Origin of the sequence: Jeotgalicoccus huakuii (genome assembly GCF_036665975.1) — a bacterium.
Taxonomy (GTDB): Bacteria; Bacillota; Bacilli; order Staphylococcales; family Salinicoccaceae; genus Jeotgalicoccus; species Jeotgalicoccus marinus.
Genome location: NZ_JAVIYN010000013.1, coordinates 1 through 57,671 on the forward strand (window position 1 = coordinate 1; position 57,671 = coordinate 57,671).

General features: G+C 37.2%; 59 protein-coding genes and 1 pseudogene (1 of these 60 running past the window's edge). 34 read left to right on the forward strand and 26 right to left on the reverse strand.

The annotated features are described in order from the left end of the window. Together V6E76_RS07695 and V6E76_RS07700 are read right to left on the reverse strand one after the other, a co-directional pair. Positions 1 to 317 (reverse strand): annotated as a pseudogene (locus V6E76_RS07695) (hypothetical protein); the annotation flags it as partial. A gap of 120 nt (positions 318 to 437) precedes the next feature. Then, positions 438 to 950: a CHAP domain-containing protein gene (locus V6E76_RS07700; RefSeq protein WP_247351866.1), complete on the reverse strand. Its 513-nt coding sequence runs from the start codon at positions 948 to 950 to the stop codon at positions 438 to 440. 157 nt (positions 951 to 1,107) lie between these two features. Between V6E76_RS07700 and V6E76_RS07705 the strand changes: the two genes are divergently transcribed. Continuing rightward, entirely contained in the window at positions 1,108 to 2,025 is a 918-nt protein-coding gene (locus tag V6E76_RS07705) for a DMT family transporter (RefSeq protein ID WP_026866997.1), read from the forward strand. A gap of 27 nt (positions 2,026 to 2,052) precedes the next feature. Here V6E76_RS07705 and V6E76_RS07710 read toward each other — a convergent pair whose 3' ends face one another. Next, positions 2,053 to 3,255 carry an ABC transporter permease gene (locus V6E76_RS07710; RefSeq protein WP_247351868.1) on the reverse strand — a complete coding sequence of 401 codons (1,203 nt, stop codon included), beginning with the start codon at positions 3,253 to 3,255 and terminating at the stop codon, positions 2,053 to 2,055. A 147-nt stretch (positions 3,256 to 3,402) separates the two neighbouring features. Here V6E76_RS07710 and V6E76_RS07715 point away from each other — a divergent pair, with 147 nt between their 5' ends. From V6E76_RS07715 to V6E76_RS07725, 3 genes are all read left to right on the forward strand, one after another. Continuing rightward, positions 3,403 to 3,996, forward strand: a complete 594-nt coding sequence (locus V6E76_RS07715; protein ID WP_026866999.1) for a TetR/AcrR family transcriptional regulator — start codon at positions 3,403 to 3,405, stop codon at positions 3,994 to 3,996. A gap of 173 nt (positions 3,997 to 4,169) precedes the next feature. Further along, the gene (locus V6E76_RS07720) at positions 4,170 to 4,856 is read left to right on the forward strand and encodes a phosphoribosylaminoimidazolesuccinocarboxamide synthase (RefSeq protein ID WP_166626415.1); all 687 of its coding nucleotides are present in this window, start codon (positions 4,170 to 4,172) and stop codon (positions 4,854 to 4,856) included. Between the two features lie 60 nt (positions 4,857 to 4,916). Beyond that, a complete protein-coding gene (locus V6E76_RS07725; RefSeq protein WP_499797757.1) occupies positions 4,917 to 5,234 on the forward strand; it encodes a HesB/YadR/YfhF family protein in 318 nt (105 codons plus the stop codon). A gap of 131 nt (positions 5,235 to 5,365) precedes the next feature. On the opposite strand, the gene V6E76_RS07730 is transcribed toward V6E76_RS07725, so the two are convergent. The 3 genes from V6E76_RS07730 to V6E76_RS07740 form a co-directional block, all read right to left on the reverse strand. Next, positions 5,366 to 7,510, reverse strand: coding sequence for a DNA topoisomerase III (locus V6E76_RS07730; protein WP_198687242.1), 2,145 nt, complete (start codon positions 7,508 to 7,510; stop codon positions 5,366 to 5,368). A gap of 24 nt (positions 7,511 to 7,534) precedes the next feature. Continuing rightward, a complete protein-coding gene (locus tag V6E76_RS07735) occupies positions 7,535 to 8,269 on the reverse strand; it encodes a class I SAM-dependent methyltransferase (RefSeq protein ID WP_198687243.1) in 735 nt (244 codons plus the stop codon). A 99-nt stretch (positions 8,270 to 8,368) separates the two neighbouring features. After that, entirely contained in the window at positions 8,369 to 9,103 is a 735-nt protein-coding gene (locus tag V6E76_RS07740; protein ID WP_198687244.1) for a hypothetical protein, read from the reverse strand. A gap of 288 nt (positions 9,104 to 9,391) precedes the next feature. Here V6E76_RS07740 and V6E76_RS07745 point away from each other — a divergent pair, with 288 nt between their 5' ends. The 5 genes from V6E76_RS07745 (at position 9,392) to V6E76_RS07765 (ending at position 14,126) form a co-directional block, all read left to right on the forward strand. Next, positions 9,392 to 10,186 carry a gluconate 2-dehydrogenase subunit 3 family protein gene (locus tag V6E76_RS07745; RefSeq protein ID WP_198687245.1) on the forward strand — a complete coding sequence of 265 codons (795 nt, stop codon included), beginning with the start codon at positions 9,392 to 9,394 and terminating at the stop codon, positions 10,184 to 10,186. Further along, entirely contained in the window at positions 10,186 to 11,940 is a 1,755-nt protein-coding gene (locus V6E76_RS07750; protein WP_198687246.1) for a GMC family oxidoreductase, read from the forward strand. The genes V6E76_RS07745 and V6E76_RS07750 overlap by 1 nt, the downstream gene beginning before the upstream one ends. Before the next feature lie 110 nt (positions 11,941 to 12,050). Continuing rightward, on the forward strand, positions 12,051 to 13,079 hold the full coding sequence (locus V6E76_RS07755; RefSeq protein ID WP_247351870.1) for a M42 family metallopeptidase: 1,029 nt from the start codon (positions 12,051 to 12,053) through the stop codon (positions 13,077 to 13,079). An 85-nt stretch (positions 13,080 to 13,164) separates the two neighbouring features. Beyond that, positions 13,165 to 13,668 (forward strand): sugar O-acetyltransferase, encoded by a 504-nt coding sequence (locus V6E76_RS07760; RefSeq protein WP_156889162.1) that lies wholly within the window; start codon positions 13,165 to 13,167, stop codon positions 13,666 to 13,668. Between the two features lie 68 nt (positions 13,669 to 13,736). Next, a complete protein-coding gene (locus V6E76_RS07765; protein WP_026867006.1) occupies positions 13,737 to 14,126 on the forward strand; it encodes a hypothetical protein in 390 nt (129 codons plus the stop codon). Positions 14,127 to 14,256: 130 nt separating this feature from the next. On the opposite strand, the gene V6E76_RS07770 is transcribed toward V6E76_RS07765, so the two are convergent. Continuing rightward, positions 14,257 to 14,937: a DUF554 domain-containing protein gene (locus V6E76_RS07770; RefSeq protein ID WP_026867007.1), complete on the reverse strand. Its 681-nt coding sequence runs from the start codon at positions 14,935 to 14,937 to the stop codon at positions 14,257 to 14,259. A gap of 103 nt (positions 14,938 to 15,040) precedes the next feature. On the opposite strand from V6E76_RS07770, the gene V6E76_RS07775 reads away from it, so the two are divergent. Next, positions 15,041 to 15,538, forward strand: coding sequence for an SRPBCC family protein (locus V6E76_RS07775; protein ID WP_247351871.1), 498 nt, complete (start codon positions 15,041 to 15,043; stop codon positions 15,536 to 15,538). A 130-nt stretch (positions 15,539 to 15,668) separates the two neighbouring features. Here V6E76_RS07775 and V6E76_RS07780 read toward each other — a convergent pair whose 3' ends face one another. Beyond that, positions 15,669 to 16,601 (reverse strand): Ltp family lipoprotein, encoded by a 933-nt coding sequence (locus V6E76_RS07780; RefSeq protein ID WP_247351874.1) that lies wholly within the window; start codon positions 16,599 to 16,601, stop codon positions 15,669 to 15,671. A 197-nt stretch (positions 16,602 to 16,798) separates the two neighbouring features. Here V6E76_RS07780 and V6E76_RS07785 point away from each other — a divergent pair, with 197 nt between their 5' ends. Continuing rightward, entirely contained in the window at positions 16,799 to 18,397 is a 1,599-nt protein-coding gene (locus V6E76_RS07785; protein ID WP_035856385.1) for a M20/M25/M40 family metallo-hydrolase, read from the forward strand. 148 nt (positions 18,398 to 18,545) lie between these two features. Here V6E76_RS07785 and V6E76_RS07790 read toward each other — a convergent pair whose 3' ends face one another. Then, positions 18,546 to 19,538 carry an acrylyl-CoA reductase family protein gene (locus V6E76_RS07790; protein ID WP_247351876.1) on the reverse strand — a complete coding sequence of 331 codons (993 nt, stop codon included), beginning with the start codon at positions 19,536 to 19,538 and terminating at the stop codon, positions 18,546 to 18,548. A 115-nt stretch (positions 19,539 to 19,653) separates the two neighbouring features. On the opposite strand from V6E76_RS07790, the gene V6E76_RS07795 reads away from it, so the two are divergent. Next, entirely contained in the window at positions 19,654 to 20,793 is a 1,140-nt protein-coding gene (locus V6E76_RS07795) for a glycerate kinase (RefSeq protein WP_026867011.1), read from the forward strand. Positions 20,794 to 20,819: 26 nt separating this feature from the next. Here the strand turns inward: V6E76_RS07795 and V6E76_RS07800 are convergent, their stop codons facing one another. The 4 genes from V6E76_RS07800 to codB all read right to left on the reverse strand — a co-directional run bounded on the left by V6E76_RS07800 (position 20,820) and on the right by codB (position 24,241). After that, a complete protein-coding gene (locus V6E76_RS07800; RefSeq protein WP_026867012.1) occupies positions 20,820 to 21,458 on the reverse strand; it encodes a DsbA family oxidoreductase in 639 nt (212 codons plus the stop codon). Continuing rightward, on the reverse strand, positions 21,458 to 21,604 hold the full coding sequence (locus V6E76_RS07805) for a hypothetical protein (RefSeq protein WP_156889163.1): 147 nt from the start codon (positions 21,602 to 21,604) through the stop codon (positions 21,458 to 21,460). The genes V6E76_RS07800 and V6E76_RS07805 overlap by 1 nt, the downstream gene beginning before the upstream one ends. 104 nt (positions 21,605 to 21,708) lie before the next feature. Continuing rightward, positions 21,709 to 22,971 (reverse strand): cytosine deaminase, encoded by a 1,263-nt coding sequence (locus V6E76_RS07810; protein ID WP_499797761.1) that lies wholly within the window; start codon positions 22,969 to 22,971, stop codon positions 21,709 to 21,711. Then, positions 22,961 to 24,241 (reverse strand): cytosine permease, encoded by a 1,281-nt coding sequence (codB, locus tag V6E76_RS07815; RefSeq protein WP_198687253.1) that lies wholly within the window; start codon positions 24,239 to 24,241, stop codon positions 22,961 to 22,963. The genes V6E76_RS07810 and codB overlap by 11 nt, the downstream gene beginning before the upstream one ends. Before the next feature lie 356 nt (positions 24,242 to 24,597). Between codB and V6E76_RS07820 the strand changes: the two genes are divergently transcribed. From V6E76_RS07820 to V6E76_RS07840, 5 genes are all read left to right on the forward strand, one after another. Beyond that, positions 24,598 to 26,001 (forward strand): YfcC family protein, encoded by a 1,404-nt coding sequence (locus V6E76_RS07820; protein WP_198687254.1) that lies wholly within the window; start codon positions 24,598 to 24,600, stop codon positions 25,999 to 26,001. A 32-nt stretch (positions 26,002 to 26,033) separates the two neighbouring features. Continuing rightward, entirely contained in the window at positions 26,034 to 26,477 is a 444-nt protein-coding gene (locus V6E76_RS07825) for an SRPBCC family protein (RefSeq protein WP_247351881.1), read from the forward strand. Positions 26,478 to 26,500: 23 nt separating this feature from the next. Beyond that, positions 26,501 to 27,382, forward strand: coding sequence for an RluA family pseudouridine synthase (locus V6E76_RS07830; RefSeq protein ID WP_247351883.1), 882 nt, complete (start codon positions 26,501 to 26,503; stop codon positions 27,380 to 27,382). 325 nt (positions 27,383 to 27,707) lie between these two features. Then, the gene (locus V6E76_RS07835) at positions 27,708 to 29,360 is read left to right on the forward strand and encodes a BCCT family transporter (RefSeq protein WP_166626431.1); all 1,653 of its coding nucleotides are present in this window, start codon (positions 27,708 to 27,710) and stop codon (positions 29,358 to 29,360) included. A 128-nt stretch (positions 29,361 to 29,488) separates the two neighbouring features. Beyond that, entirely contained in the window at positions 29,489 to 29,890 is a 402-nt protein-coding gene (locus tag V6E76_RS07840; protein ID WP_247351885.1) for a hypothetical protein, read from the forward strand. Positions 29,891 to 29,932: 42 nt separating this feature from the next. Here V6E76_RS07840 and V6E76_RS07845 read toward each other — a convergent pair whose 3' ends face one another. The 4 genes from V6E76_RS07845 to V6E76_RS07860 all read right to left on the reverse strand — a co-directional run bounded on the left by V6E76_RS07845 (position 29,933) and on the right by V6E76_RS07860 (position 33,413). Further along, positions 29,933 to 30,388: a hypothetical protein gene (locus V6E76_RS07845; protein WP_198687256.1), complete on the reverse strand. Its 456-nt coding sequence runs from the start codon at positions 30,386 to 30,388 to the stop codon at positions 29,933 to 29,935. 2 nt (positions 30,389 to 30,390) lie between these two features. Further along, positions 30,391 to 31,197 carry a DUF3100 domain-containing protein gene (locus V6E76_RS07850; protein ID WP_026867021.1) on the reverse strand — a complete coding sequence of 269 codons (807 nt, stop codon included), beginning with the start codon at positions 31,195 to 31,197 and terminating at the stop codon, positions 30,391 to 30,393. 15 nt (positions 31,198 to 31,212) lie between these two features. Beyond that, positions 31,213 to 32,391 (reverse strand): M20 family metallopeptidase, encoded by a 1,179-nt coding sequence (locus V6E76_RS07855; protein WP_247351887.1) that lies wholly within the window; start codon positions 32,389 to 32,391, stop codon positions 31,213 to 31,215. A 140-nt stretch (positions 32,392 to 32,531) separates the two neighbouring features. Next, on the reverse strand, positions 32,532 to 33,413 hold the full coding sequence (locus V6E76_RS07860) for an SAP domain-containing protein (protein WP_247351889.1): 882 nt from the start codon (positions 33,411 to 33,413) through the stop codon (positions 32,532 to 32,534). A 70-nt stretch (positions 33,414 to 33,483) separates the two neighbouring features. On the opposite strand from V6E76_RS07860, the gene V6E76_RS07865 reads away from it, so the two are divergent. The 8 genes from V6E76_RS07865 to V6E76_RS07900 all read left to right on the forward strand — a co-directional run bounded on the left by V6E76_RS07865 (position 33,484) and on the right by V6E76_RS07900 (position 41,127). Then, positions 33,484 to 33,837, forward strand: a complete 354-nt coding sequence (locus V6E76_RS07865; RefSeq protein ID WP_247351892.1) for a DUF2200 domain-containing protein — start codon at positions 33,484 to 33,486, stop codon at positions 33,835 to 33,837. Positions 33,838 to 33,920: 83 nt separating this feature from the next. Continuing rightward, entirely contained in the window at positions 33,921 to 35,015 is a 1,095-nt protein-coding gene (locus V6E76_RS07870; protein WP_198687259.1) for an NAD/NADP-dependent octopine/nopaline dehydrogenase family protein, read from the forward strand. Between the two features lie 26 nt (positions 35,016 to 35,041). Further along, entirely contained in the window at positions 35,042 to 36,433 is a 1,392-nt protein-coding gene (gene nhaC / locus V6E76_RS07875) for a Na+/H+ antiporter NhaC (RefSeq protein ID WP_247351894.1), read from the forward strand. A 51-nt stretch (positions 36,434 to 36,484) separates the two neighbouring features. Continuing rightward, on the forward strand, positions 36,485 to 36,958 hold the full coding sequence (locus V6E76_RS07880) for a nucleoside 2-deoxyribosyltransferase (RefSeq protein WP_166626438.1): 474 nt from the start codon (positions 36,485 to 36,487) through the stop codon (positions 36,956 to 36,958). Between the two features lie 293 nt (positions 36,959 to 37,251). Further along, positions 37,252 to 37,806 (forward strand): helix-turn-helix domain-containing protein, encoded by a 555-nt coding sequence (locus V6E76_RS07885; protein ID WP_166626439.1) that lies wholly within the window; start codon positions 37,252 to 37,254, stop codon positions 37,804 to 37,806. Positions 37,807 to 37,822: 16 nt separating this feature from the next. Beyond that, positions 37,823 to 38,530 (forward strand): AzlC family ABC transporter permease, encoded by a 708-nt coding sequence (locus tag V6E76_RS07890; RefSeq protein ID WP_247351895.1) that lies wholly within the window; start codon positions 37,823 to 37,825, stop codon positions 38,528 to 38,530. After that, positions 38,530 to 38,856 (forward strand): branched-chain amino acid transporter permease, encoded by a 327-nt coding sequence (locus tag V6E76_RS07895; protein ID WP_166626441.1) that lies wholly within the window; start codon positions 38,530 to 38,532, stop codon positions 38,854 to 38,856. Before V6E76_RS07890 ends, V6E76_RS07895 begins: the two co-directional genes overlap by 1 nt. A 372-nt stretch (positions 38,857 to 39,228) precedes the next feature. After that, on the forward strand, positions 39,229 to 41,127 hold the full coding sequence (locus V6E76_RS07900) for an endonuclease MutS2 (RefSeq protein WP_247351897.1): 1,899 nt from the start codon (positions 39,229 to 39,231) through the stop codon (positions 41,125 to 41,127). Positions 41,128 to 41,173: 46 nt separating this feature from the next. Here the strand turns inward: V6E76_RS07900 and V6E76_RS07905 are convergent, their stop codons facing one another. Genes V6E76_RS07905 through V6E76_RS07930 form a run of 6 tightly spaced genes read right to left on the reverse strand, consistent with a single transcriptional unit; the run spans position 41,174 to position 46,066 of the window. Beyond that, entirely contained in the window at positions 41,174 to 41,848 is a 675-nt protein-coding gene (locus tag V6E76_RS07905; RefSeq protein WP_247351899.1) for a GntR family transcriptional regulator, read from the reverse strand. Between the two features lie 24 nt (positions 41,849 to 41,872). Beyond that, positions 41,873 to 43,159 carry a TRAP transporter large permease gene (locus V6E76_RS07910; protein WP_026867036.1) on the reverse strand — a complete coding sequence of 429 codons (1,287 nt, stop codon included), beginning with the start codon at positions 43,157 to 43,159 and terminating at the stop codon, positions 41,873 to 41,875. After that, positions 43,141 to 43,614, reverse strand: a complete 474-nt coding sequence (locus V6E76_RS07915; RefSeq protein WP_051220528.1) for a TRAP transporter small permease — start codon at positions 43,612 to 43,614, stop codon at positions 43,141 to 43,143. Before V6E76_RS07915 ends, V6E76_RS07910 begins: the two co-directional genes overlap by 19 nt. A gap of 15 nt (positions 43,615 to 43,629) precedes the next feature. Beyond that, positions 43,630 to 44,616, reverse strand: a complete 987-nt coding sequence (locus tag V6E76_RS07920; protein ID WP_198687263.1) for a TRAP transporter substrate-binding protein — start codon at positions 44,614 to 44,616, stop codon at positions 43,630 to 43,632. Positions 44,617 to 44,639: 23 nt separating this feature from the next. Next, positions 44,640 to 45,437 carry a carbon-nitrogen family hydrolase gene (locus tag V6E76_RS07925; RefSeq protein WP_026867038.1) on the reverse strand — a complete coding sequence of 266 codons (798 nt, stop codon included), beginning with the start codon at positions 45,435 to 45,437 and terminating at the stop codon, positions 44,640 to 44,642. Between the two features lie 5 nt (positions 45,438 to 45,442). Then, positions 45,443 to 46,066 carry a DUF2848 family protein gene (locus V6E76_RS07930; protein ID WP_051220529.1) on the reverse strand — a complete coding sequence of 208 codons (624 nt, stop codon included), beginning with the start codon at positions 46,064 to 46,066 and terminating at the stop codon, positions 45,443 to 45,445. Between the two features lie 231 nt (positions 46,067 to 46,297). Here V6E76_RS07930 and V6E76_RS07935 point away from each other — a divergent pair, with 231 nt between their 5' ends. The 8 genes from V6E76_RS07935 to V6E76_RS07970 all read left to right on the forward strand — a co-directional run bounded on the left by V6E76_RS07935 (position 46,298) and on the right by V6E76_RS07970 (position 55,061). Then, on the forward strand, positions 46,298 to 46,750 hold the full coding sequence (locus V6E76_RS07935; RefSeq protein ID WP_247351901.1) for a hypothetical protein: 453 nt from the start codon (positions 46,298 to 46,300) through the stop codon (positions 46,748 to 46,750). Further along, positions 46,740 to 47,111 (forward strand): hypothetical protein, encoded by a 372-nt coding sequence (locus V6E76_RS07940; RefSeq protein WP_247351903.1) that lies wholly within the window; start codon positions 46,740 to 46,742, stop codon positions 47,109 to 47,111. The genes V6E76_RS07935 and V6E76_RS07940 overlap by 11 nt, the downstream gene beginning before the upstream one ends. Positions 47,112 to 47,123: 12 nt before the next feature. Then, positions 47,124 to 48,185, forward strand: a complete 1,062-nt coding sequence (locus V6E76_RS07945) for a sensor histidine kinase (protein WP_247351905.1) — start codon at positions 47,124 to 47,126, stop codon at positions 48,183 to 48,185. Between the two features lie 2 nt (positions 48,186 to 48,187). Beyond that, a complete protein-coding gene (locus V6E76_RS07950; RefSeq protein ID WP_247351907.1) occupies positions 48,188 to 48,877 on the forward strand; it encodes a response regulator transcription factor in 690 nt (229 codons plus the stop codon). Positions 48,878 to 48,970: 93 nt separating this feature from the next. Further along, positions 48,971 to 50,248, forward strand: a complete 1,278-nt coding sequence (locus V6E76_RS07955; protein WP_247351909.1) for an O-acetylhomoserine aminocarboxypropyltransferase/cysteine synthase family protein — start codon at positions 48,971 to 48,973, stop codon at positions 50,246 to 50,248. Between the two features lie 105 nt (positions 50,249 to 50,353). Continuing rightward, a complete protein-coding gene (locus V6E76_RS07960; protein WP_247351911.1) occupies positions 50,354 to 52,516 on the forward strand; it encodes a DEAD/DEAH box helicase in 2,163 nt (720 codons plus the stop codon). A gap of 361 nt (positions 52,517 to 52,877) precedes the next feature. Then, positions 52,878 to 53,819 carry an agmatinase family protein gene (locus V6E76_RS07965; RefSeq protein ID WP_247351913.1) on the forward strand — a complete coding sequence of 314 codons (942 nt, stop codon included), beginning with the start codon at positions 52,878 to 52,880 and terminating at the stop codon, positions 53,817 to 53,819. 63 nt (positions 53,820 to 53,882) lie between these two features. Then, entirely contained in the window at positions 53,883 to 55,061 is a 1,179-nt protein-coding gene (locus V6E76_RS07970; protein ID WP_247351915.1) for an Nramp family divalent metal transporter, read from the forward strand. A gap of 47 nt (positions 55,062 to 55,108) precedes the next feature. On the opposite strand, the gene V6E76_RS07975 is transcribed toward V6E76_RS07970, so the two are convergent. The 3 genes from V6E76_RS07975 to V6E76_RS07985 are packed head-to-tail and all read right to left on the reverse strand — an operon-like array spanning position 55,109 to position 57,380. Further along, complete coding sequence (locus V6E76_RS07975; RefSeq protein ID WP_247351917.1) at positions 55,109 to 56,305, reverse strand: CynX/NimT family MFS transporter; 1,197 nt, start codon at positions 56,303 to 56,305, stop codon at positions 55,109 to 55,111. Positions 56,306 to 56,326: 21 nt separating this feature from the next. Beyond that, positions 56,327 to 56,842 carry a GNAT family N-acetyltransferase gene (locus tag V6E76_RS07980; RefSeq protein ID WP_247351919.1) on the reverse strand — a complete coding sequence of 172 codons (516 nt, stop codon included), beginning with the start codon at positions 56,840 to 56,842 and terminating at the stop codon, positions 56,327 to 56,329. Between the two features lie 10 nt (positions 56,843 to 56,852). After that, positions 56,853 to 57,380 (reverse strand): pyridoxamine 5'-phosphate oxidase family protein, encoded by a 528-nt coding sequence (locus tag V6E76_RS07985; protein ID WP_247351920.1) that lies wholly within the window; start codon positions 57,378 to 57,380, stop codon positions 56,853 to 56,855. Positions 57,381 to 57,472: 92 nt separating this feature from the next. On the opposite strand from V6E76_RS07985, the gene V6E76_RS07990 reads away from it, so the two are divergent. Further along, positions 57,473 to 57,671, forward strand: partial view of an FAD/NAD(P)-binding protein gene (locus tag V6E76_RS07990; protein WP_247351922.1) — the 5' end (the start) only. Its footprint extends 1,214 nt past the window's final position; 199 of the gene's 1,413 nt are visible here — the first part of the coding sequence; its start codon is at positions 57,473 to 57,475; the stop codon falls past the right edge of the window.

Below are 57,671 nucleotides of genomic sequence, written 5' to 3' on the forward strand. Positions count from 1 at the left end.
CCATTGAGTAAGGCGTGTTCTTCGTCAAATATATCAGAAACTGCCTCATTGTATTCTACTTGAGTAATTTCTCCTGCCTCTTGTTGATCTGCAAGTTGTTCAACTTTGTCTTGTTGTGCTTTGGGTAGCCAGTCGAAATCATATCCACCATCTGACCAACCATCACCATCTATATCAGATTCTGCTGGTTGTAAGGTACCCCAAACGGTTTTCGCAGCGTCAAATTCAATTTCATCCGCTTCTGCTTTGTTACCGAGGCCAGTGAATGCTAACGCACCCGCGACCAATAATGAACTCAATAAAGTTACTTTCTTCATAGAAATCCCCTTCCTGAATATCTAACTTTATCTATACGGACAAAATAACACGGTAAAATAAATATTGCAATTATATTACAAAAATATTACATGAATTACACTTTCAACTTTATTATCGCTCTATTTTGGTGCATGTGGATTTTCTTTAGGATGTATGACTTGATAAGCTTCCAACTGCTCTGAATCGATTGTTCGCTCTGTAATCTCATAAGCTTCATGTAAGTTCATTTCAGATATATGGACTGAACCATCTTCATTTATATGCTCAATATAAGCCACATGACCAATTGGGCCTATGTCAGTCTGTAAAAGCGCACCTTCTTTTGGTGTGTTATTTACTATATAGCCATCTTCTTCAGCCTTATTCGCCCAGTGTTCAGCATCACGCCATGATTTTTCAATCATGTTGCCATCAGCTTTGACTTTATCGAATACATAATAGGTACATTCACCTTTGTCATAAGTGTTGTGATGCATTGGATCTCTCATTTGTCTTATATCTTCTTTAATATTTGCCATCCAAGTTGGAGGATCTTCTGCATGATAGGTATTATATAGATAGAAACCGAATAGGCCTAACAATATTATTAAAGTAACAAGTACAATATTCTTTGTATTAATTATGTGCTTCAATTTATCAACTCATTATGATTATATTTTCTGGTTATAATTTTAAAGAATACACGTCCTAGGTCAAATAAAAGGATGACCCAAGCATTTAATATCGTTTATTTTATCCACTTATGAGAAAATAAATGAAATTAATAAAGTCAGATTGCGGGGTGGCATCTTGAAGCAGCAAAGTCTTATATTTACTTATGGTCTTGTTTTTCTAATTACTGCAATTTGGGGACTTAACGTTGTATTTCTAAAGGTATTAGTAGAGAACCTTCCTCCACATACCATGACAGCATTTAGGATAATGATTGCTGGTGTAACTGCTATGCTTATCGTTATTTTTGGAAGGTCATTGAGAGCTTTAACTATAAAAGAGTGGGTGTTTACTGCTTTTGGTATGATTTTTGGGGTCATGATACACCACCTGTTTTTAGCGATAGGTTTGATGACGACGCCAGCATCAACAGGTTCACTCATATTATCTTTAGTGCCATTAGCCACAGCAATATTAGGCATGATATTTTTAAATGAAAGACTAACTAAGATGCGATCGGTTGGATTTGTTTTAGCTTTAATCGGTGTCTTCTTTATACAAGGCGGTTCATTTTCAGGGTTACAATTATCACAAGGCGAATTTGTCTTGTTTTTATCAATGTTTGCACAAGCCATTAGTTTTGTCTTTATTAAAAAGGCGACGGCGACTTTGGATTCTAAACAGGTTACAGCGATTATGAATCTTGCTGGATCATTTGGACTACTGGGTATTAGTTTGATTACTGAACCATCTGGATTGTCTGAGATGACTGATTCGACAATTGGTGTATACGGAATATTACTCTTATCCGGTGTTGTAGCGACAGGTATTGGTCATATGGTCTTTAACTCAGCTATTCAAAAAATTGGTGCTTCTAAAACTGCAATATTTAATAACTTTGTCCCATTCTTTGGTGTCGTATTCTCTGTTATTTTCTTAAAAGAACAAATAGCTGCCACCCAATTGATTGGCTTTGTGTTTATTGTCGCCGGTGTACTCTTTGGTACGGGTTATTTAGAGCGACTATGGATGAAACGTAAATTGAAAAGAGGCTAGAGATTTCAGATTCTCTAGCCTCTTATTTTATGCTGTTTTCTTTTTCTCGTTAAAATTCTTCAGCCAGATGAAGATAAGAGAAGTGATAATGATCCACACAAATATCATGCTGTAACCATTATTTAATTCTTTACTGAAGAAAAGAATTTCTTTTAATCCATCTGCATATATTCTTAAAGGTACCCAAGGATAGATATAATCTCTATAGAAATCAGGTAACATTTCCGGTGGTAATTGAATTGCTGCCATACTAAAGAACATCAAGAGAACAAATAGTACTATACTCGGAAGTTTCAGCCATTTGAGCACTGCAAAAATCATCAACATAAAGGCTGCAATTACTAGTGATAAGTACAAGGCCATTGTATTAAATGACTGATACTGAATATCCATAATTAATGTTGAAAACCAAGTTGCGAAGTATCCTGCTGTTAGTGCATAAACAAATGGTGCTATAGATTGAACTAAGTTAAAGCTGTACTTTTGTCCAAGACTATTAAACCTTTTGCCATTATCTGAGAAGTACAGCATGACTGCACCAACAATAGAAATAATCCATGTAAACGCAAGGAATGCCATTGGAATGTTTGCGAGACTTCCTGCTTCATTGACCTTAATTACCTCAGATTCAATGGGATTAGATATAGCGTCGACCATATCTGGTGAAATTGGTGAAATCATATTAGATAATCCTTGAAGTGGACTATCTGAACCTTGAGCTTCTAAGACAGGTTGCAGTTGAGATTTCATTTCTTCTGTTTTTGTCTCAATACCTGAAACAATCTGTTTGCTGATCTGCTGATTCATCATGGAGACCATATTATTTAGAGCTGTTTCGATTTGAGACGCAGCCATAGCAGAAGCGCCTTCATTAACATATATATTAATATTTGCTTTTGTCATTTCTGCAGATTGTAAGCTCATAATATTCTCTGAAAAATCCGCTGGTAGTTCTATTGCGCCATAAATATCACGTTGATCCATTGCATCTTCCATTTCATCAACAGAATCGTAAGATGTGAATGACACCATATCCGGTGCGTTTTCACTGATTTGATTTTCGATCGTTTGTCCCATTTCACCTTCATCATTAATGACTAAACCGATTGGCATATTATTCGGTTCTACCTTGACTATTGGTGAGAATGCTGGAAGCATGATTAAGGTGAAGACGATAACAAATAAAATTGGGACTAGAAAAATTTTGTTTGAATTTTTTAGTTTATCCATTTAAACACTCCTTAATGAACATATTGTTGAATAACTTGTGACTTTATTGTATTCTGCATTTAAATCAGTTGCCATAAGCAAAAACCGCCATTTTATTGAGTACTCAATATTTGAATTAAATATGTTCATTAAGAAAAGAGGGACACTATGGACCGAAGACAAAAGAAGACCAGACAAGCAATTATCGATGCGTGTTTTGATTTAATGAAAAGTAAAGACTTACATCACATTACTATTAATGATATTGCTGAAAAGGCAGATATTAATCGAGGGACTTTTTACCTACACTTTGAAGATAAGTATGACATGATGAAGCAGTTTGAAAATGAAATGATTGAGAAATTAGAGGATGTCTTTCGGAAAAACTTACCGACTGAAGACTTCAAGCAAGAGTTTTTACCATCTCGTTACGACACCTTAATTCAGGTATTGCGATGCTATGAGGAGAATCAAAAATTGATGCAGCTTATTCTCCAATCTAACTATATCAACTCTTTTGAAAAGAAATTGCAAGATAAGATGTTGTTTATAGTTGAAGGTGAATTTAGTGAACATTTACAACGAATGCATTATGATATTCCGAAAGAAGTTCTAGTGGTTGTATTTACTTCAATTTTCATCGGCTTAGTTAAATATTCATATACTTCAGAAGATGAGCTGGATATAGAAAAAACTGCAGACTATATCTTTAAAATCGTCCTACAGGGTCCTGCAAAAGTGATGGGCTTTTATGAGTCTTAAACTTTCGTTAATGTTCGTTTTAATGTGTAAATATTATCATTTTTAGTCTGCCTCCTAGTTTAATACGAACATTTTAACATAAAATCCAATTTTTATTCGTCATTTACTTGATAATTACACACCTAACCAGTAAAATGTTAGTCATATATACTGACTTTAGGAGTGTGTTTGTAGTGGAATTAATCTATCAGGGTAAGACGAAAGATGTTTTCAAAGATCAGAATGGTGACACTGTACTATATTTTAAAGATGATATGACAGGTAAAGACGGCGTCTTTGATCCAGGAGAAAACCAAGTAGGGTTACAAGTTGAAGGTTCAGGTATGGCTGGATTAGAATTGACGAGTTATTTCTTTGGAAAAATAAACGAAAGTGGCATTCCAACACACTTCCTCAGTGCTGACATTGAAAATCGCTTAATGAAAGTTCGAAAAGTGGCAGTCTACGGTAAAGGATTAGAAGTGGTATGTCGCTTTAAAGCAGTCGGCAGTTTTTACAGACGATATGGTGCTTATGTTGAAGAGGGTGCTGACTTACCTGCTTTAGTGGAAGTGACTTTAAAAGACGACGATCGCCAAGATCCTGTTATCAGTGAATCGACCCTTGAAGCTTTGGGTATTTTATCCGCTGAATCTTATAAGGAAATTACAGACTTAACTGTGAAAATCAGTGAGATTATAAAAGAAGAATTAGCCAAGAAAGACTTAGACTTATATGATATCAAGTTAGAATTTGGTTATGATGAGGAAACAGGAGAAATTTTACTGATCGATGAAATCTCCGGTGGCAATATGCGTGTATATAGAGACGGAGCGTATATTGAACCGTTGAAATTAAATGCTTATCTCTTCAATGAATAAGATAACTTGAGGGTTTACTTTTTTATATTTGAGACATTTTAAGTACAATGAAGGTAACCAATGGGGAGAGGAGCATGTTTGATGAACATTACGATTACCGATGACGCTTTAAAGTGGTATAAAGATGAAGTAGAACTTGAAGCGGGAGATAAGGTGCAATTCATCGTCCAGATATATGGGACAAGTCCAATTCGAGAAGGTTATTCTTTAGCATTTAAGATTGATAATGATGACTCTAAGAAAGCAGTGCATGTTGAGAAAGAAGATATAGAGTTTTACATCGAAGAACAAGATGTGTGGTTCTTTGATGGCTATGATTTAAAAGTCGCCTTTGATGAAGATAAAGATGAAGTGAAGTATGAGTATATAGATCAGTAGGTCAGGTATACTGGACCGGATTGATTTGTGTGCCATCGTGAAAGTAACGACGTCATATAAACAAGAGTATATCAATAAATCAACAAAAATCAGGGTAGGAAATCAACAATTTCCTACCCTGTTCTTACTTTTTAATCAAATTTAAGACCTTTTAATTGTTCTGCAAGAGCATTATTAATCGGTTCTTCTTTTTGATTCACATATTTATTTACCGTGCGCTTATCGACCTTACCTTTATTCTGTTTTTTACGACGGGCTTGGAAGGTAGATAATTTTTCTCTATGACCACATGTACAAGTGAAGATTTGTCCTTCACCTGAACCGCTCAAGGTCATTTTCTTCTTACAGTTAGGGCAGCGGGCATTGGTAGTTTTTGCGACATTTCGCTTGTAACCACATTCTCTGTCCTGACAGACGAGCATCTTCCCTTTTTTGCCTTTGACTTCAAGTAATGGCTTACCACACTCTGGGCAGTCACGACCGGACAGGTTGTCATGTTTGAAGGTTTTCTCACTGGCTTTAATGTCTGCGACAATCTCTTTGGTATGCTGTTTCATGGAGTCGATAAATTTATCCTTTTTCAAATGACCTTTTTCAATTTGCTCCAGTTGTTTTTCCCACTCAGCTGTTGTGACAGGGGATTTTAAAACCTCAGGTGCTAGCTCTAGAAGTTGCTTCCCTTTAGATGTCAGCTTAATTGCCTGGCCATTTTTCTCCAGATAAAACGTATTAAACAGCTTATCGATTATATCTGCACGTGTTGCAACAGTACCTAAGCCACCTGAAGCGGATAATGTTTTCTTATGCTGATCCGCCATATCAAAGTACTTAGCTGGATTTTCCATAGCTTGGAGTAGAGAGGCCTCTGTAAATCTTGATGGTGGGTTCGTTTCACCTGTCGATTGAATAATCTTATTAATAGAAAGGGTGTCTCCAACTTTTATGCTGTGTTCAACATCTGAAGCTGCTTCTTTATATAAAATTTTGAACCCTTGATCGATCACACGATTAAACTTACTGATAAGTGTTTCCCCACTCACCTCAGCAGTAACAGTTGTCTCTTCATATTCATAAGGTGGCAGAAGGACACTTAAGAAACGTTTAACAACCAATTCATAAATACGTTTTTCCCTTTCGGTAAAGTCAGCAAAAAATACCGGACTTTCCGTAGGAATAATGGCGTGGTGGTCACTTACTTTTTGATCGTTGACGAAGGAGCCATGGGCTTTAATCGGTGAACGTAAAATCTTTGCTGCCGGCTTGCTGAATTCTCCGTTACTGCTCGCTTGTACTCTCTCTTTTAAAGTTTCTACAATATCGGACGATAAAAACTTAGAATCTGTACGAGGGTAGGTTAAGACTTTATGACGCTCATATAAGTTTTGAGTTGTCTGTAAGGTTTCTTTAGCTGACATGCCAAAGATATTATTTGCATCTCTTTGGAGTTCTGTTAAATCGTAAAGTCCTGAGGCATGTTGCTTTTTATGTTTTTTCTGAACATCTTTAATAGTCAGTGATTTAACATTTATTTTTTCTTCTACTGATTTGACTTTCTTTTCATCAAAGATACTTGTTTTACCGGAAGGATCTTGCCATTTGAATTTAAGTACAGGTGTTTGTACATCGATACCATAATATATTCTCGGTTTGAAGTTCTTAATGGCTTCTTCACGTGCATGAATAATAGCAAGTGTTGGTGTCTGCACACGACCACAGTTGAGTTGGGCATAGTGTTTAGTTGTCAATGCTCTTGTTGCATTGAGACCGACATACCAATCCGCTTCACTTCTAGCGACGGCAGCATGGTAGAGATTAAGATATTTATTACCTGGCTGTAAGTTCTTAAAACCATTTTGAATTGCCTTATCCGTTACAGATGAAATCCATAGACGTTTGACAGGCTTATTGACCCTTGCATAATCTAAGATCCAACGTGCAACAAGCTCACCTTCACGACCAGCATCTGTCGCGATAATCACTTCATTGACATCCTTACGATTAAGCTGACTTTGAACAGCTTTAAATTGCTTGGTCGTTTTAGGTATATGAGTCAGTTTCAATGGTGTAGGTAACATAGGTAAATCATTTAAATCCCATTTTTGATATTTAGTATCGTATTTTTCTGGATCTCTTAAGGTCACCAAATGACCGAGTGCCCAGGTTACAATGTATTGGTTACCCTCTAAGTAACCATTTCCTTTCTGCTTACAATTCAGTACACGTGCGATATCACGTGCAACTGATGGTTTTTCAGCAAGTACAAGACTTTTTGCCAAAACATTCATCCTTTCATGCGTACTCTAACTATTTTTTGTAACTAGAATCATGAGGAACATCGGTCGACGGACCTCATCTTTCATTTTAGGTCGTCCTATAATTTCATCGGGTGGTAGAGTTTCTTTAAATGATTCTACAGTAAAACCAGCTTGAATCAATTGGTTGATGTAAGTTGAGAAGGTACGGTGATACTTTGTTACCGTAGATTCTAGAAATTGTGTATCTCTCTTACTCTCTATGTTGTAATAATCTATTGGCCAATATAAAGGATTACTATCGTCGTCATAGATCCAATCTTGTTCGGGACGAGATGAAAAGATAGGGTGTTCAACAGAAAATGCAAAAGTACCTCCAGTCTTTAAACATCTGTATACACTTTGACAAACTGTATCAAAGGATTCAATGTAATGAAAGGCTAAAGAACTGATGACAACATCAAAGCATTGATCTGTAAAATTAACATCTTCAATCGAGCTTTGTAGATAGGTAATATTAGGGTCATCAGTCATGTCCTTGGCTTTTCCAATCATTTTCTCAGATATGTCTACTCCAATTACTGAATGTGCGCCTTGCTCGCTTACATAGCGACAATACCAACCTAAGCCACAGCCTAAATCAAGAACTTTTTTATCTTTAAAATCCGGTAACAGTGTTTTGAACATTTCCCATTCCCCAGCACCTTTTAGTCTATTGACTGAGCGTGCCATCTGACTATAGGCATTAAAGAATTTCGGATTATCATACTTATTTTCTTTCATTGGAGCATACCCCTGACTAAGACTGTTTTATTATACTAATTTAACATGAAAAAAGCATACTGAGGGTAATCCCCAGTATGCCAAAATATCTTAACTTAATTATTTACTTACTTCGTATGACCAATTCCAGTACGTGCCATCATAATCAAAGTGGAAGTCGAAACTACCATACTTGAAGTTGAAATCATAAGGCACGTTATGAAGCGGCGCTTCATCTAAAACTTCTGGATTGTGTAGAGCTAACTTAGCGAGGTAGGCTTCATCTGTCGGTTCTGTTAATACCTTATCCTCATATAACCATGACCATTCGTTACCATCATAGCTAAAGAAGAATTCACGATTGTCATAAGTGAAATGATAATTGTAAGGTACGTCGTGAAGCGGCGCTTCATTAAGTTTTTCTGGATTGTTTAGAGCTAGATCAGCAAGTTTCTCTTCAGTCCATGGTTCAGTAATTGGTGTTTCGTCATTATTATCATTGACTGGTTCGTTTGCTGGATCGTCATATCCGTCTGGTATGCCTTTGTTTTGTTCACTTGCAAAGATATCCGCAACGGCTTCGTTATATTCAACTTGAGTAATTTCACCTGAGTCTTTTTGTACGCTTAAGTCGCTAATTTTGTCTTGAGATTCTTGTGGCATCCATGACGCATCAAAGTGTGTGTTTGCCCATCCGTCACCATCTGGGTCAGTACTACTTGGTAGATACTCTCCCCAAACTGTTTTGGCACCACTGGGTTCTTCAGCTTGGTCCGCTTGTGCTGTTGCACCTAATCCATTAAAAGCTAAAGCGCTTGCAATTAAAGCTGTACTAAATAAAGTTACTTTCTTCATTATAAGAAATATCCTTCCTGAATATCTAACTTTATTTCTACACTTAAAATAGCATATGTAATATTATATTTCAAATATGTTACAAATATTACAGAGAGATAATCACAACAAATTCTATTTGCTTCCTTTATATAAGAATATAAGATTAATATAATTGTCAAAAAATTTTCAATAAATAGGATATTTTTAGAAATTCAATTTAATTTTGACATATTTCTGTAACGACTATAAACTGGAGAAGAGATTAGATTTCATACATGCGCTTTAATATAGAAAAGAGGGGATATTATGGCTGGAGAGAAAGATGAGAAAATATTTTCGCGACGCGATTTCCTGAAGACAACAGGTGTTGCTGCCGGTGGGATTGCTGGTGGGGCACTTTTAGGAGGATTTACTGGATTTAAGTTCGGTGAAGACCAATCTGAAGGGGATTCAGCAGAGACGAATACTGGTGGAGAAACAGCTAGCGGCGAAGGTGAATCGGGTCAAGCTTTAGCGGATGCTAGAACATTCATTAGTAGACAAGAGGACTTTGCTGCACTTGCTGCGGCAACGGAAAGAATTTATCCAGAAGATGATAACGGTCCAGGTGCAATCGAGCTTGGTGTGCCGTATTTCATTGATAAGCAGCTCTATGGTACGTGGGGTACGAACGGAACAGACTATCGTATGGGGCCTTATCAACCAATGGCATCAGACACTCATGGTCGTCAGGAAAAGATGGACCGTGGTGAAATGTTCTTGATGGGTATAAGACGTATGATGGAATATGCGGTTGAAGAATTTGATGATGAGTTTGTGAACCTTGACGGAGAGCAACAAGACGAAATTCTAAAAGCATTTGAAGCCGATGAGGTTGAAATAGGTGGTATGAAATCCTCTGCCTTCTTCTCACTCCTAAGAAGTACAACTATTGAAGGCGTGTATTCTGATCCTACATACGGCGGTAACCGCAATATGGAAGGTTGGAAGATGATTCAATATCCAGGCCCACGAATGGGTTGGATGGATAAAATTATGGAAGAAGAGTTCCAAGAGATTGAACCAGAATCTCTAAGAGCGTATCAAGGAGGCGGAATGTAATGGCGACCGAATTAGATAAAGTAGACGTTGTAGTAGTCGGCATGGGTTGGTCTGGCGGTATCGTCAGTGCAGAATTAGCTAAAGCAGGCAAAAATGTAGTCGGCCTTGAAAAAGGACACAATGCGAAGCGTAGTGACTACATCGGTGTTAAAGATGAGCTTAGATTCGATAATAGATTTGAGATTATGCAATCACTTAAAGGTGACACAATTACATCCAGAAACGAAATTGATGAGACAGCCTTACCTATTCGTACAATGAAAGATATGCAACTTGGTGCCGACGTAGGTGGGGCGAGTGTTCACTGGGCAGGTGCGACGTATCGTTACTGGCCATATGAATTTGAAATCCGTAGCCAAACAATAGAACGTTACGGTGAAGATAAGATCCCTGATGATATGAACTTACAAGATTGGGGTATTACCTACGAGGAAATGGAACCCTACTATGAAAAGTGGGAAAAAACTGCAGGTATTTCTGGTGAACAGGATCCACTTGCGCCAGAGCGTAAGATGGAATGGCCAAACCCGCCTTTAAACGAAACACCATCACTTAAGTTATTTAAAGATGCGACAGCGGAACTCGGATTACACCCTTTCCAAATCGCGGCAGGGAACATGTCTCAAAACTATGAGAACCCAGACGGGGAAAAACTCAATGCATGTATGTACTGCTCTTTCTGTACTCGCGCAGGTTGTGACTTTGATGCGAAATCAGATCCACTTGCTACAGTAGTACCAACTGCACTTAGACATGATAACTTCGAATTAAGAACACGCGCAAACGTACGCCGTGTCCTTTATAACGAAGATGATCAAAGAGCGACAGGTGTTATGTATGTAGATGAGCAAACAGGTGAAGAATTTGAACAGCCTGCAGACGTTGTTGTACTAGCTGCATTTGCATTTACAAATAACCGTCTACTTATGTTGTCTGATATCGGTGAACAGTACGATCCAGAAACGCGTGAAGGTGTTATTGGACGTAACTTTAACGGTCAATATAACTCTGCTTTCCATGGTGCAATTGGTTACTTCGAAAATGAGAAGTGGAACCTTTACATGGGTGCTGGTGCACTAGGTGCAGCAGTTAATGACTATGCAGCAGATAACTTTGACCACACTGATTTAGACTTTATTGGTGGAGGCGCGATTGAGTTAAGGCAGTATGGCTTTGGTGCCATCTCCAGCAGTAATAACTATCCAAGTGATACACCAAGCTGGGGTGCTGAGTATAAGAAACAGTCACTTAAATATGCCTATAGTGCACTGCACATTTGGTATACAAGTATTGCGATGTCATACTGGCACAATTATCTAGACCTAGATCCAACTTATAAAGATGAGTACGGAGATCCTCTCTTACGTGCGACTTATAAATTTGGTTCAAACGAACGTCCGATTGGGAAGTTCGGAGTAGAAAAATGTGTTGAGATAATGGAAGCAATGGGTGCTGATATTGTAGAAGCAGACCCACTTCCAGACGAATTCGACCATGTATATGCAGGTGGACACTATACAGGTGGTGTCGTGATGGGTGCAGACCCAGAAACATCAGCAGTGAACAGCTACCTACAAATGTGGGATGTAGACAACCTATTTGTAGTTGGCGGTTCAGCCTTTCCGCAGTTCGGTGGTCACCACCCAACACCAACAATCGGTGCACTAGCTTACCGTGCAGCTGAAGGTGTTGAGCGATACCTTGAAGAGGAAGAACAACTTGTAGAACCACAAACAGAAAGTTCAAATTCGTAAATATTGATTTAATTAGTGAAGCTTTAGATTATTCTAAGGCTTCACTTTTTTGTTCGATGCTTATCTGAAAGTGTATACTGGACTTAACTTAAAATAAAGGGGATATCTTTATGTTTAAACAAGAAGAAACCGTATCATTCTTAAAAGAATTGCTATTAATTAATAGCCCAACCGGCTATACAACGAATGCCATCCGCTTTTTAAAATCTGCAGTTGAGAACATTGGTTATGAAACAGAGGTTACTCCAAAAGGTAATTTAATTGTCAGTGTTGAAGGTGAAGATACAAATGCCACTAGAGGCCTAAGTGCACATGTGGATACTTTAGGTTTAATGGTGCGTTCCATTAATAGTGATGGAACTTTATCCCTTACTAAATTAGGAGGTCCACTTACACCTACTTTAGACGGAGAATATTGTGACATCATCACAAGGGATAATAAGGTGTATACGGGAACTATACTTTCTAAGTCACCATCGATTCATGTGTTTAAGGATGCTGCAACCAAAGAAAGAGATATCGATAACTTAGTGGTTAAACTCGATGAACGTGTAGAAAGTAAGGAAGATGTACAGAAGCTAGGTATACAAAATGGTGATTTTATCGCCTATGATCCAAAAGTGTTTGTCACAGATTCTGGCTTTATTAAATCGAGATTCCTAGACGATAAAGCCTCAGTAGCTCTGTTAGTAAGTATCTTAAAAATGCTAAAAGATGAAAATATTAAGCCGAAGACGAATTTGAAGTTTATCTTCTCTACTTATGAAGAAGTCGGGCATGGTGCAGCTTGGATTCCAGAAGAAATCACTGAACTCCTAGCAGTTGATATGGGTTGTATTGGCCTTGATTTAGACTGTACTGAATATGATGTGTCAATCTGTGCTAAAGATTCCTCAGGACCGTATGATTACGAACTGACGTCTCAACTGATTGAATACGCTAAATTAGAGGACTTGAATTACGCAGTGGATATTTACCCGATGTACGGTAGTGATGCATCAGCAGCATTATCTGGAGGGGCAAACATTAGAGCAGCCTTAATCGGACCAGGTGTCTCTAGCAGTCACGGCATGGAAAGAACGCATGTAGATGCCTTGAAGAATACATTTGAACTTATTAAAAAATATATTGAGAACTAGGTGATCCAAATTGGAATTGCAAGAATTGTTGAAGATTTTAAAAGAAAATCAAATACTACCATAAGGTTCAAAAGAAAATGCGGAAATGCAAAGTGTCTCAGCTGAGACCAGATTGTTATGTCAAAGACTGAACAATGGTATTCATACAGACGATGAGGCAAGAGAGATAATGTCTGAAATTGTGGGTTATAAACTAGATGAAAGTTTTAGAGTCTTTCTACCATTTACGACTGACTTTGGAAAGCATATTAATATTGGTAAGAATGTATTTATCAATTCAGGCTGTCGTTTTCAAGATCAGGGCGGTATAACAATCGGAGACGGTAGCTTGATTGGTCATAATGTTGTGATGGCGACAATTAATCATGACTATGATCCGACTGACCGTGGAACGATGCATCTTAAACCGATTAACTTAGAGAAAAATGTTTGGATTGGCTCAAATGTCACCATCTTGCCAGGTATTACGATAGGTGAAAACTCAGTTGTTGCAGCAGGTTCTGTTGTGACAAAAGATGTCGCACCAAACACTATTGTGGCAGGTAATCCAGCAAAATTTATGAAAAACATAGAGGATAAAATCCAATAAAATTATGGTTTTTCAGTTAGTGATGTGGGTAATGAAAAGTAAGACCAGTTTCAGAAGGTGATTTTAATGTGCGTAAGTTAGAGGATTTTACCTTTAAATTTTTATTTCCAGCAGTCCTTGTGAATTTTATAGTGCTTGATTTTTTGCATGAACACGAATGGGTAACTTTCGGTCTGCAGTTTGGGCCACTTATAGCGGTCATCGTTTTTATCTTGTTGATGGCTGTTTTAGAAAGACGTCCATCTGACGAGGTAGAGGAAATAAAAGAAGATAAGAGAGAAGGTCGGAACCGATACTTATTCATTATTATTTTGATAGTTTCTCTAAATCTATTTTGGGGTGAGCCACGTTTGCCCATCCTCGATATTTCACGATTTGAATTTTGGCTTTGTTTGATTATTTTACCCATAGTTATTGAATTTGATTTTAAAAAGAAAACTGACAACATAAGAGGTTAATTATAAAAGAATGGCATCTGCACTTTGCAGATGCCGTTTTAATTTGTTTATCATACGCGCCAAAGAGAGTCCGCCATTGGCGCACAAACAGAAATACGCGCCAATGAGAAGCCGCTAATTAAACTCAAGTTTAAGAAAAGAAGTTGAAAATGACATACATCACAGGGACGACAGCTAAGGCGGGTAGATAGTTCATTGTTTTGAATGCTTTGATATTCAATATGCCTAAGCCCGCCATCAGAATTAAAATCCCGCCAATAATATTCACTTCGTTTAAGATATCAACATTGATCGCATTTTCCATGAATAATGCGAATAAGTAGATTGATCCTTGCCAAAGAAACACGGCAACTGCTGATAATACAATTCCAAAACCAAAAGTTGATGCAAGCACAATAGAAGTAATCCCATCTAAAATGCCATTAGTAATTAAATATGTATAGTTCTGATTCACTGCTGCTTCGACTGGTCCAAGTATAGAAAGTGTGCCAATACAATAGAGTAAGATTGCTGTAGATAGGCCTTGTGCCAAGTCGCCTTTTGAAAACTTACTCACAGCATTATTAAATTTATCCTCTAGGTTAAGCATTTGTCCGATAACGCCACCTAAAGCTAACGATAAAATAAATAAAACCGGAAACTTACTTTCTGGCATATATTGAACGATTGCGTTAACACCAATCGCAAGGGCAACGAGACCCATGGCTGTCATCAACACATCGTGATATTCTTTTTTGATTCCCTTTTTAAATAAACTCCCAATCGTCGAACCGATTATAATCATTACAACGTTAAAAATTGTACCTATCATGAAAAATTTCTCCTTACTGCAAACACAAGATAGTTATTATCTTACGCTATTTTAGTATAAAGTAGTATGTGAATCGATAAAAACTTAAAGAGAGGTGCCGAGAATGACTGAAAAATCTGTAGTGAACTTAGCGATGAACAGAGATTTTAATGTTGAACCTGAAAAATTATTTGAAGCCTGGACGAATCCTGACTTATTTAGAAACTGGTTTATGACCTTACAAGCAACTAATAAAGTCGCGAAAAATGATTTACAAATTGGTGGTGAATGGGAAGTTGTTGACCATAGACAGGGGCAAGATTTTAGAGCCATAGGTACCTATAAGGAAATCGTAGAAAATGAAAAGTTAGTCTTTACTTTTAAAATGCCTCAGTTTAGTGAATATGAAGATACGCTATCCGTTGTTTTCGATGAAACATCGACAGGTACTAATATGACATTTAGTCATGATATTACAGTGCTTCATGAGCCTGATTTGACAGAGGACGACATACAAAAAGCAGAAAAAGCATACAGAGATAGTACTGAGGAAGGCTATAATTATATGTTTATGGGATTAAAAGAATTAGTGGAAACGGAGAAGGTAAGTTATACAGGTTAAGGGAATTAAGAGAAGACGTCCAGAACAAAAATACCCGGCTGATAGATACATCAAATGGTGACTAACGGCCGGATTTTTAAATTACTTTAATAGTTAACTGAGTATAATTAATTTCAAGTACATTTGGAAACTAAAGTCCGGCTTGATCAGCGCCGTAGGTTGCTTCTTCTAGACTAAAACCTTCAAATACTAATTGGTCAATCAGACCACTTCTTGAGAATGAACTGTAGTCTAAATACTGTTTAGCAGATTTTTCAGCTTGCTCCATCCAGTCGACTTCAATTTGTTCGACAGCATAAGATGCATCTTCCTCAGGATAACCTTCAAATACTAATTGATCAATGAGGCCTGATTTAGAGAATGCAGAATAATTAAGGTAATTTTCAGCTTGTTTTACTGCATTTGATTGTGACATTGTTTCACCAGATTCCGTACTAGAAGATGTAGCATTCGTTTCACCTTCAACCTGATCAACTGCATAAGTAGCTTCTTCTAATGTAAACCCTTCAAACTCTAATTGTTCAATTAAACCTTCTTTTGAAAACGCAGTGAAATCAAGATAGTCATTTGCTTTAAGAACCGCTTGTTCTGACCAATCAACATCCAATTTTTCTGTAGCCGCAATAGCTTCTTCAGTAGAATAGCCTTCGAACTCTAGTTGATCTACTAGTCCAGATTTAGAGAATGGCATACTAGCAATATAAACTCCAGCAATAAAATCAATTTCAGTAGAGTCATCGACTTGAGTGTTCTCATATTCAGAATCTATTTCGGTATCTTCTTCATCAGTTTTTTCTGCTGCCTCTACATCTGTATCGAGATCTTCAGAGGTTTCTTCTAATTGTGAAATGATTTCATCCACTTCTTTTTGTGTTTCTTCACTAGTTTTTGAAGAACTTGTGGAGCTACTATAATTAGTAGTATCTTTTTCTTCTTTTGATGCATTTGACTCATCTTCGGAAATGGTAAGTAAATTAACAAGTAAAATCATACCTATAAATAATGCAGGGACAGTAAACCAAACTCGTTTATAAATGGGAACTTTTACTTTTTCTTTAGCCATAACATTACCTCCAAATTAATTTACAATATCAGGAATAATTGTATCATGATAACATGACAAATGATATCAAAATATTTTAAATTAGAAATAAAAATGCTTTATATGTTGTTATTCCCTAGGAAATACAAGCATATTTTAAAAAAGACAGGTATGATAGATTAAAAAGATGACAGATGGTTTTTAAAGGGGTGTCTAATTTGGAATATTTATGGCAAAAAGCAGAGGATATAGAATCTCTCTTATATGAATTAATTTCTTGGGATAGTTTATCTGGAAGTCAGGGTGAGATCGACTTTCCACATAAGTTAAAAGAAAAGTTAAAGGAACTGGATTATTTCTCTAAAGCGGAAGATAAAATTCGTTTATTCGATGCTGGAAATAGCCGCAATGCTTTAACTGCCTTATATAAAAATGATGACGCGGTCGATACGGTCGTACTAATCAGTCATTTTGATACTGTAGGGGTAAAAGAATATGGGCAGCTTTCTAAACTTGCATTTGATCCTGAACATTTAACGGCGACCTTTAAGGAACAAACTGAGTTGCTAACTGAAGAAGCGAAAGCTGATTTAGAATCAGGAGAATTTGTTTTTGGTCGTGGCATTATGGATATGAAAGCTGGGCTTGCCTTACATATACATATTTTAGAGCAGGCAATTAAAGAAGAATGGGAGATTAATATTTGCCTGGTCACGGTACCTGACGAAGAAGTCAGTTCAGCGGGTATGCTCTGTGCAGTGCCTGGCTTGGTGCAATTGAAAGAGGAATACGGCTTAAATATTCGTCTGTTCTTAAATGGTGAACCGTCATTCACTCAGCAACCACTAGATAATAATCATTATGTATACTCCGGAACTATTGGAAAAATTATGCCAGCTGCTTTGTTTTATGGAATTCCGACTCACGCAGGGGAACCTTTAAATGGTATTACAGCTCACTACTTATCAGCTTATTTAAACAAAGAGATGGAATTTACTAATCGTTTCCAGGAATCATTTGACGGAGAGACAACACCGCTACCGATTTGTTTACAGTCTAATGATCTTAAAGATAATTATGATGTTCAAACTTCCCATCATTCCTATTCCTTATATAATGTGGTCACGATGGAACAGACGGCAAGAGATGTTATGGGTACCTTTAAGGAAATTGCTGAAGATGCCATGAATCAGTGTCGAACGGATTACTTAAAAATTGCTGAGGCAAATGGAATCAAGCCTTTCACATGTATTCGTGTTATGGAATATCAAGAAGTATTGGAGTATTTTATCGATAAATATAGTAAAGAAGAGGCGGATGCATTAATTGATTCTGTCATTAAAAAAGAACAAGGTGATTTCAGAAAAATGACCTTGTTGATTGCTGACCGCTTGATGGAATACTGTCAGGAGCTTGCACCAGCAACAATCTTAATGTTTGCGCCACCTTATATGCCAGCGGTGAATTCCTCAGATGATGCTTTAGTTCAGAATCTGATTGAGGTCACTAAGACAACCTTTAAACAAAATTTTGATTACGATGTGACGAATAAGTATTATTTTAATGGTATTTCCGATTTGAGTTATGTCAACTATCGAGCCGACGATAATGGCTGGGAAGTATTTATGCAAAACGCGCCGCTCTGGGGAGAGTCTTATCAGATTCCATTTAAAGAGATGAAGATTTTGAATGCGCCAGTTATGAATATTGGGCCATTTGGTAAAGATGCACATAAGATGTCAGAGCGTCTTAATAAAAAGAATGCCTTTGAAATGATGCCAGTGGTGTTAAAAGCGGTTATTCAGTCTGTTAAATAGAGGGCTTGGTTGATGAATCGGTGATAAGTGCCATAAAAAATAAGGAGTGATCACCAAAAAGGATGGAAACGGTGATAAGTGAAAAAAATTAAGCGGAGTTATCACCATCATAGCTCACAGTGATAACTCCAGCTAAACTAAAATTGCATCATGATTTCAAATTCACGATGGTGCGACCTTGTAAATTACCGTCAATAATATCGTGGAGTGCTTGAGGTAGCTCATCAAGACTGACTTCATTAACCAAGTCATCACGCTCTAGGTCGATTTTTAAATCAGTGGCGAGTCGCTGCCAAACCTCTTGTCTTTTTTCCATAGGATAATGTACTGAGTTTACTCCAAGCCAATGAATACCTCGCCCAAGGAAAGGTAGGACACTGGTTGATACTTCTGTACCACCAACAAGGCCAAAAGTGACGACAGCACCTTCTGGGTTTAGCGTTTTTAAAATATATTCTGTCGTACTACCACCAACAGGGTCAATTGCTGCTTGGTACAGTGGTGGATTGACGGGTTGATTATGATCATTTTCTACTTCAGCTCGGTCGATGACGCGTTCAGCACCAATCGATTTTAAATATTCGATACGTGAAGATGAGCCACTACTTGCAACGACAGAGTAACCTAAATGATGTAACATCTGAATAGCTAAGCTTCCTGAACCGCCTGAAGCACCGGCGACGAGTACATCACCACGATCTGGGTGAACACCAACATTTTCTAACTTATCGATAGCAATGCCGATAGTCAGGCCTGCTGTACCTTGAATCATTGCTTCTTTTAAAGTTAAACCATCAAGAAGTGGTAAGACATATTCACCGGGAATTGTTGCATATTCTTGATACCCACCATCGATTTTTGTACCAATGTCATAGCTCGTAGCAATGACTTCATCACCAACTTTAAAACGCGAATCATTGGATTCCTTCACAACACCTGCTAAATCAATGCCGGGTGTGAGAGGGAATTTTTTTGCGATTTGACCTAGAGCAGCTACCATACCGTCCTTATAATTCACACTCGAATAATACACATCGATAAAAACCTCACCGTGACCTAAGACTTTCCTCTCTATAGACTGTATGCTCATTTCTGTACCTTCATTTGCTTGATTGACCACTAAAGCTTTATACGAATTCATAAGCAACCTCCTTTATCTGATTTAAATCTAGTGTACTAATATAAGTTGAAGAATGCATTTAATCGATTCAGCTACAAGAAAATGAATGGTAAGGTATAGAAAAGGAGTGGTGATTGTGAAAATAGTTGTAGCAATGGACTCATTTAAAGGTAGTGTTTCATCTAAAGTGGCCAATGAAGCCGTCGTACAAGGAATAGAATCTGTAATGAGTGAAGCTCGAGTAAAAACTTATGAAATGGCAGATGGTGGAGAGGGTACGACAGATATTCTAATAGAAAACTTACATGGGCAAAAAATTGAAAAAGTAGTAACAGGACCAATAGGCCAAGAAGTAACTGGGCTATTGGGGTTAGTGCCGAGTAAAAACCTTGCGATTATTGAAGTGGCATCGACTTCAGGACTCACCTTGTTGAGTCAAGATGAATTAAATCCTGATGAAGCCACTTCATATGGGCTGGGTGAGTTGATTGATTATGCGCATGCCTTAGGGGCAAGAAATTTCATTATTGGACTCGGTGGCAGTGCTACGAACGATGGTGGTGTCGGTATGTTACAAGCAATGGGTTACCGCTTTCTAGATGAGCGTGGTAAAGATATTAAACGAGGTGGTAAATATTTAAGCCAAATCCATAAAATCATTAAAACACATGAAGCGGCTAAGTTTGATATCTGTAACTTCAGAGTTGCTTGTGATGTGAATAACACCTTGTACGGTGAACAAGGTGCAACTTATATATTTGGACCACAAAAAGGTGTTAAAGAAAATAACTTAGCAAGTCTAGATCAAGGACTTAAAAATTTTGCAGATAAAACATTAGAGGAAATGAATATAGATATATCCGAGATACCAGGTGGTGGTGCAGCAGGCGGTTTAGGTGCAGCTTTTCATAGTTATCTCAAAGGGAAATTAGAAACTGGTGTGTCATTAATCTCAGATATGTTGAATATTGAAGATGAAATAAAAGATGCTGATTTAGTCATTAGTGGTGAAGGTAAATTAGATGCCCAAACAAAAATGGGTAAAGTGCCTGTAGGTATTGCAAAGATTGCCAAAGATAAACAAGTCCCCTTCATCGGACTTGCCGGGAGTTTATCGGCAGATGCTTACGACTTAAATGCTATAGGGATGGACGCAATATTCTCAATCCAAAGTCAGCCAATGACACTAGAAGAAGCTATGAATAGTGAGGTCACTAAGAAGAATATTACAAGAACAACGAGTCAGATCATGAGACTCTTAAAAATAGGCAAATAAAAAAGTAGGTGTTTAACACCTACTTTTTACTGCTCTTCTGCATAGATTTTGTTTAGTGCTTCTTCAAATAGTTCTGGTGGTTGTGCACCGGAGATTGAGTATTTGTCATTGATTAAGAAGAAAGGAACACCTTGAACACCAAGTTGTGATGCTTGTGAGATATCGACATTAACATCTTGACTGTAGTCTTCGCTAGCTAATACATTTTTAATACCATCAGTATCTAGGCCAATAGACTCTGATAAGCGAATGATTGTATCATCGTCATCTAGATTTTCACCTTCAGTGAAGTGGGCTTTGTAGAAAGTTTTAAAGAATGGTGTGCCCTTACCTTCAGAGCGTGCGTATTGGAACACACGGTGCGCTTTAAATGTGCTTGCTAATTTAGCGATGTCATAGTTGATTTCAACACCTGCATTTTTAGCGGTCTCTGTTACTTGGTTTAGCATACCTTCCGCGCGTTCGATTGGTATTCCTTTTAATTTGGAAAATGTTTGAGCATAGCTTTCGCCTTCTTTATGTTCTGCATCAGGCATAAGAAGGAAGCTCTTGTACTCAATCTCAACATCATCTTTATGTTCAAATTTACTTAAAGCATTATCTAAGTTAGCTTGCCCGATATAGCAGAACGGACAAACGAAATCTGACCAAATTGTAATTTTCATTATTTCTTTTCCTCTTTCTCTTCATTAATTGAACCACATACACCCGTTTCAAAGTCACACACCATGCCTTGTGAACTTCCAAGATCCATAGGTTCTATGGTTTGAATCTTACTATCTACTTTTCTTTCTTGTTCTTTATTTGTCATTGATATGCTCCTTTCATAAAGTAATTCTCTATACTAAGGATAGTTTAACAGGGTGAACCCAAAAAGACGAAAATCCTGCCTACACTAAGTAGACAGGATGTATCTTATCTTTCAAAATCTATCAGTTCTTCAGCACCTAGATCGATAGTTGTTTCACTCGGTTTAGTTGTCACAAGGCGTTTACCATTTCTATAAGAGTGCATCACCACTGCTTGTTTACGAATGACATCGTACTCATTATCCGCATTCAACACGATAAAGTTTGCGGGTTTACCGACTTCAATACCGTACTGATCTTTGATGTGTAAGGTCTTGGAACTATTTTTAGTAATGAGATCGATGGAATTGACGATTTCTTCGTAGCCCATAAGCTGTGCGACATGGATTCCCATGTGCAAGACTTGTAGCATATTACCTGTTCCAAGTGGGTACCAAGGGTCAAAAATATCATCATGACCAAAGCACACGTTCATGCCTGCAGCTTGAAGTTCTTTGACACGTGTTAAGCCGCGGCGTTTAGGATATGAGTCAAAACGACCTTGTAAGTGAATATTGATTAAAGGATTAGACACGAAATTTATATTAGACATCTTTAATAAGCGGAATAATTTCGCTGTATAGGCATCATTATATGAGCCCATTGCTGTTGTGTGACTCGCAGTTGTTTTCTCACCTAAACCACGTTGGTAAGCTTCATTCGCAACGACTTCAACGAATCTCGACTGTTCGTCATCAATTTCATCGCAGTGAACGTCGATGAGTTTATCGTATTTTTCAGCTAGGTCAAAGGCGATTTTTAAAGATTCTACACCATACTCTCGAGTGAATTCGAAGTGAGGAATCGCACCGACAACGTCAGCGCCAAGTTTTATTGCTTCTTCTAAAATTTCTTTCCCATTCGGATACGATAAAATCCCTTCCTGCGGGAAAGCAACGAGCTGAATATCTACAAAGTCACTTAACTCTTCTTTGACTTCGATCATCGCTTTAAGTGCAGTCAGTTCAGGGTCAGTGACATCAACATGTGTACGAATGTATTGAATGCCACCAGCAATCTGCCATTTAATTGCTTTTTTCGCACGACTTTTAACATCTTCTATAGTCAGTGATTCCTTTCTCTCAGACCATCTCTGAATGCCTTCGAACAAGGTGCCACTAATATTCCACTCAGGTTCTCCTGCAGTTAAAGTCGTATCTAAATGAATGTGCGGCTCTATGAAGGGGGGTAAAACTAAATCACCCTTCACATCGATACTATCCTCTGATTCTTCTAGCTGATCTTGAGTGATCGTTTTAAATTTTCCATCTTCAATTTCTATATTCCATAGACCTTCTTGTCCTCTTAAAGTTGCGTTCTTAATATTCACGTGCCATTTCATCCTTTCCTTTAAGTGGAGTGTTTACTGTAACTGGTGCATTCATCTCCGCTAATTTCATGCCGACTGCATAGATGACACTTGTGCCGATTAGAGCATTTAATGGTGGAATGCCTGGTACGAAGTTTGCTAGAAGAACACCGGCAATCCAAGCAATTATTGCGACAGGGTTTAAGGCTTTAAAGTTAGCACTTTCAATTGAAGCATATTGTCTTTTTCTTACGATGAAGTAATCCGTTAAGATAATGGCTCCGATTGAAGGTAGGGCTGAACCTAACAAGGTTAGGAAACCCACAAAGTTGTTGTATAACCACATTGCTGCGATTGTCCCTAAGATACCATTGAAGACAACAATATACTTCTTAGGTAGCTTAAAGATGTTTGCAAAGCCAAGTCCTGATGCGTAAAGGGCGCTATCATTCGTTGTCCAGATGTTTAATCCTAAGACGATGATGGCTGGAATCATGAGTCCTTGTAACATCATGACTTCTGAAATATCAGTGATACCAAAGGCCATTGCTCCGATGGCACCAAATAAGAACATTAATGAGTTACCGATAAAGAAAGCAATGACTGTAGATGATACGGCTGATTTAGCAGTTTTACTAAAGCGTGTGAAGTCAGGCGTTAAAGTACCTGCACTGATAAATGAACCGACACAGATTGTGAGTGCCAGAGCGATACTCATGGTTTGACTTGGCTCATAGGCCATAAGTGCTTCCATGCCGCCCATTGAGGCAACTGCATCTGATGTTGAATAAATTCCGAAGACTGCAATTGTAGGGACACTGATGAAACCGAGGATGGCAAGAGCTTTAAGACCGAATATAGATGAAATAGTCATCAAGGTTCCAAAGACACCGATGAGTATGTAGACATTGACACCTGTTGCCATTGAGACAGGGACGGCGAACATGGCAAGACCAACACCGAACCAGCACACTTGAGTGGCTGCGAGTAAAAATGAAGTAATATATGAACCTTCTTTACCGAAGGCATAGCGAGCGAGTAGATGAATAGAGAGACCAGTTTTGGCTGAGATGTAAGCAAGTGATCCAGTGTATAAACCGAGAATTAAATTACCAGCTAGGACAATCCAAATGAAGTTCAAAAGAGATAAACCTTCTCCTAGTGTCCCACCTGACCACATGCTGGCAGAGAAAAAGCTGAGTGATACCATAACGACTAAGATGTTCCAAAATCCTTTACGGCTAGACTGAGGTACTGCTGTAAGTGAAAATTCTTTGTCTTGAATAGACATGTTCATTCCTCCAGATTCTTATTTAAGAAACTGGCGCCGAAAGGGCACAACTTGTTTCATTCAGACAAAAAGAAAGCTTCTTGCCCGAAAGAAGACAAGAAGCTGATTTCTATAATAAAGAAGATTAAACACCCAGAATTAGGATATGTTTAACCGAATCGATATTATACGCGCTGTCCTTGTCAGTCTCTCTGGACTGAGTTAAAGGCACCAGTATTTAGTTCATGAATAGTATTACATATAAAAGTTGAACTGTCTACTTAATATTTTACGTTTAAATATGCATAATAAAGTTTAATTATAAATTCATCATATGGTAATATAGAAACAATCATTTAACTAAGGAGTGTGAATGAATGTCGGTGAATTCATCAAAAAACAAGAAATTGAAGAAAAGATGGGAGTTTCCGGATACATATGTCATAGTATTTGGAGTAATGTTGCTTGCGGTTCTAGCCACATACTTAATGCCAGCAGGATCATTTGAACGAGAGGAAATTGAAGGGGTAACGACGATTGTACCCGATACATATGAAACGGTTGAAAGTGAACCTGCAGGATTAATGGATGTCTTTTTAGCGATTCAAACTGGGATGATAGAGAGTGCGGATATTATATTTCTAGTTCTATTTGCAGGTGGGATGTTCGAAGTCATTAATCGCTCAGGTGCTATACAGGCAGGAATATATTCTGCAATTGATAAGATGCAAGGGAGAGAATTTCTATTAATCTCATCGATTATTGTTCTCTTTGCAATCGGCGGTGCGGTTGGTGCATTAGGTAACTCGGTCATCGCATTTGTAGTCATTGGGGTAATGTTAGCAAAAGCGTTAAAACTCGATGCCATTGTAGCAGTTGCAATTACATTTAATGCGGCCTTTATTGGTTTTTCAGCAGGATTCTTAAATCCATATACAGTGGGTGTTGCACACAATATAGCTGAACTACCACCTTTTTCGGGAATGCTGATTAGATTGATTGCCTTTGTGATTTTAACTGCTGTAACGATTTGGTTTACATGGCGATACTGTAAAAAAATATTGAATGACCCTACAAAAAGTATTATGGGTGTTGAAGCATCAGCAGAAGAATTTAAGAACACAGAAAAGTTTACTATAAGACATAAATGGATACTGGCTGTGACCGCTCTAGCCTTAATCTTCTTCATATTTGCAGTGATCCAGTTCCAATGGACGACCAATCATATGGCTGCCTTGTTTATCATCGTTGCAATTATTGCAGGTATGATTGCTCAGATGAACTATAATGAAATTACCTTAACTTTCTTGGAAGGTTGTAAAGGACTCGTATACGGTTCCTTAATCATTGGTTTAGCAAGAGCAGTACTCATTATTATGGAAGACGGCATGGTTTTAGATACATTAGTTAGTGTGCTATCAGATCCTTTATCTGCCTTACCTCCTGTTGCAACAGCAATAGGTATGTTCATCATGAACTCAATCTTTAACTTCTTTGTTCCGTCGGGCAGTGGACAGGCTGCAATTATGATTCCGATTCAAGCACCACTTTCTGATATGGTAGGGGTGACCCGTCAAGTCGCAATACTTGCATTCCAGTTTGGCGATGGCTTCTCTAACTCACTTTTTCCAACGTCAGGCACACTAATGGCGAGTTTAGCTGTTGCGGGTGTACCGTGGATTAAATGGGCAAAGTGGTTCTTGCCGTTATTTATTATCTGGTCAGTCATTGCTATGATACTATTAGTGGTAGCAACATTGATAAATCTAGGACCATTTTAGATTTAAATACGATGATACAGGTGAGGGCTTAGATGGAAATTTATAGCTATAGAAATGAAAAGGTTAATGCATCTGCAGATGATATCTTTAGTGTAATTAATGATGACAATCAATTAATAGACATATTCACCATCCTAAAGGAAGTTGAGTATAATACGAAAGAAAAACGTGCTAAGGGTACAAAATTTAGAATAACGCTAGGCGTTAGAAATAAGACATACAGATTTAGAAATGAAATAGTTGAATACAGCGAGAATCGTAGTATTACAATGAAAACTAAGCTTAAACAAGGCGTTATTACAACGTTATTTAATATCGTTCCAAATGGAGAATATTCAGAGCTAACTGTACGCTCTAGCATCGATAGTAAAAGGGGAGTCAGAATGTTTGTAATGACAGTGAAACCTATTGTGAAGGCTGTTATGAATAAAGAAATGAATAAATTAGTTAAATATCTAGAAGATAAATCAGCCTGATCAATGAAAGGGATTATTATTAAATGAAGAATAAGAATAAAGGTAATACCGAATGGACAGTAGAAAAGAATAACGAACTACTTGAATACCTATTTGAAGTGATGCCAAATAAGAGCAGAAGTACAGTCAAAGGAATGTTAAAACGAGGCCAAGTTACTATTAATGGTAAACCGACGACACAGTTTGATGAATGCTTGAAAAAGGGTGATGTCGTCACCTTAAGAGACCGTGCCGCATCGCCTGATGTTAAGATGAAAGGCATAGAGATTGTCTATGAAGACGATGATATTATTGCCATTGAAAAGTCACATGGACTCTTAACTATGGGCTCTAAACTCGAGAAAAAAGCGACAGCCTTTAGAATGTTAATGGATTATGTACAGAGTATCAGACCAAACAATCGCATATTTATAGTACATCGTTTAGATAGAGATACTTCAGGTGTGATGATATTTGCAAAATCACGTGTAGTACAACAAAAGTTACAAAATAACTGGAAAGACATCGTAAGTGAAAGAACTTATATTGCCTTAGTAGAGGGCCAAGTTAAAGAAGACGGGACGATTACTTCTTGGCTTAAAGAAGATAAGACCTTTAAAATGCATTCAAGTCCTAAAGACAATGGTGGGAAAAAAGCAATTACTCATTACCAAGTGATGAGAAAAAATCGTCGATTTTCTCTATTAAAAGTCAACTTAGAGACGGGACGAAAAAATCAGATCCGTGTGCATATGGAAACGATTGGCCATCCAATAGTAGGCGATAAAAAATATGGATCAACAACCAAACCAATCAATCGCCTTGGTCTTCATGCAAGTGTTATAGAGTTTAAACACCCAACTAGTGGAAAGTCTTTGAGGTTTGAATCAAAGCCACCTAGCAGTTTTACAAGAGGGTTTAAATAGAAGCTAGCCAAACCGTATTGGGGTTTGGCTTTTTGTAATTATTATAAATAATTGTTTCAGAACTGTTTTAATTTCGATATAACTGTGTTAGCATTACAAGTTGTCCAAGGCTTTATTTTAAGTCAAGTAAAATCCTTTTTAGCTGTGAGATGCACTCACTGCAGTTTTTGACATGATTTTTCATGTAACATTTCTATTTTCTTTTTTTAGGGAAGTTTCAGTTCCCAAATTTCACGATACAGCACGATAAACTATCATTTTTAAGACTGGCGTTTTTGTTTTGTCTTAATCACAGAAACTATATTTACAGGAGGTATACTTTTTTATGAAAGAAAAAAAATCGGTACTCACACCGGTCTTTTACGTTTCTGTTTCATTAGCAGCTGTCTTCATTTTATGGGGTGCATTTTTCCCAGAAAATGTTGGTTCAGTTCTTGGTGTAATTAACAATTTTATTTCTAACCAACTTGGTTGGGTTTACATGCTGGGCATGACAGCTTTTGTTATTTTTGCGATTTATTTAGTTTTCAGCCCATACGGTAAGATACGTTTAGGTAGACAGGATGAAAAACCACAGTACAGTTACTTTACTTGGTTCTCATTCTTATTCACAGCAGGTATGGGTGTTGGTTTAGTGTTCTACGGTGTTAACGAACCTGTAACTCACTTCCACAACCCACCATCGGCAGAGCCTGGTTCTATTGCTGCTCAGGAAGAATCTATGATGCATACACTGTTCCACTGGGGAATTCACCCTTGGGGTGTATACGCAGTAGTGGGTCTGTCTCTAGCTTACTTTAACTTCAGACACAATGCACCACTACTTATGAGTTCAGCCTTATCACCTTTAATTGGTGAACGTTCTAAAGGATGGTTAGGTACAGGTATCGACTCTCTAGCAGTATTCGGTACAATTTTCGGTATCGCAACATCACTTGGACTTGGTGCAACTCAGATTACAGCAGGTCTTAGCTACAGCTTTGACGGCATTGAAAACAATGTTTGGACGCAGACAATTATCGTCCTAATTATTACTGTAGCCTTTATGATTTCTGCATCTACAGGTGTCAATAAAGGTATCCGTTACTTGAGTATTGGTAACGTTATTATTGCGATAGCCTTAATGTTATTCGTATTTATCTTTGGTTCATCTGTACAAATGCTAGAAGCATTTATGACGAACTTAGGTAACTACCTTAATAACATAGTCAGTATGACATTTAACATGAATTCATTTACAGGCGAGCGTTCATTCTTAAATGACTGGACACTATTCTACTGGGCATGGTGGATCGGTTGGGCTGCCTTTGTTGGTAGCTTCATCGCACGTGTGTCACGCGGTAGAACAATTAGAGAATTCATCGTTGGTGTGATGGGTGTACCGGTTGTCTTCAGTGCGATTTGGTTTGCGATCTTCGGTGTTGCTGGTATTGAATCAGATAACATCTTAGGTGGCGGAATCTATAGCTTAATCGAGACTGAAGGTAATGAAGTCGCTCTATTCGCATTCTTAGAAAACTACCCAGCTGCACCATTAATTATGGGTGTTGCGATACTACTTATCGCTTCATTCTTTGTAACTTCAGCTGATAGTGGTACATTCGTAATCAGTATGTTAACAACTGGTGGTTCATTAAACCCACCACTTAAAGTTAAATTAATCTGGGGTGGTATCTTAGCTGGTACTGCTATCGTATTACTATGGTCTGGTGGTTTATCAGCCATTGAAATGGCGATGTTAATCGCAGCCTTCCCATTCACGTTCATTGTTGCTATGCTCGGTATTTCTCTATATAAAGCCTTACGGAGTGAATATGGAATTATCGAATTAGAAAGACAACAATTACTTTATAAAGATTCTCATAGAGTAAAAACTGAGAAAGAACTTGAAGAAAGAAGAGAAGCTTTCGAAGAAACATTACCAGATGAGATTGCGCCACACCTTGCAGATGATGGTAGCGAAGAAGAAAATAAATAATAAAGTTATTGTTTCACTGCTTGGCTTAATTAAGCCAAGCAGTTTTTTTATGATTAACTTAAATAAAAAGGGGAATATATAAAAAATAAAGACTGTTTAAATACAGTAAGAATATAGGAGTGTTTTCTATGGGAATATTTGGCTTCCTAAAAAATGAAGATCAAATAGATGATGAACAACTAAAGAATGGTGAGCCCTACGTTGAGCTGTCCACCGGTTTAGATGATTATGAAAATCCTTCATGGTCACAAGTAGAAAGTGCTGTACATGATGTTGTGGATTCAGAAGATAGTTTTGCGACCTTATCCTTTGTTAACTACAACCTAGAAGTGGATACAATTCAATGTATTAAAGATGAGGAATACTACTCATTTGAAGCGCTCCCTGCAAAAGATTCAGAGGAATTTGGGAAGATATATCATAAGGAATCATTAACACTAGAAGAAGTTGTTGAGTTATTTAAAACATTTTACGACACACAAAAAGTGATTGGCTACAAGGCCTTTATCGAAGATCACTTTCAAGAATAAAAATTACCCGGAGCATATCAATGACTTGCTCCGGGTAATTATTTATACAATACCTTGTATTCTTAAGATTATCTCAGCGACAATGGCTGATCCAAGATAAGTTCCTAATAAGACGAGCATACCAACGATGATTGTTTTCCATCCCATCTTAGCAAAGTCTACCCATGAATTACCTATGGAAATACCTGCATAGGCAAGAATCGGTGTAGTTAGAGCAAGTAAATTTACTTCTGAAGTCCAAGCGACGATTTTTCCCGAACCTGGGAAAAATGGCATCGTAACTACAAAGGCAAGTATCCCGATATAAGCAATGGCAGGTAGCTTCTTAAAAGGTAAAGCTTCATGAATGACCATTCCTATTAGAACAATAATCATTAAAGTAATGATTCCGGGTAAAGCTGTTAAAGGCATGACCTCATAACCGATGAAATTACCAACGAGCGTCATGATGGCGACAATACTGAGAGTGAGTGTCCAATCTATTAGTTTTCCGACCATACCTATTCACTCTCCTTGGCTTTTTTATTTTTAATTCTCGACATTAGAGAAAAATATTTTTCAGTTAAAGGTAAACCTATAAAGATACTCATGTATAAACCTGTGACGGATGTAAGTAAATTACTCGCTCCAGAATAGGCAGTGATGAGATCTGCTTGATCAGGATACATGGCAACGAGTGGACCGAGTGAAGCGGCTGTCATACTCCCGCTTCCGATTCCTGTTGCCATGGCGAATGATAGTGGACTAATCGGAAAAACGGACGCAAAGAAACCAGAAGTCAGCCCTAAAAATATTGCACCGAATAATGTGCCGAATATATACATGGATACAACACCACGACCTTCTGGTGAAGAGACTCCATATTTTTCTGATATTAGTGCTAAGTTGGATTCTCGACCAATTGAGTGTGTCATACCAATAGTTTCTCTTTTTAACCCGAGAAACACAGCAACTGGTAAGGCGATCAATATTGTCGCTAAATTACCGAATTCTTGAAAGATTAGTGCAGGACCTGCCTGAATCAACTCAGGTAGAGCAGGTCCTGCTTGAACACCGAATTTTGCAATCAATAAGGTGACAGACATAAAGACCAAGGATTCAGCTTTACTTGATTGAACTTTACTAATTAATGGTGTAAAGAAAGTTGCTAGACCGATAACAACAGCATAGAGCATTGGCAGTAGTAAAACAGTACCTGGACCAATTTGAAATTGATGCGTACCGATTAACTCAGTTATGATGACGATGGCAAAGACAACAGCATGCAAGCGCCAATCTTTCCATAAGTTTAGTGTAGTATTCTCCATGACATATCCCCACTGTTATTTATTTTGGTTCATGTATTCAACAGTCGATTTAGCTAGTACTTTAGCTGCTGTGAGTAAGGCTTTTTCATTAATATCAAATTTAGGATGATGATGTGGATATGGATTATCTGTATTATCTGGTTGTGCACCAGTAAAAATGTATGTGCCTTTAACTTCTTGTAAGTAATATGAATAATCTTCTCCACCCATAATCGGTTCAATTTCTTTTACAGTGGCGACATCAGGTACGGTTTCTGCAACTTTTACGACAAATTCAGTTTCTTCTTTGTGGTTAATGAGTACTGGATACCCACGTTCATAGTTAAATTCGTAGTCTGCACCGGATAGTTCACATGTTCCCTTGATAACCCTTTCCATTTCTTGCTCCATCAATTCACGTGTTTCCTCGTTTAAAGTTCTCACAGTGCCCTTGATTTTAGCTGTATTTGCAATGATGTTATAAGGACCAATTGCCTCAAAAGAACAGACTGATAGGACTGCAGACTGAAGCGGGTTGACGCGTCGGCTAACTATTTGTTGAAAATTATTTACGAGCTGAGACGCAATTAAAATGCTATCTTTTGTATCTTGAGGCATGGCACCATGCCCGCCTTTACCAAGAATCTTCACTTCAAAAGAATCAGACGACGCTTGAAGGGCATCAGTGCGGTAGGCAATTTCATTCAATGGAAGTTGTGCTTGTAAGTGAGTGCCAAAGATGACATCAACACCTTCAAGAGCGCCGTCTTCAATCATAGGTTTCGCACCACCCGGTGGTAATTCTTCAGCGTGTTGGTGGATGAATACAACATTACCGTGAAGTTCATGCTTGTGTTTATTTAATGCCTTAGCAACACCGAGTAAAGTAGCGGTATGGCCGTCGTGTCCACAAGCGTGCATTACACCTTCGTTTACAGATTTGAAGTCGAGCTCGGTTTCCTCTTCAATCGGCAATGCATCAAAATCGGCACGTAAGGCAACCGTAGGTCCGTCATGCTCCCCTTTTAAGTAAGCGACGACACCATTACCACCGACACCTGTCCTTACTTCGTGGCCAAGTACTTCATGAAACTCAGCTATGTATTTAGGTGTTTCAACTTCCTCGAATGATAATTCTGGATGTTGATGTAAATGTCGACGTATTGAAATGATTTCTTCGTTTAGTTCATCTAGACTAGCAAAAAGTGTTTCCATTCCTATCAATCCCCTTTTTATAATAGTAATTATATTGCCAAATTATATGCTTAAATATCTGTTAAGTCAAAATAATCTGAAATAATTAGAGGATATAGAAATGAATTATAGAGAAAACAAATTAAGAGTGGTGACAATGTTTAATCGTCACCGCTCTTAATACCGGAAATCAGTTCTTGTTCTGCCTTATTACTATTAATGATATAGCGAATAATAAATTGACTTGCTAAAGTGATTGCCTTATCACTGTACGGTAGATTTTCTCCTGCCCTTAGAAGCCCTTGATATAGGTCACTTACTGTCCATTGTTTCATGAGTAACAATGAACGGTATTTTTCAACGGTGTTGTTATCAATATCAAAAAATATTTCCCCAGGTGTGTGTGTCACTTCAAGATAGCGCCTCATAGCTTCTAATACGATGAGTAAAGTGAAAGAATTTAAATGATTGAGGCTTTTACTCTGTATATAGTGTACCTTATCGTAGTAATCGGATAGTAGGAGATGACACTTAATGACTTGGTAAGTATTTTGATGAGATGCGATTACCTTTTCGTGGAGTTTGATAATGACTTCTGAATTGGTGAGTGTGGGGTGATCAAGGTAAAATGAATATGCATCATCAATTGTCAAAGGGCCATTCATACTCATATAAACAAGAAATCTTGTTTGTTCCATTAGTTCCTGTAAACTTTCATCAACGATATAAACAGACTCTACTTGTAAATGACTTAAGTCAATTACACCATCATACTCATGTAAGCGTGATAAGAGGATGTCCTTGTTCCCAGACACTTTTAAATCATGTGCTCTGAGAAGTTCTTTAATTACAGGAATCGTGAATTGTGATAATTTAGTAGCTAGATGTGTGGATTCGTGTAAATGACCAGCAGACAGTAAATGTTCTAAGCGTTGGTCTATAGACTGAGCTTCTGTCGACCAAAAATAGTAACGTTGTAACACATGTTTTGGCTTATCCTTTATTTGATGAAGGAATAAAAGATCTGTTGCATTTAAGGTCAATAATATCACATCCTTTACGAACGTATGTTTGATATAATTATAGATGAAAAATTAAACGAGGTGAAGTAATATGGCAGAGCATAAAATTTTTAAGATGGCAGTATCTAGTGTTTACCCTCATTATGTTACAAAGGCAGAGAGAAAAGATAGAACCAAAGAAGAAGTGGATGAAATTATCACTTGGTTAACAGGATATTCGAATGAAGCACTTCATGAACAACTCGAAAAAGGTGTTAATTTTGAAGAATTCTTTGATAAAGCACCGAATATGAACCCAAATAGACGTGAAGTCAAAGGTGTTATTTGTGGTGTAAGAGTTGAAGAAATTGAAGATCCTTTAATGCAGGAAATTCGCTATATAGATAAGTTGATTGATGAACTTGCTAAAGGTAAAAAGATGGAGAAAATTTTAAGAGAAGGATAGCCAATAACTCTGCAGAATATTCTGTAGAGGTATTTTATTTTCATAAAGATTAGTGTAACTTATCTTTATAAGGGGGAATTGAAATGAAAGTTGAAAAAGTAGCAATTATAGGAGCGGGAAACGGTGGAATCACAGCAGCAGCGGACTTATCTGATAGAGGCTTTGAAATTACACTTTATGAAAATGAAAGTTTTGCTAGTAATTTAGAAAAAATAAGGGAACTAGGTGGTATACATTTTCATGAGAATGGAAATGACAAGTTTGTTCCTGTCTATAAGGTCACTACAGATATAAAAGAAGCTATTGAAGGTGCAGAAGTGATTATGTTAACAATCCCTGGATTTGCTATAGAAAATATGGCAGAAGCTCTTGCCCCATTTGTTCAAAAAGAACAAGTAATAATGCTAAATGGGGCAGGTGCTATGGGGGCAATAAGATTCACAAACAAAGTTAGAGCGCTCGGTTTTGACAAAGAACTTAAGATTGGAGAAACAAACTCTTTAACTTACGGGACACGTGCATTTCCAGCGGAAGCAAAAGTTGAGCTTGGGTTAAGAGTAAAAAAACTATTTTTCTCAGCCTTCCCAGCTAGTAAAACGAGTGAGTTAATTGATAAGTGTAAAACGTTGTATGACTGCTTAGTACCAGCTAAAAATGTATTACACTCGACCATGGAAAACGGAAATCCTGAAGTTCACCCTGGCCCTTCTTTACTTAATGCAGGACGAATTGATTATTCGAATGGTGAATTTTACTTATACAAAGAGGGCATTACAGAACATACAGTTAGATTATTACGCGGAATAGAAAGTGAACGAATTGCTATTGGGAGAGCCTTTGGCTTTGAGTTAGAAGATGCAATTACGAGTCGCTATAACAGAGGATATTTCGAGAACAATGAATCTGATATACAGACTTTGTTCAATGAGAGTAAGGTTTATGGAAATATTAAAGGACCAACTGCTGTGGACTCTAGATACTTCACTGAGGATATTGCAGACGGCTTGGTTTTTTGGTCAGACCTTGGAAGAGAAGCAGATGTTCCGACTCCGAATATCGACGCAGTCATTACAATTGGAGGAACAATACTAAATAGGGACTTTCATAAAGAAGGCTTAACGCTTGAGAAAGTTGGACTATCTAATTTGAGCGTAAACGAAATTATCAATCGTTTGTAAAAAAATTAAACTAAGGGGAAATTGTTATGAAGAGAGCACCAACTTTATTTGAGTCTATTTCTTGTTTTGTTTTTCTAGCTGTTGTTATTGGTATCGGCTTTGGATATTTTGAAATACCGATCCAGCCATTATTATTACTATCTGCAGCATATGCAGCTTTTATTGCATACAGAGTAGGGCTAAGTTGGGAAGACATGGAGAAAGGAATTTCTACTCGCCTGAATACAGCAATGCCAGCGATATTTATTATTTTTGCAGTCGGGATAATAGTTGGAACTTGGATATATTCAGGAACAGTTCCCATGCTAATTTATTATGGATTACTCATAATTGATCCTCAATATTTCTTAGTAACCGCCTTTGTAATTTCAGCCATTGTGTCAGTAGCAACAGGAACAGCTTGGGGCTCATCTGCTACAGCGGGTGTCGCATTGATGGGTATCGCAGTAGAAATGAATATGCCCCTAGGTATAACAGCAGGCGCTATTATTTCTGGTGCTATTTTTGGTGACAAATTATCGCCTTTATCGGATACAACTAACTTAGCACCATTAGTTGTAGGTGTAGACCTTTATGATCATATTAAACATATGTTATGGACAACCTTACCTGCATCTTTAATTGGTATAATCGTCTGGTATATTGCAGGTATGCAAATCGATGCGAGTAGCGCTTCTGGAAATAGTGTGAGTGGTTTAACAACAGATTTGGATCAAATATTTAACTGGAATATATTTATGCTTCTACCTTTTGTATTAATTCTATGGGGCGCCTTCTTTAAAAAACCGATTGTTCCAATCATGTTATTATCCTCAGTTGTTGCAGTGATTATTGGGGTATTATCCAATGGTTTTTCTCTCGTTGATGGCTTTACAGCAATGGCCAATGGCTTTTCGGTAGATATGGTCAACTCTAATGCAGAGTTTTCAGAGACAGTCCTTTCACTACTTAACCGCGGTGGAATATTCTCAATGGTAACAATTGTCGTGACAATCTTTTGTGGATATGCCTTTGCTGGAATAGTAGAAGCAGCAGGATGCTTAGATAGAATATTAGAATCATTTACAAAAATGGTTCAATCCATTTGGCAAATTATTGGATCAACAATTTTAGGTAGTATAATCATTGTATTTACAGCTGGCGTTGCATCGATATCTATTATAATGGTTGGTGTTCTAATGAAGGACGCATACAATAAGAAGAACCTAAATTTGCTTAATCTATCTAGAACATTAGAAGACTCTGGAACGATGATTTTAGGATTTGTACCATGGGGTGTTTCTGCTATTTACTACATGGAAGTGTTAGGTGTAGGGGTAGGAGATTATTGGATGTGGGCTGTCCCATGTTACCTCTGTATTGTATTTGCCATGATTTATGCAGTAACAGGAATCGGAATGAAGAAAAAAGCTGCCTAGGTGTTGCAAATTTTTATGATATCCTAAAAGAAAAAAGAGGTGCGTTATTTTATGAGGATTTACTTAGCAAGTCCATTTTTCGATAAAGAACAAGTTGAACGTGTAAAGCGTGTTGAAGCGGCATTGGAAAAGAACCCAACTGTAGAAGAAGTGTTTTCGCCACGTTTACAACAAGATGATCACCTTGAACATGGTTCTGATGAATGGAGAGAAACAATTTACAACAACGATATCAAACATGTAGAGTGGTGCGATGCAGTCGTCGCAGTTCATGATTACGTCGGTGAACATGTCGACCCAGGTACTGCTTTTGAAATTGGTTATGGTAAAGCTTTAGATAAATTCATTGTTTTATACCAAGAAAAAGATCCTATAAAAGAAGCGCCAGTTAACTTAATGTTAACTGATTCATTGGATGCTTACCTCCAAAACATTGAAGATCTAGCAACTTATGATTTCAATGAAAAGACACCGATTCGTTATGAAAATTACACTCACGCTCCGGTTGCGAAAGATGAGGCGTAGGCTTGTTTAATATACATCCCGTTAAACTACAGATATGTGTAGTTTAACGGGATTTTTTGTATTTGTTGAGAGATGGTAATATTCGTTTTTGTTTCGAAGGATAGGAATTACAAAAGAAATCCTTCGAAACAAAAACGAAGCGGATCTAATAGGATAGCTAAGACTCGAAATAAAAACGAGGCGGATCTCCTATCTTCATCACACTAAAAATCATGCAGTTCTAAATTTTCTGTATGTTATGGCGTACAAAAATATGTTATAGTAACTTAAATTGATGTGGAGGTGAATGGTTGATGAAAGAAAATATAGCATTAATCGGAGACAACTTACAAAGTATACGTAAGGAACGTGGATTAAGTCTAGATAAGACAGCTGCGCTTACTGAGGTGAGTAAGGCGATGCTCGCTCAAATTGAGAGAGGGGAGTCTACTCCTACAGTCACTACATTATGGAAAATAGCTAAGGGCTTAAAGGTCTCGTTCTCATCTCTGATTACTCAGCAACAACATTCTATTAAAGTCATTCGTCAAGATGATGTACATACTGTTACAGAAGAAGATGGAGCCTATAGGGTTCATAATATCGTACCGTTCTCACCTGAGAAACTATTTGAATTGTATATAGTAGAAATTGATCAAGGATGCCGTCACTACGCAGAAGCTCATACTGCAGGTGTGGAAGAGCATATCTTTGTTAACCAAGGTAGTTTTCAAATGGATGTTAATGGGACAGTGACTGATTTAAAAGAAGGTGAAGCCATAATTTTTGATGGTAGCCAGACACATACATATATTAATCCAGGCGATGAATTAGTGAAGTTAACAATGATTATGTACTACAAAAATTAAAGAAGAAGGTGTAATCATGACATTTGATGAACATATAAAAACAATCAAATACGTCTTCCCGAAAACAATTCCCATCATGGCCGGCTTTACCTTCATTGGCCTTGCCTATGGGATATACATGAATTCCCTCGGCTTTGAGCCAATTTACGCCATATTGATGAGTATCTTTATTTTTGCCGGATCCATGGAATTCGTTGCCGGTAGTATGTTACTCGGCGCCTTTAACCCGGTCAGTGCATTTATCCTAACCTTAATGATAAATGCCCGTCATCTGTTTTACGGCATTGCCATGCTCGATAAGTTTAAGGGTGTAGGTAAAAAGAAAGCCTATTTAATCTACGGCATGTGTGACGAAACCTTCGTCATCAACTCTACGTCCAAGGTGCCGACACACATTAATTCAGGTTGGTTTATGTTCTATGTGACCTTGTTTAATCAGATTTATTGGGTAGGTGGCACAACATTAGGTAGCCTTTTTGGGACTGCAATCCCCTTTAACACAGAAGGTATAGAGTTTGTGATGACAGCACTCTTTGCTGTGATTTTCTTAGATCAATGGAAAAAGGAAAGATATCATATTAGTTCCATCATTGGAGTTGGTGCCTCAGTACTCAGCTTAATTGTTTTTGGCAGTGAAAACTTCATTCTACCTGCCATGGTCATTATAATAATTGCCCTAACGGCAATCAAAAAGATGATGTCTAAAAGAGAGGTGATCTCGTAATGTCCTTAACAGAAGAAATTATCATCATTGCTTGTGTAGTGTTAGGTACGATGACAACGAGATTTTTACCATTCCTCATCTTCAACAATGATAAAGAAACACCAGCCTATATAAAATATCTCGGCTACATGTTACCGCCTGCAGTTTTTGGGTTACTCGTCGTCTATGCACTGAGAGAGGTAGACGTGACTTCATTCAGTGGTTTTGTTCCAGAAGCTTTGGCAATTGGATTGATTATAGTGCTCCACTATTGGAAAGAAAACATGTTGCTTTCTATAGCAGGTGGCACAATTTTCTACATGATATTGGTACAAGCTGTGTTCTAATATTTCCATCATCGCTATTTTCACTTATACTAAATGTGTATAAAGTCAATTTCAATAAGTATAAATATATTTAAGAGGTGCATTTTGTGAGTGTCGTAGGATCTATCTAGGAAAACATGAAGAGATGAAAATAATAGGGAGAATTATACCCTTTATTTGTCGTACTCAAATTTCCTATTATGAAGATACCTACCGACTTTACCCACAAGCACTTCGATTCATAGATTATCCTGAAATATAGGATTTCTATGGGTTTATTCACGCTTGTTTTTAAAGCTACGGTGGAAACCGTAGCTTTTTATTTTGTTTAACTTATTGAATCTAGAAGGTTCTTCAACAATGGAATGTTACTTACATTTAAGGAGAAAAATTATGAATGAAATGACTTATGAAAAGTTAGAATATAACGACTTAAAAGAATTAGTGAAATCTTATTGTGTTAGCGGATTAGGTAAAGACCTTTTCGATAAACAAGCACCGAGTTCGAGTAAAAGAATTGTAGAACATAGATTAACAGAGACAACTGAAGCAAGAAATATACTAGATACTGGGGCAAAGATGCCTTTCATGAATGTGTCTAATATTGATTTCCTAATCGAGAAAGTAGAAAAAGGAATTATTTTGACACCTGAAGAACTCATATATGTGACTGACTTTTTAAGAGGATGTCGAAGAATAATTGAGTTTATGTCGACCAAAGAATTTATAGCACCAACATTAACTTCTTATGTGAATTCAATGACAGAATTAAGGACTTTAGAGGAAGAAATCAGTGGGTCCATTAAAAATAATAAGGTGGACTCGCATGCAGACAAAGAACTTAAGCGAGTGCGGTCATTTATCGACACGACAGAAGTTAAAATTAAAGACAAATTAAATAAATTTATAAACAGTAATAAAAATTATGTACAAGAAGCTTTTATAAGTGTGAAAAATGATCGCTATACGGTACCAATTAAAGCGACGTATAAGAATCAAGTGAATGGTACAATCGTTGAATTGTCATCTAAAGGTAAAACTGCTTATGTTGAACCGGGTGTAGTTAGGAAATTAAGTGAAGAACTAGATGGTTTAAAAGCAGAAGAGGCGATGTTGGAGTATCAAATACTTGCTACATTGACAGGGCTTATAAATGAAAATATGCATACAATTAATATCAACATTGAACTGATTGCACAATATGACATGATCAATGCAAGGGCAAGATTCAGTAAAGCGATTGATGACGTTCAGCCAAAAATTAATGATTATGGGAAAATTAAGCTTATAAATTGTAAGCATCCATTACTAACAGGAGATATTGTTCCGTTAGATTTTGAAATCGGAGATGACTATCGGAGTTTGGTCATCACAGGGCCGAACGCAGGTGGGAAGACGATTGTACTTAAAACGATAGGTCTCGTTACCTTAGCAACGATGTCAGGCTTTCATATTTCAGCTTCGGCAGATACAGAAATTGCGATTTTTGATAACATTTTTGTGGATATTGGTGATAATCAAAGCATAGAAAATGCCCTAAGTACTTTTTCATCACATATGAAAAACCTTTCGAATATTTTGCCGCAAGTGAACAACAATACTTTGCTACTATTCGATGAAATCGGAAGCGGCACAGAACCAAATGAAGGTGCAGCTTTGGCGATTTCATTATTAGAAGAGTTTTACCATAAAGGATGCATGACAGTCGCAACCACGCATTATGGTGAGATTAAACGTTATTCAGAAATGCATAGCGATTTTATGAATGCAGCGATGCAGTTTAATCAGGAGACTTTAGAACCGTTGTTTAAGTTACAAATTGGAAAATCTGGAGACAGTAATGCACTGTGGATTTCTCGTAAGATGAATATTCCTGAAAATGTGTTGAATCGAGCGAAAAACTATATGATTGAAAAAGACTATGGTTTAGAGGTAGTAGATCAAAATAAAGTACGCAAAGAGAAAACTGTAGAAGAAATATCAGTAGATACAACGATTTATGAAAAAGGCGATAGAGTTAAGCTATTGGATTATGATGATTTTGGTATAGTCTATGCAACACAAGATAAATTCTCTAATGTTCAGGTATATTATAAAGGTGATATGCTAGAAGTGAATAAAAAACGTCTGAATTTAGAGTTGAAAGCCAAAGAATTGTACCCAGACGATTATGATTTAGACACTTTATTTACTGATTATCAAACTAGAAAATGGAATCATGATATCGAAAGAGGATCTAAGAAAGCATTGCGTAAGGTTGATAAGGAAATAAGAGCAGATAGGAATAAGTAAGAGAAGAACCCGATAATCCAAAAAGGATTATCGGGCTTTTTACTTGTCATTCTTCCGATAAGTAATTAATTGAATCTAATGCTTTTAAGGTCATCGATAGATGCCTTTCTATCTTTTCACCAAAATCAGTTTTGTTTTTAGATTCTATTGTTTCAACAATCTCGATGTGTTCCTGAATAACATCTTTCATACGACCTTGTTTGGTAATTGCTTTGGAACCAATAAGTATGGTGAGGTTATGAAACACATCATACGATTTTAAGAAGATATTGTATTTGGCAATCATGAACATGGTTCGATGGAATTCTTTATCGAGTTGCATAAAGTGATAACTATTTTTTTCTTCCATCGCTCTATTTTGTTTCTCAATGATATTCTTCAATTTTTGAATGTCTGTGTCCTCGACATTATCAAACAAAGGATCTTTGATACCTTTTTCAATCGTCGCTCTTAAGAGGAAAATCTGTTTTACTTCTTCTTGAGTATGTTGTTTTAAGCGATAGCCTTTCCTTGGTCGAAATTCAATTAAATCCTCATTTATTAAATCATACATTGCCTCTCTTAAGGGTGTTCTGGATACATCGAGTTGTGTGGCAAGGCTCTGTTCATTTATATAATCATCAGAAGGAAATCCATCGTTTAGAATAATGTCTTTTAAGGTTGTGTAAATCGTATCTTTCAGTGTTTTGTGTTTGATGCCTTTAATTTTGAAATCATTCATACATATCATTCCTTCTGAGATAATCTAACCGTTCAAGAATTTAACTGGAGCCATAATGATGCTCGGTAAATAAGTGACTGCAAGTAGTACAAGAATTAAAATTCCAACTTGCGGGAATAGGTGCTTGAACATTACAGGTATCTTCTGTTTTGCAATTGAAGATACTACGAATAAGCAAACACCTAATGGTGGAGTGACCATACCAATTGTTAGGTTTACTGCAAGTATTATGCCAAAGTGTACCGGGTCAATTCCCGCTGCAACAATCATTGGTGCAAACAGTGGTGTAAAGATTGTTACGGCACTGATTGTATCTATAAATGTTCCTGCTAATAGTAGAATAATATTGATAATAAGCAATAGTAAAATTGGATTCTCAGCAGCGAATCCAAGCAGATTCATCAATTGATTTGGGATATTTTCATAATTAATATACCAGATAAAAATAGCTGCAGAACCAATTAAGAAAATTATACCTGTCGAAGTGTAAGCTGTACTTTTTAAAACAGCTACTATGTCTTTAAATGTTATTTCTCTATAGACAAATATACAGATTATGAGGGCATAAACAACAGCAATTACACCTGATTCAGTTGCTGTAAATAGTCCGGAAATAATTCCTCCTATGATAATGACTGGCATCATTAAAGCGAGGATTGCATCTTTAAAATACTTGAGAAAAACACCTACAGTGATTTTCTCTTCCTGTTTAATGACGTAATTATTTTTCTTACCAACATAAATACTATAGACCATCAAACCGAGTGCCATAAGAATTCCGGGAATAAATCCAGCAATAAATAGATCACTGATTGAAACTCCTGCAATTACTCCGTAAAGTATTAGTACAATACTAGGTGGCACTATAGGTCCAATTGTTGAGGCGCAAGCTATTAAAGAAGTTGTAAATCCTTTGTCGTAACCTTCTCTTAACATGGTTGGAATTAACATTCCTCCAATTGCGGCAGCGGCAGCTAATGCAGTACCCGTTAAGGCGGCAAAGAATATACTACTGATGATTACAACTAAAGCCAATCCCCCAGGAATTGGACCTACTATTATTTTAGAGAAGTTAACGAGACGTTCGGAAATACCCCCTTTAGCCATGATTTCACCTGCTAGTACAAACAGAGGGATAGCGACTAGCGTAAAGCTATTCGTACCGCTAAATATATTTCTTGGAACATTTGCGAGTAAAGATATATCACTTCCCATAATTCCTAGTAGTGAAATAAACGCCATTGCAAATGCGATAGGAACACGCAAGATGATGAGAACAAAAAGTAAAATGATTAGGAATATCCAAAGCATACTTTATATAGCCTCCTTACATAGAAATAAATCATAAACAGTGATGATAATGGGACAGCCATGTACAAGTACGCTCTTTGTATGGGAAGTAAACCGAGTGTTTGTCCTGAAACTAGATTTTGATTGACTAGAATACTGCCATATATGACAAGGATTGAGAGTACAAACAGAGCGACCAGACATTCTATTACTCTGAAGAGCACATCGTATTTTTTAGGTAATTTTTCAAATAAATCTACTACAAGATGTTCATTTTTACTTACAAGTACAGCGGCTCCAGAGAATACACTATAGACAAAACAAATCATCAAAAATTCTTGAGACCATGGTATGCTAATTTGAATGAAGTAACGAAATAACACTTGTAAGAAGGTTACGATTACTGTCAGTGATAAGCATAAGATCATGATGAATTCTAAGAATTTTGTGATTGAATCATCGATTTTCTCAAACATTTAATCACATCCTTATTATTTTGCTTCTATGAAACTTTGTATGATATCTTTTGAAACTTTGTCAGAGATTTCATCTCGAACAGAAAGCGTCGCTTCCTCAAATGCTTTTCTATCTGGTTCGGTAATGGTAATGCCTTCTTCATCTAACATAGTAAGAATCTCATCTTCTTGATTACTCAGTTCTTCACGTTGGTAATCTCTTGCTTCTTTTATTGCCTTATCTACTGCAGTAACTTCCTCTTTAGATAAGGAAGAATAAAACTCATCACTCATCAAGATGACGGCAGGTGTGTAGGTATGTGATGTGAGCGAGATATATTGCTGAACTTCATAAAATTTCATGGAATTTACTGTAGGGAGTGGATTTTCCTGTCCATCGACTACTCCTTGATCTAGTGCAGAGTATAATTCATTAAAATCAACAGGAATAGGATTTGCACCAATTGCTGTAAAATACATTGCCCAAACTGATGCAGGTTGGATTCTAATGCTTAGATTTTCTGCATCTTCAGGTGTTACTATTTCCTTAGTGTTATTACTTAAATGTCTGAACCCAACCTCCCAATAGCCAAGACCTTTCATTCCTTTTTGATCCACATATTCCAACATCTCTTTGCCGGGGTCACCATCTAAGGCTTTGTAGACATGCTCTTTATCTTCAAAGAGAAAAGGAATTCCAAATAAATTCATTTCTGGGACAGTGTTGGCTAGGTTACTATCCGCCGCCACTGTAGTCATTTCAATTGATCCGTTTATTACTTGTTCAATGACATCTCCTTCAGACCCTAAAGTTCCGTTTGAGTGTATTTCCACGGATATATCGGTGGATTCATCAGCTTCTAAAACTTCTTTAAACTTTTCAGCTGCTACATGGTATTGGTGAGTTTCAGAGCCTGTGTGTGCTAGTTTAATCACTTTTTCACCAGAGTTTTCATCAGCTGTCTCGTTACTACAAGCAGATATAAAAATTGTTAAAAGCAAGACAAGAAAGAGTTTCTTCATAGTTCCATCCCCCTTTATTGTGGCTATAGATTTTTGTAAAGGTCCTTACGACGACTATCAAAAATCGGAATATCCTTGCGGATTTTATCGATGTAATTTAAATCAAGTTCTGCGGAAATGACATTTTCTGTATCACTAGAAGCTTCGTTAAGTACCTCCCCAAAGGGATTGATGATAATTGAATGACCAGCAAAAGTTGTTTGATTACTTTGAGTTCCTATAATATTTGAACCCACTAAGTAACACTGACTCTCAATGGCTCTTGCTTTTAGCAGTGTAAGCCAGTGATCAGTTCTTTCTATTGGCCATTCCGCAACCACAAATATGACTTTAGCTCCAGACATGGTAAGGTCACGGAACAATTCAGGGAAGCGGAGATCATAGCAAATTGCTAGACCTGCATTCTCGCCGTTTAATTTAAATGTCTCAACAGATTCATTACCTGCCTTCAGATATTCTGGCTCATTAAGCATTGGCACTAGATGCATTTTGGAATATTCGTGAACCAGTTCACCTTGTGTATTTACGACGAAGGCAGTGTTATAAACACCATTGCCATTTTTAATATTTGGTACAGATCCTGCAACAATGTTCACCTCATATTGCTTTGCAAGTTCAGATAGAATACTAAAAGTCGGCTCCAAATTATTATCGGCATAATCATGAATGTTTGGTAAATCATAGCCTGATGTCCACATTTCTGGTAGTACAACGACATCGGTATTTGATAAGTCTTTAGAGTGGAATAGTGAAGCTACTTTATCGAGATTCTCTTGAACATTACCGTCTTTGACTGCAAATTGAAAAACTTTGATTTTCATATCAGTTACTCCTTTAATTTCTCTAATTTATACTCAACGCTAATTGTTTTGTTTAATTTTTCTGAGTGAATACTGCAACGATAACCGTCACCATATATAAAACCATTTAGTAAAGGAACAGTACCTGAGTAAACAATAGAATCTTTTTTAGGAACGTCATGTTGATCTAGAAATTCTAAGATTTCATCTAATGGAATTATAGAAGCGAATGTACCTTCCTGGTATTTTTTCCATTCACCGTCAACTAGGACATCACAAAATAATTTAATGTCGTCCCATTCATCTTTAATATCATTTAAATCAATTGTTTCGTTAGCTAGAGGCTTATCGCATATTTGTTTGGATTTCTGAATTGATACGGTTTCTAAGTCACGATCTGTATGATCACTACCTACTGTAACTTTTACGTCACCATCTTCATCAAAGATTAAAACTATTTCAGCTTCGCCACTTGTTTTGTTACCAACCACTGATATTTCATCTGATTGATCGATAAGAGAAGGGCTTAATGCATAGAGTTCCGGCACACTCGCTGGCTCTGGAACGCCAATCTCTTTTAATTCTTCAATATGTTCCCACGTTTTATCTTTGTCTCTGCCTGCGTAACCAATTGCAAAAAGCTTAACCATTTAAAAACATCCCCTTTAATGTATTATGTATACATTATATAAAAGTAAAATATTTTGTAAAGGCTTACATTGGGAAATTTCTGATACTTATATATGTAAAAATTATAGAAATATAAATAAAGATAAGTAGAAATTATAAAATTATACTTAAGAAATATTTAAGAATTCCATAATTAATACAAAATATCTCTCATTTAAACTGATTAATATCAGATTTAGGAGGATATTAAAATGAAAAATTTTGAAGCGCGTTTCGGCATGAAGCTTATTGAAATAGTTATTCTAGCATTACTTGGCTTACCTAGAATTGTCTTACATGACTTATCTATCATAGAGGAAGGAAGCTTGGTAAATTCGATTTTGGTATTCGGACCAGTTGTAATTTGGTTCTTGTACATTTTAGTCAGAAACCAAAAGGCTCCAGTGTGGTCAATATTTATACTGTCATGCTTGTATGGTTTAATACTCGCACTGACTCACCAAATCTTCTGGAATGAATCATTTCCTGACGGTGTAAAACTCGGTGGTAATTTGTCACATATACCAATTGAAGTTTCGACGGTTATTGCAAGGGTGTTTGCCTTGATAAGCAGTCTGACAACTGGTTTAGTTCTTGCCCTAATTTTAAGCGGAATTATGTGGGTCTCTTGTAAAGTGATGGAGGTGTTTAAACGTGAAATATAAAGTTCCAATTATACTCGCTGCCATTGCATTAATTAGACCGTTCTTTTCAATCGTTGGACTAACTGAATACTTTGGGCAACCATACACCAGTATTACTTTAACATTAATAATTTCATTGATATGGATCTGTACTGTCGTCATTTCACAAGATAAAAAACCAATACAAACCTTAGTGATGGCTGGTATATTCTACGCTATTTTTGCTATCGTCATCAGTGGAATATTATCACCTATACTCCTAGGTGAACTACAAGGTCCTTTGCTAAATCCACTAGCGATTATCAGTGTATTTATTACAAATATAATTTGGGGATTGATCGTTGGTTGTATTTCCTGGGTTATAATGAAAGTGGTGTATTAAAGGAGGAATGGGATGTCTATTCGAAAAAAGTTAATGCTATCAAACATCGCAATTGTTACAATTCCGATATTATCTATACTTTTTATAGATATGTTATTAGGAATTATCATGCTGGTGATACTAGATGTAAATCAGACGACATTTGCCCAAGTTAGAATGGGTTCCATAATCGTTGTATTTATTATTACGAGTATTATCGTGACCAGCATATTTTCTAAACATATCGTTAGACCCATTTTGCATCTCAATGAACAGGCTAAAGTGATTGCCAAAGGAAATTTAAATAACAGTCTAGTGATAGATGACAGGAATGATGAGATAGGTGAACTGACAGAGTCATTTGAAAATATGAGAAAATCTCTAAAGTCATCGAGGGAAGTAGAACAAACGGCGATAAGGAATCGGCAGGTGCTTATGGCTGGGATTTCACACGATTTAAAGACCCCTCTAACTTCTATTAAAGGCTATGTCAACGGTATTAGAGATGGTGTGGCAAATACACCTGAGAAACAAGCTCAATATACATCAGTGATCCTACAATCCGTTAAAAGAATGGAGACAATGATTGATGATTTATTTATCTATTCTAAATTAGAGATGAAAGATATTAATTTTAATCTTAGAGAGATTAATTTATCCGACTTTTTAAACGATGTAATAGATGTATATAGACCAAGATTGAGTGATAAGGATGCACTGATATTTAGTAAGATAGACTCTGGCATTACTGTAAAGGGAGATCCAGAACAACTTTATAGGGCGTTTTCCAATGTACTTGATAATAGTATTAAGTATAGTAAGGATAAGGTGAATATAGAATTAAGAACGAGTCGAATCGATCAGAAAGTTATAATTTCTGTAAGTGATAATGGTATTGGAATTAGAGAAAATGAGATGAATAAATTATTTGATAGTTTTTATAGAGCAGAACATTCAAGGAACTCTAAAACGGGTGGCAGTGGCCTAGGTTTAGCCATTGTAAAAGAGATTATTGAAAAACATGGAGGAACTGTTGAGCTTGAAAGTGATTTCGGTGTAGGTACGACTGTAATAATAACGATGGAGGTGGTCTGACTGTGGCAGATGTATTAATCATTGAAGATGAACTTCACATTGCTGAACTAGAGCGTGATTATTTAAAGATGAGTGGCTTTACTTGTGATATCGCTGAAAGTCTAAGAGTAGGCTACGAAAAGTTTGAGCAAGGTCAATACCGTTTAATTATCTTAGATTTAATGCTACCAGATGGTAGTGGCCTTGATTTCTCTAAGCAGATTAATGAAGTGTCTGATGTACCGATTATTATGGTAACGGCTAAAGGTGATGATTTAGAAAAGTTAACGGGATTTAGTCACGGGGCGATTGATTATATTGTTAAACCGTTTAATCCTAATGAGCTCGTTGCTAGGGTGAGGGCGCATATTGAACGATACAACAGGATGAAGGGTGATGATGATAAGAAGTTCATAGTATTTGGCCAAACGTTTATCGATATAGAAGGTCGGACTGTGGAGGTCGGGCATCACCCAGTTAGTCTAACTGCTAAAGAATTTGATTTACTTCTATTTTTAACGCTAAACCCTAACCGGGTGTTTACTAAGGAAGAATTGTTTGAAAAAATTTGGGGACTAGAGGTTGTTGGCGATAATACGACAGTGACAGTCCATATTAGAAAGTTACGTGAAAAGATAGAGCGTGATCCCGCTGAACCAGAATGGATTCTAACAGTATGGGGTGTAGGGTATAAATTTAAGAAGATTAATTAGTTAAGAAGTTTTCCCTTGTAAAAATCCTACTAATCTAGTATGTTTTGAATAAGCTATATTCAGAAAATTCAAGATAAGTAATGGGGGACAATTATGACTAAAGATGATTGGAATTTAGAAACCTTAACAATACACGCTGGCCAAACAGTTGGCGATACGAAGTCTCGAGCAGTGCCGATTACTCAAACCACATCATATGTATTTGATGATACGCAGCATGCACAAGATTTATTTTCACTCGCGAAACCTGGGAATATCTATACGAGAATCATGAACCCAACTCAAAATGTTTTTGAGGAAAGAATTGCAGCACTTGAAGGTGGAGTTGGTGCACTTGCAACATCATCAGGACAGGCTGCTATTCACTTAGCTCTATTGAATATTGTTGAATCAGGTGATGAGATTGTAGCTTCTGCAAATTTATATGGTGGCACATATAATCTATTGAATGTAACTTTCAAGAAAATGGGCATTAAGGTTCACTTTGTAAATCCTGATAATCCCGAGAATTTTAAAGCAGCCATCAACGATAAAACCCGTGCAGTCTTCGCGGAAACAATCGGGAATCCAAGAATCGACGTTTTAGATATTGAAGCAGTCGCTAAAGTCGCCCATGATAATGATTTACCACTTATTTTGGATAGCACCTTCGCAACACCATATTTACTCAGACCATTTGAACATGGAGCAGACATCATTGTACATTCTGCAACAAAATTCATTGGTGGACATGGTACATCCATAGGCGGTGTCATTGTCGATAGTGGTAAGTTCAACTGGGATAGTGGTAAATTCCAAGGTTTAGTCGAGCCTGATGAAAGTTATCACGGCGTATCTTATATTAAAGATGTGGGCGCAGCGGCCTATATTACAAAAGCGCGTGTTCAACTACTACGTGACTTAGGATCTGCAATTTCACCATTTAATGTGCAGCAGTTTATTTTAGGACTAGAAACACTTCACCTTCGTATGGAAAGACACTCTGAGAACGCTCAAAAAGTAGCAGAATACTTAGAATCTCATCCTAAGGTGACATGGGTGAATTATCCAGGTCTCAAGAACAATGCCTATTATGACCTAGGTCAAAAGTATTTACCAAAAGGTCAAGGTGCAATTCTCACCTTTGGTATTGATGGACCCATTCCAGAAATCGCAAAATTTGTAGATGGTTTAGAATTGTTCAGTCACGTTGCGAATGTTGGTGATTCAAAATCACTCGTCATTCACCCAGCGAGCACCACACACCAACAATTATCTGAAGAAGAGCGTCTCGCTTCTGGTGTCTTACCAGAATTAGTGAGATTATCAATCGGTACTGAAAATGTGGATGATATTATTGCTGACTTAGAAGCGGGATTAAAAGATATATAAGGAATAGTAGAGATTCGAAACTTGTTATTCGAATCTCTATTTTTTATATATTTATTATCAATTTTAGGGTAATAGTATAAACATCTGATAAAAGTAGGTGTAAAAATGATTATTGGTAAGAAAGATATTAAAGAGATTCAAAGTGACTTAGAGGATATAAAAATAGATTTACATAATTACGATGAGCCAGCCTATGATCCAAAAATTATTGAGCTTTGGCAATATGTAAAAGAACGTGCGGCCAATAATCAATTAGAAATGATGCCGATTGATAGTATTAAAGACTTTGAAAAAGGTATGCCACTTAGTCAGTTAGAAAATGCAGGATTTAAGAATATATATGAAATTTCCAATTATACCCCAGACCAGTTTCTACAAATTAAAGGGATAGGTGAGAAATCTGCATACCTTTTAAAAGAAGCAGTTGAAAAGGTGAAGCAGTCGGTTCATATACGTGCAAAGGGGCGTATTGACCCAGATAATCTAGAACGTTTAGATTTTGATTTACTTCGTACAGTTTACTTAAAAAGAAAATTAGTCGTTGATGCTGAGAAAGTAGAAAATCAGATTGAATCATTTGAACAGGGATTTAAACAAGACTTCTCTGTGATAGAAAAACAGAAAAATGCCTTTATGAGACTGTTTCAAAATGCTCAGGAGAAAGAGGAAGTTAATGCTGCAATTGAAGCGGTAAATCAAAAAGATGTGGAGCAAAAATTTACTGATATAAAATCAGCTTATGCTTCAATCAAGGAATTTGAAGTGACTGATGATACGTTAAAACAGGATTTTATCGACAATAGTATTCAGTATTACACAGCGATTGAAAATATTACTGGCTATACGAATCAAAAACAGGCAGATGATATTCCTTCAGAATTAGTTGAATCAGTTAATAATGTGGAACTAAATGTTGATGGACTAGATCTGACACTAAGGAACTATCAAGAATTTGGTGCCAAGTATGCTTTATATAATAAGAGAATACTTCTTGGTGATGAGATGGGCCTTGGTAAAACTGTCCAAGCACTGGCGGTTATTAATCATCTAAACTTGAATGATCAGCCTTATACGATTGTTGTTTGCCCGCTTAGCGTCGTCGCCAACTGGAAACGTGAGACTGAAAAATTCACTAAGCTCAATGCTTTTATTTACCATGGCAATGGTAGAGAAAAAGTATTTCAAGAGTGGTTAGATAAGAAAGGGATTTTGATTACAACATTCGAACATACCCGTAATTTCGATAAAAGTCTCATTAAAGAGTTGAATATGCTCGTTGTTGATGAGGCTCACTTCGTTAAGAATCCTGAGGCCAAACGTTCTAAAAGTATCTATGCCTTATCAGAACTCGCCAGCCATGTTCTCTATATGAGCGGAACACCTTTAGAAAATAAACTTGCTGAGATGAAACAATTATTAGGTGTGCTGCAGCCGGATATTGCTAATAAAATCTCAAAAGAACTGCACCTTTTAGAACCACAGAAGTTTAAAATTGAAATTTCCCCAGTATATCTGAGAAGAAATCGAGCAGATGTACTAGGAGAATTACCAGACCTTGAAATCATTGAACAATGGTCTAACTTTGGTGAAAAAGAAGAAGAAATATACGATCATGCAGTTGCTGAAGGTCAGATGATGGCGATGAGACGGGCAGCATGGCAAGGCGGAACACCTGAAGCATCACCTAAACTTGATGCCCTCGTTGATATTTGTGATTCAGCAAAAGAAAATGGGCATAAGGTTCTTGTATTCTCCTTCTTTAGAGATGTGATCGAGACGGTTCAAGACCATGTGACAGAAGCGAAATTTCCTGCAATCACCGGTGATGTTCCAAATGATGAGAGACAAAAAATTATCGATGATTTTACCAGTGCAGAAGCTGGTGCTGTTATGACAGCTCAGATTATCGCAGGTGGAGTAGGTTTAAATATACAAGCAGCCAATATAATTGTCTTATGTGAACCACAGTGGAAACCTTCTACAGAAGAACAAGCCATTGGTCGTGCTTACAGAATGGGACAAACACGGAATGTTGTCGTTTATCGACTGTTGACTGAGGACAGCATTGACGTTAGTATGTTGGAGCTCTTAGGAGAAAAGTCTAAGCTATTTGATATGTATGCCAGAGACTCAGAAGTTGCAGATATTGCACAAAGACAGATGGATGCTGAAGCATTGTTGAAAGCAGAAGAAGAATCCGAAGCATCTATGACCAAACAAGTCATGGAAATGGAGAAAAAACGATTGGCAGAAAAACAGGCAGGATGAGTATAAACATGAAGAAGCGCGACAATCAAATTTGTTTGATCATCGCGCTTTGTGTATTAGTAAAATGGCCAGATTAATGGAACAACGGCTACGCATATAAATGTAGTGATGTGGAGAGGATTTCTACTCAAGAGCAAAAATCGGATGTCGAATAGACAAAACGGGCGAGAAATTCTATTAGAGGGCAAAAATCTAGACTCCAATAGAAAAAACAAGCTAAAAAGTTTATTCGTCCTGAATAATTCAGCAACGAATAGACAATCCACCTTCCACCATTAGCTAGAAATTTATCTTGTAAAAACATAGAAGTATGATATAAATTGAATTATCGAACTATTATAAAAATAAAGGGGTTATTGAAGTGAAAGATAATATTTACGGTAATATTCCATGTTTTTTAGGGGCAGAGAATTTAGTGCAAAAAGGTGAATATGATACAGACGTTATTTTTTATGGTGCACCTTTTGAAGGTGAGAGTACTTGGGGGGACTACACTGGTGTGGAGCTTGGTCCCAAACAAATTCGTTCGTCTTCTGCGCGTTATAGTGGTTACTTACCTGAGTTAGATCATATTGATGTGAAGGAACATTTAACTTTTGGTGATGCGGGTGATGTGCCTTTTGTTGCGCATGATAATGAACAGTCTTACCAAAACATTGAAGATTTTTCTGCTGAGCTATGGAAGACGGGTAAGTTTCTTGTTGGTTTTGGCGGTGAACATGGCGTAACGTATCCAATTTTAAAAGCACTGGCAGATAGTGGGAAGACTGTTGGAATCATTCACTTGGATGCACATTATGACAACATGCCTGATTATGAAGGTGAAAAATACGCAAGAAATACGCCGTTTATGAGGTTGTATGAAACAGAAGGCGTGAGAAATGAATCGATTATTCACGCGGGAATACATGGGCCGCGCAATAAGCCTGAGACTGGGAAGTATGCTAAGGAAAATGGTGCTGTAACTATTGGCATTAATGAGATCAAGGAATCTAAGGACCTCAGAACTTTTGCTAAAGATATTTACGAGCAAGCTGCAAAAGACGTTGATGTGGTTTACCTGTCTATTTGTAGTGATGTCCTGGACTTCGCATACAATCCTGGTGGTCCAGTTGATGGTAATGGCTTAACGTCTTACGAATTACTCACTTTAATTTATGAATTCGGTAAACTCGGTTTAGTCGGCATGGATTATGTGGAAGTCTATCCAATGATGGATCAAAACCAACAATCTGCTCACTTTGTCTCATATGCAGTACTTTACGTTTTAGCAGGGCATGTTAAGTATTTAGGTAAGATATAAACCTTAAAGGGGTGGGTAATTATTAGCAAAATTTTAGATATTGTTAAGGCACTTGGACCAGGAATGATTATTACTGCTTCATTTATTGGACCTGGAACTGTGACTGCCATGACCCGTGCGGGTGCTGGTTTCGGTTATAGTCTTTTATGGGCTGTCTTATTCTCTGTTATTGCGACGATCGTTCTTCAAGAGATGATTATCAGACTAGCACTTGTGACGCGCCGGGGCTTAGGGGAAGCGATATACGATTTGTTCAATCATAAAATAGGAAAGTTTATAACGGTATGGATTTCTATGATTGCTGTTGCGGTCGGATGTGCAGCGTACATGAGTGGTGATCTTCTAGGGACATCACTCGGTTTAGGTCACTTGCTCAACATTCCAACTAACATACTCGCACCGATTGTTGGGATTATAATATTTCTGATTGGCATCCAGGGTAGTTATAAGCTAGTTGAAAAAATTATTATAGGACTTATGGTCATCATGGGTGGTACATTTATCACGACTATGTTCATGGTTCAACCCAATTGGGGAGAGGTATTCCAAGGCATGTTCATGCCTTCAATTCCTACTGGATCTATTATTATGGTCATTGCCTTGATTGGGACGACAGTAGTACCTTACAACTTCTTCCTACATGCAACGACCGTACATGAACGTTTTAACGGTATGCAAGACTTGAAGCTTGCACGCTGGGATACGATTATTTCTATTACTATTGGTGGGATTATATCTGCTGCTATCCTCATCTCTGCAGGGGCATTAATAGTTGGTCAAGAAATTGACAGTGTCATCGCCTTAGCAGGGCCACTTGTACCAGTGTTAGGTGAAACTTGGGCACCGGTATTTATCAGTGTTGGTTTGTTTGCTGCAGGATTTTCATCTGCTCTGGCTTCTCCAATGGGGGCAGCCGCAACAGTCAGCTCTTTCTTCAAGTGGGAGGGTGGTATGAAAAATACCAAGTATAAAATCGTGTTTGGAACAGTAATACTGATTGGTGTTGTCACATCTGCAATAGGTTTTGAACCATTAGAAGTTATCCTATTAGCACAGGCTTTAAATGGTGTCATCTTACCGTTAATTGCAATACTTATTTTTGTCATTATAAATAAAAAAGGATTGATGGGACAATATAAGAATGGACCTATTTTAAATGTGATAGGCTTCTTAGTTGTCGTTGTTGTATCATTTTTAGGTATTTACAGTGTATTTGATGCTGTAAGTTCATTTCTAGCATAAAAATACACGAACATCTTTATAACGAGATGTTCGTGTATTTCAATTTTTTAAGACTCGGTAACATTTCTATTTTTACCAGAAGCGACACCGCTAAGTACCATAACGAGTGAGACAATGAGCATTAAGCACAGCGGTAGGAACCAAGATCCTGAAATATCTTGTAAGCCGCCGACTAAAACTGGTCCGAGGGCTGCTAATAAATAGCCCAAGGATTGTGCCATACCTGATAGTTCAGCCGCTTGATAGCCATCTCTGGTTCTTAATGTGTAGAACATCATAGATAATGAAAATGCACTACCGTTACCGACACCAAGTAAAATGACCCAAAGTAGCGATAGTTCTGAATGACCGAGTAATAATCCTCCTATTCCGATTAGAATGATTAACCCGCTCAGGGCAGCTATGAGTACTTGATCTTTCATCTTATCGGCAATCACAGGGATGATGAATGTAAAAGGAATGCTCGCAAGTTGGAAGGCGAATACACCCCAACCGGCTAAGTGTATATCATATCCATTGGCAGTAAGAATCGTTGGTAACCAAGTAATTAATGTATAGAAAATTAAGGATTGAGCACCCATGAATATAGTGATTTTCCAAGCGAGTGGAGACTTAAATAGTCCACCTAACTGCTGATTTTTAATATTACCCCTAGGTTTGCTTCGATTTTTTAATTGTACGAGCCAAACTAACAGCGCCAATATTGATAAAGACACCCAGATTAAGAGTGCACTACGCCAGTTGAAATTTCCTGAGGTCGCAATCGGTATGCTCAAGCCAGATCCAAGTGCACCAAAGACATTCATCACTATTGCATATAATCCTGTCATCAGGCCAATTTTATGTGGAAAATTCATTTTAACAATACCTGGCATTAAAACATTACCAACCGCAATGGCTAATCCAATCAGTAAAGTACCAGTAAACAGAAGTCCAATACCACTTGCTGAACGAATGAACATTCCTAAAATTAGAAGAACTAGGGATAGTGCAATAGTTGTTTCCATGCCAAGTCGGCTCGCAATCTTTGGTGCGAAAGGAGATAGTAAAGCGAAGGCAATAAGTGGTAAAGTTGTTATGCTTCCCGCTAAAGCATTACTGATGCCAAAGTCATCCCTAATGAATGATACTAAGGCACCTGCAGATGTCAGTGGTGCACGCAAATTTGCTGCGACCAAGATTACTCCGATCATCAGGAAAATATATAAATTTTTATTATTATTTTGGTCCAATTCATTGTTCAAAGATTATCCACCTCGTTACAATCATAATTCTTTTCGGAATATATAATCCGTCTGTTCATCATCACCCATAAAAAATGAATGTGAACCCACTTTTTTAAAACCTTTCTTTTTATAAAAGGAAATTGCCTTATTGTTAAATTCCCAAACACCTAACCAAATCGACTTCTTATCTAGTCGTTTAGCTTCTTCATGCGCTAAATTTAACAATGCTTTACCCAGCCCAAGTCCCTGATATCTATTCAGTATATATATTCTTTCGACTTCGAGTGCATCATCACCCATCGGTTCAGACTGAGCTGTTAAAATATTTAATTTCAAGAAACCAGCGCATTCATCATCATAGAATAAATAGAAAAATTGAGAATGTGGATTTTTTAATTCAGCTGCAAAGTTTTCCTTTGTATATGTCTCATCAGAATAAGACTTCATGTTTTCTGCTGAATTTTGTGCACTGAATGTCTCATGGAATGTTTGATAACTAATCGCGAGAAGATGTTCTAAATCATCTAAATTGCATTTTCTAATATGTATTGTCATATAAATGCTCCTATAGCCAGCTTGTTAGCCACTTATTATTCTCTTTAGTATACAGCATTCTCTCATAACCGCCCTGTTCAAGTGCTTGGTAGAATTCCATTCTATCAGGTATGACTTTATAAACTGCCAAGTCTCGTGTCTTAGCATCGAGATAGTCTCTGACATGTTTAAAATCTTCTGATTCTACTTCTACAGCTTTACCTTGCAAGCGAATTTGTCTACCTTGTTCTCGCCAGTAAAAATTCATTGCTACATGACTATTTTCTTTAAGTTGTTCGACCTTTGTTCTTCCCTTACCACTTTCAATAAAGAATCCTTCATCATCCATTGCTTTTATAACCAGGACTCTAGAATCTACAAGGTGAGTTTGATCGTAAGTAGTCAGCACCATACTTCTTGGCTCCAGCACTTCTTTTGCAACAGCGCATTTAAACCATTCTTGAAAATGAGATAAAGGTGAACTAAAAGTACGATCATCGAAACTCGGGAAAGGTCCAGACATCACTGGTGATTGGCTAAGCACTTCATTAATATTCATGGTGACACTCCTATTTATATTATGGTTGGATTTTATCATATATAGGTATACTTTAGATAAAGAGAATCATTTCTTAAGAAGGTAGTGATGATGTGGCTAAGAAAAGAATAGCGATTATTGGAACAGGCGTTGCTGGGACGTCTCTAGTAAAATTTTTTGTAAGTGATGAACGTTTTAACGAGAATTATGTAATTGATTTATATGATGGTAAAAAGACGATGGGACGTGGTTATGCCTATCAGCATGATGATGAAAACTTAATAGTGAATCTCCCAGCGGAGCTGATGTCAC

Bases quoted from the DNA above. Each gene is read 5' to 3' on its own strand.
- V6E76_RS07710 (WP_247351868.1), bottom strand. From the start codon at position 3,255: ATGGATAAACTAAAAAATTCAAACAAAATTTTTCTAGTCCCAATTTTA.
- V6E76_RS07715 (WP_026866999.1), top strand. From the start codon at position 3,403: ATGGACCGAAGACAAAAGAAGACCAGACAAGCAATTATCGATGCGTGT.
- V6E76_RS07725 (WP_499797757.1), top strand. From the start codon at position 4,917: ATGGGGAGAGGAGCATGTTTGATGAACATTACGATTACCGATGACGCT.
- V6E76_RS07735 (WP_198687243.1), bottom strand. From the start codon at position 8,269: ATGAAAGAAAATAAGTATGATAATCCGAAATTCTTTAATGCCTATAGT.
- V6E76_RS07740 (WP_198687244.1), bottom strand. From the start codon at position 9,103: ATGAAGAAAGTAACTTTATTTAGTACAGCTTTAATTGCAAGCGCTTTA.
- V6E76_RS07745 (WP_198687245.1), top strand. From the start codon at position 9,392: ATGGCTGGAGAGAAAGATGAGAAAATATTTTCGCGACGCGATTTCCTG.
- V6E76_RS07750 (WP_198687246.1), top strand. From the start codon at position 10,186: ATGGCGACCGAATTAGATAAAGTAGACGTTGTAGTAGTCGGCATGGGT.
- V6E76_RS07755 (WP_247351870.1), top strand. From the start codon at position 12,051: ATGTTTAAACAAGAAGAAACCGTATCATTCTTAAAAGAATTGCTATTA.
- V6E76_RS07760 (WP_156889162.1), top strand. From the start codon at position 13,165: ATGCAAAGTGTCTCAGCTGAGACCAGATTGTTATGTCAAAGACTGAAC.
- V6E76_RS07770 (WP_026867007.1), bottom strand. From the start codon at position 14,937: ATGATAGGTACAATTTTTAACGTTGTAATGATTATAATCGGTTCGACG.
- V6E76_RS07775 (WP_247351871.1), top strand. From the start codon at position 15,041: ATGACTGAAAAATCTGTAGTGAACTTAGCGATGAACAGAGATTTTAAT.
- V6E76_RS07780 (WP_247351874.1), bottom strand. From the start codon at position 16,601: ATGGCTAAAGAAAAAGTAAAAGTTCCCATTTATAAACGAGTTTGGTTT.
- V6E76_RS07790 (WP_247351876.1), bottom strand. From the start codon at position 19,538: ATGAATTCGTATAAAGCTTTAGTGGTCAATCAAGCAAATGAAGGTACA.
- V6E76_RS07800 (WP_026867012.1), bottom strand. From the start codon at position 21,458: ATGAAAATTACAATTTGGTCAGATTTCGTTTGTCCGTTCTGCTATATC.
- V6E76_RS07805 (WP_156889163.1), bottom strand. From the start codon at position 21,604: ATGACAAATAAAGAACAAGAAAGAAAAGTAGATAGTAAGATTCAAACC.
- codB (WP_198687253.1), bottom strand. From the start codon at position 24,241: ATGTCTATTCAAGACAAAGAATTTTCACTTACAGCAGTACCTCAGTCT.
- V6E76_RS07820 (WP_198687254.1), top strand. From the start codon at position 24,598: ATGTCGGTGAATTCATCAAAAAACAAGAAATTGAAGAAAAGATGGGAG.
- V6E76_RS07825 (WP_247351881.1), top strand. From the start codon at position 26,034: ATGGAAATTTATAGCTATAGAAATGAAAAGGTTAATGCATCTGCAGAT.
- V6E76_RS07830 (WP_247351883.1), top strand. From the start codon at position 26,501: ATGAAGAATAAGAATAAAGGTAATACCGAATGGACAGTAGAAAAGAAT.
- V6E76_RS07835 (WP_166626431.1), top strand. From the start codon at position 27,708: ATGAAAGAAAAAAAATCGGTACTCACACCGGTCTTTTACGTTTCTGTT.
- V6E76_RS07840 (WP_247351885.1), top strand. From the start codon at position 29,489: ATGGGAATATTTGGCTTCCTAAAAAATGAAGATCAAATAGATGATGAA.
- V6E76_RS07845 (WP_198687256.1), bottom strand. From the start codon at position 30,388: ATGGTCGGAAAACTAATAGATTGGACACTCACTCTCAGTATTGTCGCC.
- V6E76_RS07850 (WP_026867021.1), bottom strand. From the start codon at position 31,197: ATGGAGAATACTACACTAAACTTATGGAAAGATTGGCGCTTGCATGCT.
- V6E76_RS07855 (WP_247351887.1), bottom strand. From the start codon at position 32,391: ATGGAAACACTTTTTGCTAGTCTAGATGAACTAAACGAAGAAATCATT.
- V6E76_RS07865 (WP_247351892.1), top strand. From the start codon at position 33,484: ATGGCAGAGCATAAAATTTTTAAGATGGCAGTATCTAGTGTTTACCCT.
- V6E76_RS07870 (WP_198687259.1), top strand. From the start codon at position 33,921: ATGAAAGTTGAAAAAGTAGCAATTATAGGAGCGGGAAACGGTGGAATC.
- nhaC (WP_247351894.1), top strand. From the start codon at position 35,042: ATGAAGAGAGCACCAACTTTATTTGAGTCTATTTCTTGTTTTGTTTTT.
- V6E76_RS07880 (WP_166626438.1), top strand. From the start codon at position 36,485: ATGAGGATTTACTTAGCAAGTCCATTTTTCGATAAAGAACAAGTTGAA.
- V6E76_RS07885 (WP_166626439.1), top strand. From the start codon at position 37,252: ATGAAAGAAAATATAGCATTAATCGGAGACAACTTACAAAGTATACGT.
- V6E76_RS07890 (WP_247351895.1), top strand. From the start codon at position 37,823: ATGACATTTGATGAACATATAAAAACAATCAAATACGTCTTCCCGAAA.
- V6E76_RS07895 (WP_166626441.1), top strand. From the start codon at position 38,530: ATGTCCTTAACAGAAGAAATTATCATCATTGCTTGTGTAGTGTTAGGT.
- V6E76_RS07900 (WP_247351897.1), top strand. From the start codon at position 39,229: ATGAATGAAATGACTTATGAAAAGTTAGAATATAACGACTTAAAAGAA.
- V6E76_RS07905 (WP_247351899.1), bottom strand. From the start codon at position 41,848: ATGAATGATTTCAAAATTAAAGGCATCAAACACAAAACACTGAAAGAT.
- V6E76_RS07910 (WP_026867036.1), bottom strand. From the start codon at position 43,159: ATGCTTTGGATATTCCTAATCATTTTACTTTTTGTTCTCATCATCTTG.
- V6E76_RS07915 (WP_051220528.1), bottom strand. From the start codon at position 43,614: ATGTTTGAGAAAATCGATGATTCAATCACAAAATTCTTAGAATTCATC.
- V6E76_RS07920 (WP_198687263.1), bottom strand. From the start codon at position 44,616: ATGAAGAAACTCTTTCTTGTCTTGCTTTTAACAATTTTTATATCTGCT.
- V6E76_RS07925 (WP_026867038.1), bottom strand. From the start codon at position 45,437: ATGAAAATCAAAGTTTTTCAATTTGCAGTCAAAGACGGTAATGTTCAA.
- V6E76_RS07930 (WP_051220529.1), bottom strand. From the start codon at position 46,066: ATGGTTAAGCTTTTTGCAATTGGTTACGCAGGCAGAGACAAAGATAAA.
- V6E76_RS07935 (WP_247351901.1), top strand. From the start codon at position 46,298: ATGAAAAATTTTGAAGCGCGTTTCGGCATGAAGCTTATTGAAATAGTT.
- V6E76_RS07945 (WP_247351905.1), top strand. From the start codon at position 47,124: ATGTCTATTCGAAAAAAGTTAATGCTATCAAACATCGCAATTGTTACA.
- V6E76_RS07955 (WP_247351909.1), top strand. From the start codon at position 48,971: ATGACTAAAGATGATTGGAATTTAGAAACCTTAACAATACACGCTGGC.
- V6E76_RS07960 (WP_247351911.1), top strand. From the start codon at position 50,354: ATGATTATTGGTAAGAAAGATATTAAAGAGATTCAAAGTGACTTAGAG.
- V6E76_RS07970 (WP_247351915.1), top strand. From the start codon at position 53,883: ATGATTATTACTGCTTCATTTATTGGACCTGGAACTGTGACTGCCATG.
- V6E76_RS07980 (WP_247351919.1), bottom strand. From the start codon at position 56,842: ATGACAATACATATTAGAAAATGCAATTTAGATGATTTAGAACATCTT.
- V6E76_RS07985 (WP_247351920.1), bottom strand. From the start codon at position 57,380: ATGAATATTAATGAAGTGCTTAGCCAATCACCAGTGATGTCTGGACCT.